At 71.8% G+C, this 57,065-nt stretch carries 48 protein-coding genes and 1 pseudogene (2 of these 49 only partly in view); 21 read left to right on the forward strand and 28 right to left on the reverse strand.

Features of this window, described 5'->3' with window-relative positions:
• Positions 1-395, forward strand: partial view of a transglutaminase domain-containing protein gene (locus N4G66_RS13715; protein ID WP_261704349.1) — the final stretch only. 460 nt of this gene lie to the left of the window's left edge; the window shows 395 of its 855 coding nt (coding positions 461-855); its start codon lies off the left edge, out of view; its stop codon occupies positions 393-395.
• On the opposite strand, the gene N4G66_RS13720 is transcribed toward N4G66_RS13715, so the two are convergent.
• Together N4G66_RS13720 and N4G66_RS13725 are read right to left on the reverse strand one after the other, a co-directional pair.
• Positions 376-753, reverse strand: coding sequence for a nuclear transport factor 2 family protein (locus N4G66_RS13720; protein ID WP_261704350.1), 378 nt, complete (start codon positions 751-753; stop codon positions 376-378). The two genes, N4G66_RS13715 and N4G66_RS13720, sit on opposite strands and share 20 nt — an antisense overlap.
• Complete coding sequence (locus N4G66_RS13725; RefSeq protein ID WP_261704351.1) at positions 746-1,294, reverse strand: DUF1697 domain-containing protein; 549 nt, start codon at positions 1,292-1,294, stop codon at positions 746-748. The genes N4G66_RS13720 and N4G66_RS13725 overlap by 8 nt, the downstream gene beginning before the upstream one ends.
• Positions 1,295-1,600: 306 nt before the next feature.
• Here N4G66_RS13725 and N4G66_RS13730 point away from each other — a divergent pair, with 306 nt between their 5' ends.
• Positions 1,601-3,874, forward strand: a complete 2,274-nt coding sequence (locus N4G66_RS13730; protein ID WP_261704352.1) for an MMPL family transporter — start codon at positions 1,601-1,603, stop codon at positions 3,872-3,874.
• Between the two features lie 332 nt (positions 3,875-4,206).
• Positions 4,207-5,070, forward strand: coding sequence for a phosphotransferase enzyme family protein (locus tag N4G66_RS13735; protein ID WP_261704353.1), 864 nt, complete (start codon positions 4,207-4,209; stop codon positions 5,068-5,070).
• 269 nt (positions 5,071-5,339) lie between these two features.
• On the opposite strand, the gene N4G66_RS13740 is transcribed toward N4G66_RS13735, so the two are convergent.
• From N4G66_RS13740 to N4G66_RS13755, 4 genes are all read right to left on the reverse strand, one after another.
• Positions 5,340-6,062, reverse strand: coding sequence for a 3'-5' exonuclease (locus N4G66_RS13740; protein WP_261704354.1), 723 nt, complete (start codon positions 6,060-6,062; stop codon positions 5,340-5,342).
• A gap of 105 nt (positions 6,063-6,167) precedes the next feature.
• Positions 6,168-7,409: an SAV2148 family HEPN domain-containing protein gene (locus N4G66_RS13745; protein WP_261704355.1), complete on the reverse strand. Its 1,242-nt coding sequence runs from the start codon at positions 7,407-7,409 to the stop codon at positions 6,168-6,170.
• Between the two features lie 119 nt (positions 7,410-7,528).
• Complete coding sequence (locus N4G66_RS13750) at positions 7,529-8,848, reverse strand: copper amine oxidase (RefSeq protein WP_261704356.1); 1,320 nt, start codon at positions 8,846-8,848, stop codon at positions 7,529-7,531.
• Positions 8,849-8,904: 56 nt separating this feature from the next.
• Positions 8,905-9,717 (reverse strand): Tat pathway signal sequence domain protein, encoded by an 813-nt coding sequence (locus N4G66_RS13755; RefSeq protein WP_261704357.1) that lies wholly within the window; start codon positions 9,715-9,717, stop codon positions 8,905-8,907.
• 178 nt (positions 9,718-9,895) lie between these two features.
• Here N4G66_RS13755 and glgX point away from each other — a divergent pair, with 178 nt between their 5' ends.
• Both glgX and treY read left to right on the forward strand, forming a co-directional pair.
• Entirely contained in the window at positions 9,896-12,004 is a 2,109-nt protein-coding gene (gene glgX / locus N4G66_RS13760; protein ID WP_261704358.1) for a glycogen debranching protein GlgX, read from the forward strand.
• A 337-nt stretch (positions 12,005-12,341) separates the two neighbouring features.
• The gene (gene treY / locus N4G66_RS13765) at positions 12,342-14,834 is read left to right on the forward strand and encodes a malto-oligosyltrehalose synthase (RefSeq protein ID WP_261704359.1); all 2,493 of its coding nucleotides are present in this window, start codon (positions 12,342-12,344) and stop codon (positions 14,832-14,834) included.
• Here the strand turns inward: treY and N4G66_RS13770 are convergent.
• Positions 14,794-15,888, reverse strand: a complete 1,095-nt coding sequence (locus N4G66_RS13770) for a cytochrome P450 (protein WP_261704360.1) — start codon at positions 15,886-15,888, stop codon at positions 14,794-14,796. The genes treY and N4G66_RS13770 overlap by 41 nt on opposite strands.
• A gap of 794 nt (positions 15,889-16,682) precedes the next feature.
• On the opposite strand from N4G66_RS13770, the gene N4G66_RS13775 reads away from it, so the two are divergent.
• Entirely contained in the window at positions 16,683-17,933 is a 1,251-nt protein-coding gene (locus N4G66_RS13775) for a M14 family zinc carboxypeptidase (protein WP_261704361.1), read from the forward strand.
• 1 nt (position 17,934) lies between these two features.
• Here N4G66_RS13775 and N4G66_RS13780 read toward each other — a convergent pair whose 3' ends face one another.
• The 3 genes from N4G66_RS13780 to N4G66_RS13790 all read right to left on the reverse strand — a co-directional run bounded on the left by N4G66_RS13780 (position 17,935) and on the right by N4G66_RS13790 (position 20,485).
• Positions 17,935-18,354 carry a subtilase-type protease inhibitor gene (locus tag N4G66_RS13780; protein WP_261704362.1) on the reverse strand — a complete coding sequence of 140 codons (420 nt, stop codon included), beginning with the start codon at positions 18,352-18,354 and terminating at the stop codon, positions 17,935-17,937.
• Positions 18,351-19,676, reverse strand: coding sequence for a M14 family zinc carboxypeptidase (locus tag N4G66_RS13785; protein WP_261704363.1), 1,326 nt, complete (start codon positions 19,674-19,676; stop codon positions 18,351-18,353). The genes N4G66_RS13780 and N4G66_RS13785 overlap by 4 nt, the downstream gene beginning before the upstream one ends.
• Positions 19,677-19,918: 242 nt before the next feature.
• The gene (locus N4G66_RS13790; RefSeq protein WP_261704364.1) at positions 19,919-20,485 is read right to left on the reverse strand and encodes a DUF1707 and FHA domain-containing protein; all 567 of its coding nucleotides are present in this window, start codon (positions 20,483-20,485) and stop codon (positions 19,919-19,921) included.
• A 192-nt stretch (positions 20,486-20,677) separates the two neighbouring features.
• Between N4G66_RS13790 and treZ the strand changes: the two genes are divergently transcribed.
• Positions 20,678-22,423: a malto-oligosyltrehalose trehalohydrolase gene (gene treZ / locus N4G66_RS13795; protein ID WP_261704365.1), complete on the forward strand. Its 1,746-nt coding sequence runs from the start codon at positions 20,678-20,680 to the stop codon at positions 22,421-22,423.
• A gap of 186 nt (positions 22,424-22,609) precedes the next feature.
• On the opposite strand, the gene N4G66_RS13800 is transcribed toward treZ, so the two are convergent.
• Positions 22,610-23,566 carry an aminoglycoside phosphotransferase family protein gene (locus N4G66_RS13800; protein WP_261704366.1) on the reverse strand — a complete coding sequence of 319 codons (957 nt, stop codon included), beginning with the start codon at positions 23,564-23,566 and terminating at the stop codon, positions 22,610-22,612.
• A 63-nt stretch (positions 23,567-23,629) separates the two neighbouring features.
• Entirely contained in the window at positions 23,630-24,754 is a 1,125-nt protein-coding gene (locus N4G66_RS13805; protein WP_261704367.1) for an aminopeptidase P family protein, read from the reverse strand.
• 155 nt (positions 24,755-24,909) lie between these two features.
• Here N4G66_RS13805 and N4G66_RS13810 point away from each other — a divergent pair, with 155 nt between their 5' ends.
• Positions 24,910-26,121, forward strand: coding sequence for an RNA-guided endonuclease InsQ/TnpB family protein (locus tag N4G66_RS13810; protein WP_261704368.1), 1,212 nt, complete (start codon positions 24,910-24,912; stop codon positions 26,119-26,121).
• Between the two features lie 110 nt (positions 26,122-26,231).
• Here N4G66_RS13810 and N4G66_RS13815 read toward each other — a convergent pair whose 3' ends face one another.
• From N4G66_RS13815 to N4G66_RS13830, 4 genes are all read right to left on the reverse strand, one after another.
• Positions 26,232-26,852: a LysE family translocator gene (locus N4G66_RS13815; protein ID WP_261704369.1), complete on the reverse strand. Its 621-nt coding sequence runs from the start codon at positions 26,850-26,852 to the stop codon at positions 26,232-26,234.
• Positions 26,853-27,029: 177 nt separating this feature from the next.
• Positions 27,030-27,719, reverse strand: coding sequence for a PDZ domain-containing protein (locus N4G66_RS13820; protein ID WP_261704370.1), 690 nt, complete (start codon positions 27,717-27,719; stop codon positions 27,030-27,032).
• A gap of 302 nt (positions 27,720-28,021) precedes the next feature.
• On the reverse strand, positions 28,022-30,199 hold the full coding sequence (cyc2, locus tag N4G66_RS13825; RefSeq protein WP_261704371.1) for a germacradienol/geosmin synthase Cyc2: 2,178 nt from the start codon (positions 30,197-30,199) through the stop codon (positions 28,022-28,024).
• 163 nt (positions 30,200-30,362) lie between these two features.
• On the reverse strand, positions 30,363-31,559 hold the full coding sequence (locus tag N4G66_RS13830; protein ID WP_261704372.1) for a damage-control phosphatase ARMT1 family protein: 1,197 nt from the start codon (positions 31,557-31,559) through the stop codon (positions 30,363-30,365).
• Positions 31,560-31,969: 410 nt separating this feature from the next.
• Between N4G66_RS13830 and N4G66_RS13835 the strand changes: the two genes are divergently transcribed.
• Positions 31,970-32,929, forward strand: coding sequence for a lytic polysaccharide monooxygenase auxiliary activity family 9 protein (locus N4G66_RS13835; RefSeq protein ID WP_261704373.1), 960 nt, complete (start codon positions 31,970-31,972; stop codon positions 32,927-32,929).
• Between the two features lie 18 nt (positions 32,930-32,947).
• On the opposite strand, the gene N4G66_RS13840 is transcribed toward N4G66_RS13835, so the two are convergent.
• Positions 32,948-33,613 carry a Tat pathway signal sequence domain protein gene (locus N4G66_RS13840; RefSeq protein WP_261704374.1) on the reverse strand — a complete coding sequence of 222 codons (666 nt, stop codon included), beginning with the start codon at positions 33,611-33,613 and terminating at the stop codon, positions 32,948-32,950.
• Between the two features lie 721 nt (positions 33,614-34,334).
• Between N4G66_RS13840 and N4G66_RS13845 the strand changes: the two genes are divergently transcribed.
• The 3 genes from N4G66_RS13845 (at position 34,335) to N4G66_RS13855 (ending at position 36,858) form a co-directional block, all read left to right on the forward strand.
• Entirely contained in the window at positions 34,335-35,009 is a 675-nt protein-coding gene (locus N4G66_RS13845) for a DUF6230 family protein (RefSeq protein ID WP_261704375.1), read from the forward strand.
• Positions 35,009-35,422, forward strand: coding sequence for a DUF6114 domain-containing protein (locus tag N4G66_RS13850; protein ID WP_261704376.1), 414 nt, complete (start codon positions 35,009-35,011; stop codon positions 35,420-35,422). The genes N4G66_RS13845 and N4G66_RS13850 overlap by 1 nt, the downstream gene beginning before the upstream one ends.
• A 191-nt stretch (positions 35,423-35,613) precedes the next feature.
• The gene (locus N4G66_RS13855; protein ID WP_261704377.1) at positions 35,614-36,858 is read left to right on the forward strand and encodes a cytochrome P450 family protein; all 1,245 of its coding nucleotides are present in this window, start codon (positions 35,614-35,616) and stop codon (positions 36,856-36,858) included.
• A gap of 46 nt (positions 36,859-36,904) precedes the next feature.
• Here N4G66_RS13855 and N4G66_RS13860 read toward each other — a convergent pair whose 3' ends face one another.
• From N4G66_RS13860 to N4G66_RS13880, 5 genes and pseudogenes are all read right to left on the reverse strand, one after another.
• Positions 36,905-38,275: a cytochrome P450 gene (locus tag N4G66_RS13860; protein WP_261704378.1), complete on the reverse strand. Its 1,371-nt coding sequence runs from the start codon at positions 38,273-38,275 to the stop codon at positions 36,905-36,907.
• On the reverse strand, positions 38,272-38,874 hold the full coding sequence (locus tag N4G66_RS13865) for a GTP-binding protein (RefSeq protein ID WP_261704379.1): 603 nt from the start codon (positions 38,872-38,874) through the stop codon (positions 38,272-38,274). The genes N4G66_RS13860 and N4G66_RS13865 overlap by 4 nt, the downstream gene beginning before the upstream one ends.
• Positions 38,852-39,217 (reverse strand): DUF742 domain-containing protein, encoded by a 366-nt coding sequence (locus N4G66_RS13870; RefSeq protein WP_261704380.1) that lies wholly within the window; start codon positions 39,215-39,217, stop codon positions 38,852-38,854. Before N4G66_RS13870 ends, N4G66_RS13865 begins: the two co-directional genes overlap by 23 nt.
• The gene (locus N4G66_RS13875; protein ID WP_261704381.1) at positions 39,214-39,627 is read right to left on the reverse strand and encodes a roadblock/LC7 domain-containing protein; all 414 of its coding nucleotides are present in this window, start codon (positions 39,625-39,627) and stop codon (positions 39,214-39,216) included. Before N4G66_RS13875 ends, N4G66_RS13870 begins: the two co-directional genes overlap by 4 nt.
• A 386-nt stretch (positions 39,628-40,013) precedes the next feature.
• Positions 40,014-41,312 (reverse strand): annotated as a pseudogene (locus N4G66_RS13880) (ATP-binding protein); the annotation flags it as partial.
• Positions 41,313-41,519: 207 nt separating this feature from the next.
• Between N4G66_RS13880 and N4G66_RS13885 the strand changes: the two are divergent.
• Entirely contained in the window at positions 41,520-42,491 is a 972-nt protein-coding gene (locus N4G66_RS13885; RefSeq protein WP_391858809.1) for an AraC-like ligand-binding domain-containing protein, read from the forward strand.
• Between the two features lie 162 nt (positions 42,492-42,653).
• Positions 42,654-43,523, forward strand: coding sequence for a LysR family transcriptional regulator (locus tag N4G66_RS13890; protein ID WP_261704382.1), 870 nt, complete (start codon positions 42,654-42,656; stop codon positions 43,521-43,523).
• Between the two features lie 37 nt (positions 43,524-43,560).
• Here N4G66_RS13890 and N4G66_RS13895 read toward each other — a convergent pair whose 3' ends face one another.
• Positions 43,561-44,955: a YhgE/Pip domain-containing protein gene (locus N4G66_RS13895; protein WP_261704383.1), complete on the reverse strand. Its 1,395-nt coding sequence runs from the start codon at positions 44,953-44,955 to the stop codon at positions 43,561-43,563.
• A gap of 736 nt (positions 44,956-45,691) precedes the next feature.
• On the opposite strand from N4G66_RS13895, the gene N4G66_RS13900 reads away from it, so the two are divergent.
• A complete protein-coding gene (locus N4G66_RS13900) occupies positions 45,692-46,579 on the forward strand; it encodes a lysylphosphatidylglycerol synthase transmembrane domain-containing protein (protein ID WP_315903639.1) in 888 nt (295 codons plus the stop codon).
• 316 nt (positions 46,580-46,895) lie between these two features.
• On the opposite strand, the gene msrB is transcribed toward N4G66_RS13900, so the two are convergent.
• From msrB to N4G66_RS13920, 4 genes are all read right to left on the reverse strand, one after another.
• Positions 46,896-47,303: a peptide-methionine (R)-S-oxide reductase MsrB gene (gene msrB / locus N4G66_RS13905; protein WP_261704385.1), complete on the reverse strand. Its 408-nt coding sequence runs from the start codon at positions 47,301-47,303 to the stop codon at positions 46,896-46,898.
• A gap of 45 nt (positions 47,304-47,348) precedes the next feature.
• Positions 47,349-48,737, reverse strand: coding sequence for a UDP-N-acetylmuramate--L-alanine ligase (murC, locus tag N4G66_RS13910; RefSeq protein ID WP_261704386.1), 1,389 nt, complete (start codon positions 48,735-48,737; stop codon positions 47,349-47,351).
• A gap of 404 nt (positions 48,738-49,141) precedes the next feature.
• Positions 49,142-49,597, reverse strand: a complete 456-nt coding sequence (locus tag N4G66_RS13915; RefSeq protein ID WP_261704459.1) for an indole-3-glycerol phosphate synthase — start codon at positions 49,595-49,597, stop codon at positions 49,142-49,144.
• A 148-nt stretch (positions 49,598-49,745) separates the two neighbouring features.
• Positions 49,746-50,540, reverse strand: a complete 795-nt coding sequence (locus tag N4G66_RS13920; RefSeq protein ID WP_261704387.1) for a pyrimidine reductase family protein — start codon at positions 50,538-50,540, stop codon at positions 49,746-49,748.
• On the opposite strand from N4G66_RS13920, the gene zapE reads away from it, so the two are divergent.
• From zapE to N4G66_RS13950, 6 genes are all read left to right on the forward strand, one after another.
• Complete coding sequence (gene zapE / locus N4G66_RS13925) at positions 50,539-51,684, forward strand: cell division protein ZapE (protein ID WP_391858810.1); 1,146 nt, start codon at positions 50,539-50,541, stop codon at positions 51,682-51,684. The two genes, N4G66_RS13920 and zapE, sit on opposite strands and share 2 nt — an antisense overlap.
• A 210-nt stretch (positions 51,685-51,894) precedes the next feature.
• Complete coding sequence (locus N4G66_RS13930) at positions 51,895-52,983, forward strand: slipin family protein (protein WP_261704389.1); 1,089 nt, start codon at positions 51,895-51,897, stop codon at positions 52,981-52,983.
• 180 nt (positions 52,984-53,163) lie between these two features.
• On the forward strand, positions 53,164-54,429 hold the full coding sequence (gene thrS, locus N4G66_RS13935) for a threonine--tRNA ligase (protein WP_391858811.1): 1,266 nt from the start codon (positions 53,164-53,166) through the stop codon (positions 54,427-54,429).
• A gap of 226 nt (positions 54,430-54,655) precedes the next feature.
• On the forward strand, positions 54,656-55,528 hold the full coding sequence (locus N4G66_RS13940) for a polysaccharide deacetylase family protein (protein WP_261704390.1): 873 nt from the start codon (positions 54,656-54,658) through the stop codon (positions 55,526-55,528).
• A gap of 108 nt (positions 55,529-55,636) precedes the next feature.
• Complete coding sequence (locus N4G66_RS13945) at positions 55,637-55,843, forward strand: hypothetical protein (protein ID WP_261704391.1); 207 nt, start codon at positions 55,637-55,639, stop codon at positions 55,841-55,843.
• 136 nt (positions 55,844-55,979) lie between these two features.
• Positions 55,980-56,729, forward strand: coding sequence for a peptidyl-tRNA hydrolase (locus N4G66_RS13950; protein WP_261704392.1), 750 nt, complete (start codon positions 55,980-55,982; stop codon positions 56,727-56,729).
• Between the two features lie 120 nt (positions 56,730-56,849).
• On the opposite strand, the gene N4G66_RS13955 is transcribed toward N4G66_RS13950, so the two are convergent.
• Positions 56,850-57,065: the 3' end of a hypothetical protein gene (locus N4G66_RS13955; protein ID WP_261704393.1), read on the reverse strand. The gene runs 258 nt beyond the window's last position; 216 of the gene's 474 nt are visible here — the last part of the coding sequence; the start codon falls outside the window, past its right edge — the gene reads right to left on this strand; its stop codon occupies positions 56,850-56,852.

Genomic DNA, 57,065 nt, shown 5'->3' on the forward strand with positions numbered 1-57,065 from the left:
TGGACTTCGATCCGCTGGATGTCCCGAGGGACCGGTTCGTCGTGGCGGGGCAGGCCTGGCGGGAGTGCCGGGCCGGCCGCGTAGACCCCGGCACCTTCGGCGTCGCCGGACTCCAAGGGATCAGGGGCCTGTGGTACGTCCGCGGCAGTGTCCTACGTGACCTGGCCGCCCTCAACGGCGTCGAGGTGCTTCCCTGGGACTGCTGGGGACCCGAGGTTCTCGACGACGCCGCCCTCACCGAGGACGACCTCGCCCTGGCCGACGCCGTCGCCGCGGCCCGCACGGACGACGGGGTCCGACGCCTGTACCGGGACCCGCGCCTGACCGTCCCGGACGAGATCACCTCGTACACGACCTATGCGGGCGTACGAAGGGTCACCCTTCCACGGAGCTGAACGGGGTGCCCTGGTGGAAGTACAGCAGCCACTCGGTGCCGGTGCGGCGCCACAGTGAACTCCGATGTGCCCGGCGGCCGTTGTTGTCGGTGTCGAACGTCAGATGGACCAGGTCGGCGGCGAGCTGGACGCCCTTCATGCGCGTGGTCGTGCTGCGGCCACCGGCTTCCGTGTCCGTCTCCGAGGCCAGCATCGCGACCGTCGAGGCGCGGTCCCAGATGTCTCCGGACGCGCCGAACTCGTAGAAGTCGGGGTGCAGCAGCGCGCCGACGAGGTCGGCCGAGCGGCGGACCGCCGGGTCGAGCAGGCGCAGTTCACACTCGATGGCGGCTTCGACGGCGGCATTGCGCTCAAGCACCGGTCAGCTCCTCCAGTTTGACGACGGTGTTCCAGTTCCGTGTGGTGGCGAGGACGCCCTTGAGGAGTCTGGGCTTCGCCAGGGCCTCCGCCAGCTTGGAACGGCCGAGACCGTCGGGTGCGTACAGGTAGAGGACACGGTCGCCGAGGCGGAACTCCTCGGGGAGGAAGGCCGCGGGCTCGACGGAGGCGAAGCGCGCGGCGTCGACGGGGTCCGAGAAGTACGTGACGTGCAGCTGCTTGGCCTCCAGTTCGGCGGCCGGGAACGGGCACGCCTCCTGGACGGCCTTCAGATAGCCGTGATCGCGGACGAGCACGCCGACGCCGAAGCCGAAATGCTTCTCGATGGCCCCGGAGAGCTCCTCGGCGAGGGATTCCTCGTCGCCGCGGCCGCTGCTGAACACCGCGTTCCCGCTCTGGAGATAGGTGCGGACGTCGCCGTATCCGAGGCCCTCCATCAGGGTGCGCAGCTCGGCCATCGGCACCTTCTTCGCGCCGCCCACATTGATGCCGCGCAACAGCGCCGCGTACGTCGTCGTCATCCGCCCACCTTAAAACGGCCGCCCTGCCCGCGCGGGTGGGCACGACGGCCGCGTTCCCCGAGGCTTGCTCCTCGGGCGGCCGGACCGGGCACGCCCCGCCGACCCCTGAGCGGCGTCCCCGAGAAGTGCCGTTGCGTGTAAGGGGCTTCTGTCCTCCCCAGTGCGGAGGCCCCGGGGTCCGCGGGGAGGAGCCGGCGTGCCGAGGGGTCACCGGACAGCACGACGAGACGCTCTTATCGGGGCCATACCTTCGATACAAAGGTGACGGCAGGGGGCTGTCACCGCACACAAAGGGGCTGGCCCGTCATGGGGAACGGAGACACACGGGTGCGGGGCATCGCCGCGCGAGCAGGCGGCTGGAGCGCCCGGCACCGATGGGCGGCCGTCGGAATCTGGGTGCTGTTCGTCGTCCTGGCGATGGGCCTCGGCTCCGCGGCGGGCCGCGTCGACGTCAAGGAGAGCGACCAGCTCAAGGGGGAGACGCACACCGCAGCCAAGATCATCGAGGACGCCGGCATCAAGGAGCCGGCCAGTGAGACGGTCCTGATCCAGGCGAAGGACGCGGGCGCCAAGGCCACGGACACCGAGTTCAGGGGCGCGGTCGCCGCGGTCGTCAAGGCAGTCGGCGCCACCGGTCGGGTCACGGACGTGACATCGCCGTACGACACCGGGACGATCTCGAAGGACGGCCGCAGCGCGCTCGTGCAGTTCGACATGCGCGGCGACTCCGAGACGGCGGGCGACCGCGTCGAGCCCGTGCTGAACGCCGTCCAGGGCGTGCAGAAGGACCATGCCGGGCTGCGGATCGAGGAGATCGGCGGCGCCAGCATGAAGAAGCAGTACGACGACGCGTTCGGCGACGACTTCCAGAAGGCCGAACTCTCCGCCGTGCCCGTGGCGCTCGGCATCCTGCTGATCGCGTTCGGCGCGCTCGTGGCGGCGCTGCTTCCGGTGGCGCTCGCGGTCACCGCCATCATGGCGACGATGGGTCTGATGGGCGTGGTCAGCCACCTGATGCCGATGAGCGACACGGCCAACTCGGTGATGCTGCTGGTGGGTCTGGCCGTCGGTGTCGACTACTGCCTGTTCTATCTGCGGCGTGAGCGCGAGGAGCGGGAGGCGGGGCGCGACGCCGGCACGGCGCTGCGGATCGCCGCCGCGACCAGTGGCCGCGCCATCATCGTCTCCGGTGTCACCGTGTGCGTGGCGATGGCGGGCATGCTCTTCACCGGGCTCGCCGAGTTCGAGGCGATGGGCCTGGCCTCGCTGATGGTCGTCGCCGTCGCCATGGTCGGTTCGGTCACCGTGCTGCCCGCGCTGCTCTCCCTGCTCGGCGAGCGCGTCGAGAAGGGCCGCATCCCGTTCCTGCACCGGGCCAAGCGGCCCGCCGCGAACGGCGGCCGGAGCAACCGCCGTCCGGCCGACGAGGGCAGCCGGTTCTGGGGCGCCGTCCTGCGCGTGGTGCTCGCCCGGCCCGCGATCTCCCTGGTCGTCGCGACGGGCGCGCTGCTCGCCATCGCCGCTCCGGCGCTCGGAATGAAGACCCAACAGCTCACCCTGGACAAGGAGTTCGGCAACTCGCTGTCGATCGTCGGCACGTACAACCGGCTCAACGACGCCTTCCCCGGCGGCTCCGAGCCGGCCGAGGTGATCGTCAAGGCGCGGGACATCAACGCCGCCGAGGTGAAGGCCGCGCTCGCCGACTTCCGCGCGGCGGCCGTCAGTTCGGGTGCCTCGCGCGGTCCGGTCGACATCAAGGTGCACGCGGAGCACAACGTCGCCTTCGTCTACGTCCCGCTGGTCGGCGGCTCCGACCAGGACAAGGCGGAGAAGAGCCTGGAGCTGCTGCGTGACAAGGTACGCCCGCAGACGCTCGGGAAGGTCGACGGGCTGCAGGCACCGATCACCGGACAGGTCGCGGGATCGCACGACTTCAACGACCAGCTGATCGGCTCGGTGACCCCGGTCTTCGCCTTCGTGGTCGTCTTCGCCTTCCTCCTGATGCTGCTCTCCTTCCGCTCGCTGACGATCGCGATCACCTCGATCGTGCTCAACCTCCTCTCGGTGGCGGCCGCCTACGGCATCCTGGTCGCGGTCTTCCAGCACGGCTGGGGCGCGTCCCTGGTGGGCGCGGCGGGCGTCGGCGCGATCGTCGCCTGGCTGCCGCTGTTCCTCTTCGTGATCCTCTTCGGGCTCTCGATGGACTACCACGTGTTCGTGGTCTCCCGGATCCGGGAGGCACGGCTGCGGGGCCGCAGCACCAAGGACGCGATCCGGCACGGAGTGGTCACCACGGCCGGTGTCGTCACCAGCGCCGCCGTCATCATGGTCGCCGTCTTCGCGATCTTCGGGACGCTGTCCATGCAGTCCATGAAGCAGATGGGTGTGGGCCTGGCGGCCGCGGTGCTCATCGACGCGACGATCATCCGGGGTGTCCTGCTCCCCGCGGTGATGGCGCTGCTCGGCGAGCGCAACTGGTACCTGCCGAAGTGGCTGAACCGGATGCCCGACCTCACCCACGACGAGGCACCCGAGGCCGTCGCGCCGCCGGTGCCGCAGGGCGAGCGGGCCGGGGTGTAGCCGGTCGCAACCGGCTACCGCAACGGCCGGCTCGAACACCGGCCGGAACCATCCGCCCGAACCACCGGCCGGAACCACCGGCGCGAACCACCGCGCACCTTTCAGGGCCTGTAGGCCCCCTCCTCCCGGAGGGGGCCTACAGGCCCTTCGCGCAGGTGGTCACGCCGTACGGGCGGTGCGGGCCGTCGAGGCAACGCGCACCCGGTCCCACCTGTGGGAATGCGACACTGGCCGATGGACGGCGGGCACTCGGAGCCGCCGTGGGCGAGGGGCACGCCGGCGGCGCGCCCGGGCCTGTCGGACGGACAGGCCCCAGGACACGGAGGCGAGCGATGGACGAGGCACGGGCGCGGGACGTACTGGCCGCGGCGAAGGTACTGCCGGGGCCGGTGTTGGAGGCGTCACTCCTCGCCCTCGGCGAGAACGCGGTGTTCGCCGCCGACGACCTGGTCGTCAAGGTGGGGCGCGACGCCGAACTCCTCGACCGCGCGCGCCGGGAACTGGACATCGCCGCCTGGCTCGCCGAGTCGGGCGTCCCGGCGGTGCGGGCCGCGGAGCCCGAGCCGCTGCTGGTCGACGGACACCCCGTGACGGTGTGGCACCGGCTGCCCGATCCCGTCCGCCCCGCCGAGCCGCGCGATCTGGCCGGACTGCTGCGGATCGTGCACGCGCTGCCCTCCCCCTCCTTCGCCCTGCCGCCCCGCGAACTCCTCGGCGGTGTGGAGCGCTGGCTACGTCTCGCGGGCGACGTGATCGACCCCGTGGACGCGGCGTATCTGCGGGAGCGGCGCGACGGCTTCGCCGCGGCCGCCGCCGCGCTCACCCCGCAGCTGCCGCCGGGCCCGATCCACGGTGACGCGCTGCCCCGCAACGTCCATGTCGGCCCGGACGGCCCGGTCCTGGTCGACCTGGAGACCTTCTCCGCCGATCTGCGCGAGCACGACCTGGTGGTCATGGCCCTCTCCCGCGACCGCTACGGGCTTCCCCCCGAGGGGTACGACTCCTTCACCTCGGCGTACGGCTGGGACGTGCGCGCGTGGGAGGGCTGCTCCGTCCTGCGGGGCGCACGCGAGACCGCCAGCTGCGCCTGGGTCGCCCAGCACGCGCCGACGAACCCCAAGGCGCTGGCCGAGTTCGAGCGCCGGGTGGCGTCGTTGCGGGACGGCGACGAGACGGTGCGCTGGTACCCGTTCTGACCTGACGCCGGGCATCCGCCCCCGCACCGGCGTCGCCCGACGCCCCCACCACCGCATCCGAGCCCCCACCCTGGCCGGACCCGGTGCCCCTGTCCGATGGCGGGGTGCGCGCGGACGGTGGAAGGGTGCGCGCAGACGCCGACGGGCGCGCGCGGACACTGGCAGGCGCGCGGACACTGGCGGGCGCGCGCAAACGGCACGCCTCACCACGTCCGGACCTCGTCACCGTCTCCGGTGGCGGATGCGCACAGGTGGGCCCCGGGATCGGGTCAGACCCTTTCGTCCGCCAGGTCCCGCAGCGGCCAGGTCCCGTCCACCACAGCGTCCGCCTCACCCTTGCGGCGCAGGAAGGACTGGAAGTCCGCCGCCCATTCCGCGTACCACTCGATCTGGCGGCGGTGCAGCTCGACGGGGCCGAGGGCCGCGACCTTGGGGTGGCGGCCGGCTATCGCGCAGGCGAGCCGGCCCGCGGCAAGGGCGTCGGCCGAGGCGTCGTGGGCGGAGTCCAGGACCACCCCGTACTCGGTGCAGACCGCTTCGAGGTTGCGCTTGCCCCGGCGGTATCGGTCGACGGAGCGGTCGATCGTGTACGGGTCGATGACCGGGGCCGGGTCGATGCCGCCCAGCCGCTCGCGCAGCGACGGCAGTCCGTACCGCCGCAGCTCGGCGGAGAGCAGTGTCAGGTCGAAGGCCGCGTTGTACGCGACGACCGGAACGCCGGTCCGCCAGTAGGTGACGAGGACGCCCGCGATCGCGTCGGCGACCTCGTCGGCCGGCCGGCCCTCGGTGGTCGCCCGCTCATTGGTGATCCCGTGCACCGCCACCGCGTCGACCGGGATCTCCACGCCCGGATCGGCCAGCCACTCGCGGCGGCCCAGCGGCTCTCCGCCCTTGACCTCTATCACGGCCCCCGTGACGATGCGCGACTCGCGCGGATCGGTCCCGGTCGTCTCCAGGTCGAAGCCGATCAGCAGCTCCCGGTGCCAGCCCATGGGTGGCCCCCCTTCTTCGTGGTGCTTTCCCCCAGTGGTCTCCACGATCCCATGAGCCACTGACAATCCGAGGACCGCGTTCCACTCGGCCGCTGAGAACGGCCTTCAGGACACCGGCCGCGAATCGGACCAAGCCACCTCGAACTCCTCACGATAAGTGGGGAAAAGTCCCTCTTCATTGCTTTCATCCGGTTTGAGCACTCGATTTCCACCGCGCAGCACCAGAACCGGGGCCTCCATGCCACGGGTGCGGCGCAGATACGACTGCACGACCGCGACGCCGTCGGAGCCGTCCCCGTCCACGAGGTAGGCGGTGAAGCGGGGCGTCTCGTCGTAGACCTGGATCTCGAAGGCGTCCGGGTCGCGCAGCCGGGACCTCACCCGCCGCATGTGCAGGATGTTCATCTCCACCGCCCGGCTCAACTCGCCGCGCTTGATGCCGAGTTCGCGCTCACGGCGCTTGACCGCACTGGACGCGGGGTTCAGGAACAGCAGCCGCGTCCGGCAACCGGACTCGGCGAGACGGACCAGCCGGCGCCCGGAGAAGTTCTGCACCAGCAGGTTGAGGCCGATACCGATCGCGTCGAGTCGGCGGGCCCCGCCGAAGAGGTCCTCGGCGGGGAACTGGCGCAGCAGCCGAACCCGGTCGGAGTGCACACCGACGACGTCCGCGTAGCGGTCGCCCACGAGGTTCTCCACGGCGTCCACGGGCAGCCGGCGTGCGGAGGGCACGTCGCTCCCGGCGCCGAGGATCTCCAGGAGCTTCGCGGCGGCCCGCTCGGCCTGGCCCAGCACGGCCTCGGACAGAGCCCGGTTGCGCGACACGACGTTCCGGGTCACTTCCAGCTCGTCCAGGGCGAGTTCGACATCCCGGCGCTCGTCGAAGTAGGGCTCGAAGCACGGCCAGTGCTGCACCATCAGCTCGCGCAGCTGGGGCAACGTGAGGAAGCTGAGCACGTTGTCGTCGGCCGGGTCGAGCAAGTACCCCTTGCGACGGCTGACTTCGCGCACGGCGACGGCGCGCTGCACCCACTCCTGGCCGGCCGGTCCCGCGGCGGCGACCACCCAGTCGTCGCCGCCGTGGACGGGTTCGTAGATGGGACGGAGAACAGCGGCCACGACCGCGCGCAGCCGCTGTTCGACCAGGTTCAGCCAGATGTAGGCGCGTCCGGCCCGCTGGGCGCGCGTACGCACCTCGCGCCAGGCGTCGGCGCCCCAGTCCAGTTCCGGTCCAATGGATCCCATTTCCATCGGCCGTGCCAGGGACACCGCGCCGGGTGGGACATCTGTGGAGTTCCCCTCGTGACTCTCGTCACCAGGAGGCAGCTCCAGCCCTCCCGAGCCCACCCGCGCACCGCCTTCCGCTCCCCCGAGCACTCCCCAGGGGCCAGGCCCCAATCAACGATCAAGGAAGGGTACTCCGGGAGCGGCGAGCGGTGCAGCCCGATGCACAGGTCGTTTCTCAACTACCTTGGTTCGACATGCCCGTTCTGGTTCGCCAGCTCCGGCGGAGTGAGCGGATTCATAGCGGTGACGTCACGCGGGGCGATGGAGAATCCCTGCCAGTGGACCGGCATCGGCTGCTGGTCCTCGTCGCGGGCGATGTGGTGGAAACCCACGTTGACCCAGACCACAGGGTTCGTGAGCGTCTGCCCGCCGACCCACTTGTCGACGGATGTGCCGTGTCCGGCACCGCAGTTGCGCAGGTTGTCGCTGGCGAACTGCTCGCACTTGTTGTACTCGGTGAAGTAGACGTCGTGCTTGGTGAAGGAACGGCCGAGGTACTTGGTGGTCGCGCCCGGGACGATCTCGTACGAGCGTGCGTGATTGTCCTTGTTCTTGCCGGAGTTGCTGACGATGCGCCACCAGCGCATGTTCTTGGCGTCGCCGGCGAGTTCCTTGGTGACCTTGGTGACCGTGGTCTTGTTGCTCGGCGCCTGGGCGCCGCGCGCGGGCGGGCTGACCGTGGAGTCGTACTGCTCGACCTTGGCCTTGGACGAGCCGTCCAGGCCGAAGTTGAGCCGCCAGAAGACGTTGTGGCTGTGGCTGGTTGCGTAGTCCTTGGCGCCCTTGCCCAGCGGCCAGCCGCGGCCGTCGCCCGCGTCGTAGTCACCGGGCGAGAGGCTGCCGGTGGCACCGATGTTCATGTTGAGGGTGCCGTCGTCCTGGAACCGCCACTCGGTGATGTACTCGTACCAGCCGACCTTGTTGACGGTGTAGACGAGCAGGTCCTTGCCCTGCTTCTGGAAGACCTTGTTCCCGGTGTCGGCCTCCATCCGGTAGGCGTGGCCGCGTGAACGGGTTGTGGTGCACAGGCCCTTGACGTTCGCGTGCTGCGGGTCCCAGGCGTCGGGGACCTTGACCGTCTTGATGGCGCCGCCGGGGCACTCGGCGGGCACCATGTCGACCAGCCCCTGGCCGAAGCCGGCCCCCGTCAGGTCGCTGTACTCGACCGAGCCGTCGTCGTAGGGCACGTCGATCTGGGCGAGCTTGGCGCTGCTGAGGACCTTGATCGGCTGGGCCTCGCCGGGGGGCTGGTAGGAGATGTTCTCCAGGACGAGCCCGGCCTCGCTCTCGTAGTGCCAGCACATCCGCCAGGTGGTGCCGGTGGCGAGCTTCTGCTCGATCCGGTACGCCGCGCTGCAGTCGGCGGGCGGGGCGGGAGCGGCCTTGGGCTGGGCGACGGCGGCCGGACCCGAGGCGGTCGTCGCGCCGGCGGCCAGGGCGAGCGCCGAAAGGCCCACCGCCGCCCGGCTGCGGGCACGGCTGTTTCTGTTGACGCGCATGAAGAAGCGACTCCTTGCGGAAAGCTGAAAAGGTGGGAAGGAGAGAAGGGCGGCGCTCAGCCGAGCTTGCCGACCTTGCGGGCGCTCAGGTCGATCACCAGGTCACGGCTGTCGATCCAGGGCCCGTTCTTGGCCTTCGGGAAGAGCCGGACGCACCGGTGTTCGCCGCAGGAGGCGAGGACGGCGGGCTGGGCGCCCGGCGTCGCGCGGTAGACCATGCTGTTGAGCACCAGCTGGTCGGGTGAGGTGAGCTCCTTGCCGGTGGCGTCCTTGAAGTCGGCCTTCAGGCCGGCGCCGAGCGGGTCGGCGATCAGCAGCTTGGCGGCCTCGGTCATCTCGTCGCGGCTGATCGGCGGCTGGACGCCGTGCTGGACGCCCGTCCGCTCGACCTTCCCGGTGTCGAGGTTGACGGTCTTGGTGACGAGCGTGTCGTCCTTGTAGTCGTAGAACGTGACGTCCGCGCGGCGCGGCGCGTTCGGGTCGTCCAGTTCGGCCGTCTCGGGTTCGGCGAGGTCGACGCCGACGCGCTGTGGTCCGCGCGCGCCCTCGACGTTCTCACTGGAATTGAAGAGCTGCCGGTTCACCGCGAGCTGTTCGACGCGCTTCATCTCGTCGTCGGTCAGCGGGTCGCGGCCCTTGCCCTTCTCCCCCTCGGCGGGCGCCCGCTCGACGACGCCGGGCCGCACAGCGCCGCCCGGCCCGTCCTGCGCCGCCTGCTGCGCGGTTCCGCCGGCCCCGAGGCCCCCACCCGATTCGTCGGCCCCCGCCGACCCCGGAAGGGTGATACCGATCATCACGGCCGTCCCGGCCACCGCGATGGCCGCACCTGCCACCACCTTGCCCAGATGGCGGTGCACTATCTTGCGCACATTTCCCCCTACTCCCCCTATGCCCTCAGGAGTCGCTTGAGTCCCACTGGTTCGGCATACGAGATATGCCTGGTCGCGGGGTAAGAGGGATGTAAGCCATAGGAGGTTCCATCACTTTCGGGGAGACTCGGCTCGGACTCGCCCCCAGGGGCACGGCACTACTGGAAGAGTCATATCCATGCAGGTCTGGCCTGGCGAGGCGTATCCACTCGGTGCCACGTACGACGGTGCCGGTACCAATTTCGCGGTCTTCTCGGAGGCCGCCGACCGTATTGAGCTGTGTCTGCTGCACGACGACGGCTCGGAGACGGCCGTGGAACTGCGCGAGACCGACGCGTTCGTCCGGCACGCGTACCTGCCCGGCATCATGCCCGGACAGCGGTACGGCTTCCGCGTGCACGGGCGGTACGCGCCCGAGCGCGGGCAGCGAGCCAATTCCGCGAAGCTGCTCCTCGACCCGTACGCGCGTGCGATCGCCGGCTCCGTCACCTGGGGCGAGGAGGTGTACGGCTATCCGTTCGGGTCGCCCGACAAGCGCAACGACCTCGACTCGGCGCCGCACACCATGTCGTCCGTCGTGGTCAACCCGTACTTCGACTGGGGCGACGACCGGCGCCCCCGTACGGAGTACCACCACACGGTGATCTACGAGGCCCACGTGAAGGGCCTCACGATGCAGCATCCGGCACTCCCGGACGAGCTGCGCGGCACGTACGCCGCGCTCGCCCACCCGGCGATCATCGAACACCTGACGGAACTGGGCGTCACGGCACTGGAGCTGATGCCCGTACACCAGTTCGTGAACGACCACCGGCTGGTCGACATGGGCCTCAACAACTACTGGGGCTACAACACGATCGGCTTCTTCGCCCCGCACAACGCGTACGCCTCCTGGGGCGACCGGGGTCAGCAGGTCCTGGAGTTCAAGTCGGCCGTCCGGGCGCTGCACGAGGCCGGCATCGAGGTCATCCTCGACGTGGTCTACAACCACACGGCCGAGGGCAACCACCTGGGCCCGACGCTCTCCTTCAGGGGCCTCGACAACGCCTCGTACTACCGCCTGGCGGACGACCCCCGCTACTACATGGACACCACGGGGACCGGCAACTCGCTCCTGATGCGCTCCCCGCACGTGCTCCAGCTGATCATGGACTCGCTGCGCTACTGGGTCACCGAGATGCACGTGGACGGCTTCCGCTTCGACCTCGCGGCCACCCTGGCGCGGCAGTTCCACGAGGTGGACCGGCTGTCGTCGTTCTTCGACCTCGTCCAGCAGGACCCGGTGGTCTCCCAGGTGAAACTCATCGCCGAGCCCTGGGACGTCGGCGAGGGCGGCTACCAGGTGGGCAACTTCCCGCCCCTGTGGACCGAGTGGAACGGCAAGTACCGCGACACCGTCCGCGACATGTGGCGGGGCGAGCCGCGCACGCTGGCCGAGTTCGCGTCCCGGCTGACCGGCTCGTCCGATCTGTACCAGGACGACGGACGCCGGCCGCTCGCCTCCATCAACTTCGTGACCTGCCACGACGGCTTCACGCTGCACGACCTCGTGTCGTACAACAACAAGCACAACCAGGCCAACGGCGAGGACAACCGCGACGGCGAGAGCCACAACCGGTCCTGGAACTGCGGCGCCGAGGGCGATACGGACGACGAGGGCGTGCTGGCGCTGCGGGGCCGGCAGCAGCGCAACTTCATCGCCACGCTGATGCTCTCCCAGGGCGTGCCCATGCTCAGCCACGGCGACGAGTTCGCGCGCTCCCAGGGCGGCAACAACAACGCGTACTGCCAGGACAGCGAGCTGGCCTGGGTGCCGTGGCCGGAGGACGGCTCCGAACTCCTCGACTTCACGCGCGCGATGGTGTGGCTGCGCAGGGACCATCCCGTCTTCCGACGGCGGCGCTTCTTCCACGGGCGGCCCGTCCAGGGCACCCACGACGAGCTCTCCGACATCGCATGGTTCACCCCGGAGGGCCAGGAGATGACCCAGCGCGACTGGGGATCCGCGCAGGCCCGGGCGCTGTCCGTCTTCCTCAACGGCAACGCGATCTCCGAACCGGGCGCCCGCGGGGAGCGCATCGCCGACGACTCCTTCCTGCTGATGTTCAACGCCTCCCCGAAGTCCCTGGACTTCGTCGTACCGGTCGACCACGGCCGCCAGTGGCAGGTCGTCGTCGACACGTCCCTTCCGGAAGGAGTCGCCCCGGGTACCGGCGCGAAGGTCGAGGCCGGTGACCGGCTGACCCTGGTCGACCGGAGCATGACGGTGCTGCAGCGGCCCGCCTAGGACGGTCCCGTTCCCGGGTCACGCGCGCGTGGGCTTCCGTCGTGGGGCGCACGCGCGCGGGCAGGGGTTTCGTCGACCGTCCCCGACACCGCCGGACCCCGGCCGCGGGGTACGCGGGGTACGCGCGCGGGCGGGTACCGCGAGGTGGGTACGGAGGATCCGTTCCGGTTCGGTGTACGTCCTCGGGCGCGCCGTCGGTGAGGCACGCGAGGCAGCCGGGAGGCGCGAGTGCGCCGGGGGCGCGAAGTCCGGTCGTGCCTCCCGAGCGGGACGCCGTGCGGGCCCATATGTGCGGGCCGATGACAGGAAATCCGGCCGGGCGGGTACGTAAGTCCCCATGACACCTGAGCGTCCCGAACCGGCGATCGCGCACTCGGCCGTCCCCGGCCCGGTGGTTCCCGTCGTGCCGACCGCCACCTACCGGCTCCAGCTCCAGCCGCGGTTCCCCTTCCGCAGTGCCGAGGCGGCCGTGCCGTACCTGGCCTCGCTCGGCGTCTCCCACCTGCACCTGTCCCCCGTCCTGGAGGCCGTCCCCGGCTCGACGCACGGCTACGACGTGGTGGACCACGCGCGCGTGCGGACCGAACTGGGCGGCGAGGAGGGGTTGCGCTCCCTGGCGCGCACCGCGCGGGCGCACGGGCTCGGCCTCGTCGTGGACATCGTGCCGAACCACATGGCCATGGCCCCGCGCCACAACCACGCCCTGTGGGAGGTACTGCGCGAGGGCCCCGATTCGCCGTACGCACGCTGGTTCGACATCGACTGGGACGCCCAGGGCGGCCGGATCCTGCTGCCGGTGCTCGGGGACCGCCTCGGCGCCGAGATCGGCCATCTGAAGGTCGACGGCGGCATACTGCGCTACTACGACCACGTGTTCCCGCTGCGCGAGGGCACCGAGAAGCTGCCGCTGCCCCGGCTCCTCGACGCCCAGTGGTACCGCCCGGCGTGGTGGCGGCTGGCCCGCACCGATCTCAACTACCGGCGCTTCTTCAGCATTTCGGAGCTCATCGGAGTGCGCGTCGAGGACCCCGAGGTGTTCGCCGCGACGCACGCGAAGATTCTGGAGCTTCTCGACGACGGTGTGATCGAGGGACTGCGCGTCGACCACCCGGACGGGCTGGCGGACCCGGACGCGTATCTGCGCCGGCTGCACCAGGCGACCGGAGGCCGCTGGACGGTGGTCGAGAAGATCCTCGCCGACGATGAACCGCTCCCGCCCGCCTGGCCCGTGGCGGGCACCACCGGCTACGACGCGCTGCGGCACGTCGACGGCCTCTTCACGGACGCGGCGGGCGCGAGCCGGCTGCTCGGCCGCTACCGGCGGTTCGCGGGCCCGCAGGCCGACCGGGGCGGCCACTGGGAGAGCACGGTGCGCCGGGCGGCGTACAAGGTGGTCACACACGAACTCGCCGCGGAGGTCGAGCGCCTCACGCGCGAGGTGAGCGCGCTGTGCGCCGCGTCCCCCGACCCCGCCCTGCGCGACCACGCCCCCTGGGCCCTGGGCGCCGCGCTGCGGGAGCTCCTGGTCCGGCTGGAGGTGTACCGGCCCTATCCGTCCACGGACGCGTCCCTGGTGGTCACCGAGCGGGCCGCCGCCGAGGCCAGGACGGCGTTCCGGGTGCCCGAGGAGGCGCATGCCGTGGACGTCGTACGGGATCTGGTGCTCGGGCGCAACGGGGACACCGACGGGCCCGGGGCGGCCGGGTTCCGGGCCCGGTTCGCGCAGACCTCGTCGGCGCTGCGGGCCAAGTCCGTGGAGGACACGGCGTTCTACCGCTATGTGCCGCTGCTGTCCGCGAACGAGGTGGGCGGCGACCCGGGCAGCCCCGCGGTGTCCCCGGAGGACTTCCACGCGTACTGCGCGCGCGTGCAGCGTGACTGGCCCGCCACCGGAACCGTCCTGTCGACCCACGACACGAAACGCAGCGCGGACGTGCGCGCCGCCGTCTCGGTGCTCACCCAGTGCCCGGAAGCCTGGTCCGACGTCCTGGCGGAGGTGGCCCACGAGGGGGCCGGGATGCCCGACCCGCAGGTGGCGTGGGCCGCGTGGCAGACGGTGTTCGGCCTCGGCCCGGCCACCGGCGGGGCCGGGGGCGAGGCCGGGAAGGGAGGCGAGCCGGGGGACGGGGGCGAGGCCTACGCGGAGCGGGTCCGGGACGCCCTGTCGAAGCACATCAGGGAGGCCGGAACACACACCGCCTGGACCGAGCGGGATCCCGCGTACGAGGACGAGGTGGCGGCGTTCGTCACCGACGGACCGTGCGGGCCCCCTGGACGGCGCGTGGCCGCCCTGCGGGCCTCCCTGGCGCCGCATGTGCGGGCGAACGTCCTTGGGGCCGCCCTGGTCCATCTGACGATGCCCGGGGTGCCGGACCTGTACCAGGGAACCGAGGACGAGTACCGGGCACTGGTGGACCCGGACAACCGGGGGGCGTTCGCGCCGCGCGACATGTCCGCGGAGAAGGTGGCGCTCACGGCGGCCGCGCTGCGACTGCGCGCCCGGCGGCCCGGCGTCTTCGGCGACGCGGCGACGTACGCGCCGCTGGCGGCCGAGGGTCCGGGCGCCGGGCACTGTGTGGCGTTCGTGCGGTCGGGAGAGGTGATCACGGCCGTCACCCGGCTGTCGCTGGGGCTGGCCGAGGCCGGCGGCTGGCACGACACCCGTCTCGCGCTCCCCGACGGACGGTGGGCCGATGTGCTCCTGCCCGACTCGCCGGAGCGGGAGTTCACGGGGCACGCGCGCGTGGCGGACCTCTTCGGGAGGTCGCCCGTCGTGCTGCTGGAGCGCGTCAGCGCGGGCACACCGGCAGGGTCCGGGGAGACCGGCTGATCAGACCCTCGGCGCGTGGGCGGGGCCCCGGGGCCCTGCGGAGGTCCGGCAGGACGGCCAGCAGGGCGCGCAGACCGCCCTCCGCCGTCAGCCGGGCCAGCGGCGCGCCCAGGCAGAAGTGCCGTCCCGAGCCGTACGCGAGCTCGCCCGGGTCGGGGCGGAAGGCGTCGTAGCGGTCCGGGTCCGCGAACCGCGCCGGGTCGCGGCCCGCGGACCCGAGCAGACACGCCACGGTCGCACCCTCGGGGATCGGTCCGATCGGTTCGAGCGCCCGGCGCGGCACGATCTGCAGCGGCGGATCGCGGCGCAGCGACTCGGCCCAGGCGCCGCCCGTCAGCTCCGGGCGGGCACGGATCAGCTCCAGCTGGCCCGCATGGTCGAGAAGGTTGGCGAGGAACGACGCCAGCGCGCGTGCGGTCGTCTCGCCGACCGCTCCCAGCACCGTAACGGCCAGGTCCGTCACGGCCTCGTCCGGCAGGGGGCGTCCGCCGGGCCGGGCCGTGCACAGCGCGGACAGCAGATCGTCACCCGGGTGGGCACGGCGGCGGACGATGTGGGGGCGCAGGTAGGCGTCGAGTGCGGGGCGGTGACCGCCGAGGTGGTCGAGTCCCGTACGGCACCAGGCGTGCACGCGCGCGGTGTCCTCGTACGGCAGTCCGAGCGCGGCGACGACCGCGGCGGCGGGCAGCCACTGGCAGAACTCGGCTACGAGATCGGCCTCCTGACGGGACGCCAGGCGGCGGGCGAGGACGTACGCGGTGCGTTCGACGCCCGCTGCCAGGGCGGCAGCCGCGCGGCCCCCGAGCGCCGAGGACACGAGGGCCCGGTACGCACCGTGCGTGCCGTCCTCCCGGCGGGCCGGTGCGGCGGGTCCGGGCGACGGCGCGGCGAGCCGCGGATCCGCGAGCGCGGCACGCACATCGGCGTATCGACTGATCAGCCAGGCGCCGAACGGCTCGTCGTACACCAGGGGGAAGTCTCCGCGCAGGGTGCGGTACAGCGGATGGGGATCGCGCTCGACGCCCGGATCGAGCAGACTCGGCGGAGCGCTCACGCGCGCGGACGCAACACGCGCCGGCGCGTACGGAGCGTCGGACGAGGGACACGACGGCGCGTACGCCGTCACCGGCGAGGGGCACCCCGGCATCGGGGTCGGCGCCGGGCACGCGAGCAGCGGGAACGGAGCGCCCGGTCCTGGCAGGAACGGCCGAGGAACGGCCACCGGCGACGAGCTCGCCGGAGGCATGGACGGCCGACCGGTGGCGGGCGGGCACAGCGGCAGCTCGCCGATGACGGGCGGGGACGGCTCGCCCGTCGAAGGCGGGGACGGCCGCAGGACCACGACGGACGGAGGCAGCTCGCCCCCGGCAGGCGGTGGGGCGTCCGCGACGGACGGGGGCGGGTCGTCGGCCGGTGGGCCCGCGGGTGTCGCCGTCGGGCCGCCTTCGCCGGGAAGGCCGTGAGGACACAGCACCGCGGGCCACCACCTCGGGTCTGCGCGCCGGACCCGCGCGCGGTTGTATCCGAGTCGACCACCGCGCGCCCGGAACCGCAGTTCCCGTACACCCGTACGGGTGAATCGTGTATATCGCCCCGGCCCGCCCGCCCAGGGCGTGCGCGTACGCCGGTCATCCCCTCCCGGGGGCCCGTTCCGAGGCCCCCGGCCGGGTTCTCCGCAGGCCTGCGGGACGCGGTCCGATCCGGAGGGAGCAGCTCGCGCACCCGCCACCGCCCGTTGCCAGGGGAAAGTGCCTCCTGGCGCTGCCCGGAGCCGCTCCGTCGCATCCTTGACAGTTCCCCGAGACCGTGGAGTACTGCCAAAAGCGACGCAGGGCGGACAAGTCGGGGGTGAGTCACCTGCCGGAGTTGCGCTACCCCAGTGTGACCGAAATCGTCTCGTCCGCCTGGGCGTTGGCGGCCCATCGGCCCGACCTGTGCGTCCTCAGACAAGTGGGCGCCTCCCGCGCGGGCAGGCCCCTCCACCTGCTGTCCGTCGGGCACGCCCGGCGCGCGGTCCTCGTCGTGGCCGGGGCCCACGCCAACGAACCGACGGGCGGTTCGACGCTGCTGTCCTTGGCCGAACGCGTGCTGAAACAGAGGGAGTTGCGACGGGACACCTCCTGGCACTTTCTGCTCTGCGCGGACCCCGACGGGGCGAGCCTCCATGTGACGCCCGCACCGCGGACCCTGCTGGAGTACCACCTCGGCTTCTTCCGTCCGGCCGGACCCGAGCAGCCGGAGTGGTCGCCCTCCGTCCTGCCGCCCGACCGGCTGCCGCCGGAGACCCGCGCGCTGACCCGGGTCATCGACGAAGTGCGGCCCTACCTCCAGGTGACGCTGCACGGCACCGATCTCGGTGGCAGCTGGGTGCAGTTGACCAAGGACATCCCGGGTCTCGCGGAGCCGTTCGCCAAGTCCGCGGCGGAGCTGCGCATCCCGGTCGAGACGGCCGCGTCGGATGCCGCGGGCTGGCCCGCCTCCGGGCCCGGGGTGCATGTGATGCCGGCGCCCGGCTCGGACACGGCGTACCCGAGCATGCCGGACGACGCCCGGCACAGCACCTGGTACCACGCACACCGGTACGGCGGTCTGACCGCTGTCGTGGAAGTTCCGATGTGGGCCAGCGAGTTGGTGGACGATCCGGCGCCGCACCCCGACCCCGCGGCGGCGATGCGACGCCTGGCACACCGGCTGCTGGCGGACGCGTACCAGGTGGAGGCGGTGCTCGGACGGGCCCTGCCCCGGCTGCGGGGACCCGACGGGCCCCTTCTGCGGGCCGCGAAATGGGCGCTGGAGCTGGTTCCGGGGCTCGCCGCGGACTGGTCTCAGCCGCCCCCCGTGGACACGACGATGGCGTACGTGGGCAGTGTCGACGCGTTCGGCCGACGGATCCCGCTGCGGGCCGCCTCGATGCTGCTGCGCGTGCTCCGGGAGGCCGACGACCGCGAGGCACCCCACCTCGAACAGCTGGTCGCCGGCTGGAGCGACGCCTTCGCCGAACGCTTCCGCGCACGCTGGGTGCCGCTGGAGAACCAGGTCGAGCACCAGGCCCGCACGGTGGTGGCGGCCGCCCGTCACGCCCGCGACAACGCCGCCTGAGTCAGCTCGACAGGTCGAACACCGCGCCCGTCTCGGCTCCCATCACGCAGGAGTTCGAGAACGCGTGCGTGTAGTCGACCCGGCGGCCGTCCCATACGCCGTACGCCGACGCGGTGACCGGTGCGTAGAGCATCGGGCACATGACGCCGGACCGGCGCGGGATACGGCCGGGGTCGCCCCCGGCGGCGCGGAGTTGCCGGCAGGCCCGCGCCGCGTGGGCGTGGCCCTGGGGCGGGTCGCAGAGCAGCAGGACGCCGCGGATGTCGCTGGAGCGGGCGTCGCCCCGGGTGACGGCGAGGCGGAGCCAGTCGCCGGGCAGGGCGTGTCGGGGTGCCGCGTGGGCTGCCGGGGCAGCGCCCGCCAGGAGGAGCGCGAGCGGGAGGAGCAGGCAGGCGCGGATCGCTCGAAGGGTTTTCGTCATTCCCAGTGCATCGGCACCGTGGCCTGCGCGGTCCAGCCGGAGTCACTCGAACGGGAACTCACGCTCGCGCCGCGCCCGGCGAGTTCGAACGCGGCGAGCACCACGCGCGCCTGGTATTCGACCTGGCGTGCGACGGGTATCCAGCGTGCGCCGCATCCGTCGCGGTAGTCGGCGCACCACGCGTCGATCAGCCGGTCGAGCTCGGGCAGCGCGTCGCACGGGTCCTGCCCGGAGCCGGTGACCAGTTGGTGCAGCAGCCCGGCCGTGCGCAGCGCGACCCGGCGCCCGGCGAGGCGCAGGGCTGTCAGACGGGCGGTGTCGAGCGACGGCAGGGCGCGCGTGCCGGCGTCCCGCACGTCGGGGTCCCAGGCGTCGGCGAGTCCGGGGCCGACCAGTAAATAGTCGTCGACGGGCGCGAGCAGACAGGTCACGTCCGGCGAGCTGCCGAGGCCGGGCCGGACCCGGGCCAGGATGTCTTCCAGGACCGCCGTGTCGTGCCTCAGCGTGCGGCTGACGGAACGCAGCTCCGCGTCGGGATCGGCGGGGCGCGCCGGGTCCTCGACGGCGCCGACACCCCACATGGGTGCCTCGACGATCGCGGTGACCGTGCCGTGCGGCTGCGGGTGGAACCAGGTGGAATCGACCGCGGCCTCCGTGATGGCGGCGGCCAGGTCTCCTCTGCGTGGCGGCGGGACGCGGTAGACGGCGGGCCCGAGCGTCGGCCAGTACAGGGTGTCGTACGGGCCGAGTTCGCGCGGGATGCCGAGGCGGGCCGCGCTGTGCGCGACGCGCTGGGCGAGGCCGGGCAGGTCGCGGGTCAGCTCGACGAAGGCGCCGCCCACGTCGACGCCGTGCAGGGAGCACTGGAGGAACGGCCTCAGTTCGTCCTGGAGGCCGAGCAGGACGCGGGTCTCCGGCAGGACGGCGGCGTCCGCGCCCTCGGGCAACCATTCGGGCTGTTCCAGGAAGCCGGGCCGGAAGAAGTGCCGGAAGTAGTGGCCGAGCGTGTAAGGGCCGCGGAGCCAGGCCTCGTTGCGGCGTGAGCCGTCGGGGTCGAGGCAGAGCAGCAGGTTCCAGGTGGCGTCCGCACCCTCGGTCAGCCGGGGGTCGGCGAGCGCCCGTTCGGCCAGCCGCAGGACCGTGGCGCCGCCCACGGGTTCGTTGGCGTGCGGTCCGGCGACGACGAGGACCTGACGGCTGCCGTGTCCGACGGACAGGAGCAGCATCGGTGTGCCCGCCCGGGAGGTGCCCACGCGGCGCAGCCGGGCGCTGTCGGGGCGCCGGGCGACGAGCGCGGCGGCACGGACGCCGAGTTCGTCCACGGTCGGGTAGCGGCGGAGGGGCGGCAGAGCACACCTCCACTCGGACGGCGCCGTCGGTTCACCTGATGTGCATGACGTACACACAGTCAGTCACGGCTGAGGGGGTACGTCAACACCGCGGGACGCGACGGATGTTGCGGGGATCGACGGGCGAACCCGGGGCCGGGGACCGGTCACCGGACATGCCGGGGCTCCTCGGCCGTGCCCCACGCCCGGACTCCTCGGCCGTGCCGCGCCGCGGTTCAGTCCGAGGCGAGGCGGAACATCATCCGGCCGAAGCCGATCTGGTCGCCGTCCCGCACGACGGACGTGCCGATGACGCGCCGTCCGTTGACGGTCGTGCCGTTGGTCGAGCCGAGGTCGCGCAGCACCCACACGCCGCCCTGCCGGCGCAGTTCGGCGTGCACCCGGGACACCGTCTCGTGGTTGAGGCGCAGTCCGCTGGCCGGGTCGCGGCCGATGCGCAGCGGGTAGGGGCTGCCTGCGTCGGGCAGCTGCAGCTTGGGCAGCCGTTCGGCCTGCCAGGCCCTGCGCAGCCGTACCGTGAAGCCGGAGACGGCCTCCACGGTGCCGAACACCAGCTTCGACCAGCGGCGCCCGGCGGACTCGTCGCCGGTGGGCAGGTCGGCGGTGAGCACGGCGAGTTCCTCGGACCGGCGGGCCGAGAGCGCCAGCTCCATGCGGTGGATGAACGTGTCGTGCGAGAGACGGCCGAGGGCGACGCCGTCACGGAGGGACTTGAGCGCCCGGTCGCGCTCCGCGTCGGACAGCCGCGCGGGGTACGTGTGGAACTCGAAGGACGACGTCACGCTCGTGATTGTCGGCCAGTAAGGACGGGGTGTCCAGGAGACCCGGAAACGGCTGGTGGGGCCGAGTGCGCCCGTTCGCGCGACCAAAGCGCGACGAACACGCGGCAAAAGGGTGGATCCTGAAGCGAATTGATCTCCTGTGAAGCACCATGGACAAGCTGGGTCACGGCGAGCTGACAAGGGGAACCGGCTGTGCGATTCGAGGTGTGGGCACCACGGGCCGACCGGATGACACTCCATCGCGCGGATGTCACGAGCGCGTTGGACCGCGACCCCGAGCGTGCCGGATGGTGGAGGGGCGAGGCGGACGCGCCGGAAGGCACGCGCTACGGGTTCGCGGTGGACGACGGTCCCGTCCTGCCCGATCCCCGCTCGCGCCGGCAGCCGGACGGCCCCGACGGACTGAGCGCCGTGGTCGACCAGGGGCTGTACGCATGGCGTGCCGAGTGGTCCGGACGCGCTCTGCCGGGCGCGGTCCTCTACGAGCTGCACGTGGGTACGTACACGCCCGAGGGCACGCTGGACGCGGCGGCGGACCGGCTCGGACATCTGGCCGAACTGGGTGTCACACACGTCGAGTTGATGCCGTTGTGCCCATTCCCCGGCCGGCACGGCTGGGGGTACGAGGGTGTCTCCCTGTGGGCCGTGCACGAGCCGTACGGCGGTCCCGAGGCGCTGAAGCGCTTTGTCGACCGGGCGCACGAACTCGGCCTGGGAGTCGTCCTCGACGTCGTGCACAACCACCTCGGCCCGTCCGGCAACCATCTGCCCGCGTTCGGGCCCTACTTCACGGACACCCATCAGACGCCGTGGGGCTCGGCGGTCAATCTCGACGCGCCCGGCTCGGACGAGGTGCGCGCGTACCTCGTCGGCAGCGCGCTGGCGTGGCTGCGCGACTACCGGCTCGACGGACTGCGTCTGGACGCGGTGCACGCGCTGCGGGACACCCGCGCCCTGCACTTCCTGGAGGAGCTGTCGGCGGCCGTCGACGCGCTCGCCGCCGACCTGGGCCGGCCGCTCTTCCTGATCGCCGAGTCGGATCTCAACGACCCCCGGCTCATCACCTCTCGCGAGGAGGGCGGTCTCGGGCTGCACGCCCAGTGGAACGACGACTTCCACCACGCGCTGCACACCACGCTGACCGGCGAGGCGCAGGGCTACTACGCGGACTTCGCGCAGGCCCCGCTCACGGCGCTGAGCAAGACGCTGACGTCGGGCTACTTCCACAACGGCACGTACTCCAGCTTCCGCGGGCGGCATCACGGCCGCCCGCTCGACCGTGCGCGGGTCTCGGCGCAGCGGCTGCTCGGCTACACGCAGACCCACGACCAGATCGGCAACCGCGCCCAGGGGGACCGGCTCTCGGCCTCTCTCTCCCCCGGGCTGCTGGCCTGCGCCGCCGCGCTGACGCTCACCGCACCGTTCACGCCGATGCTCTTCATGGGCGAGGAGTGGGGCGCCGGAACGCCCTGGCAGTTCTTCACCGACCACACCGACCCCGAGCTCGCCGAGGCCGTACGGCGGGGCAGGCGGCGGGAGTTCGCGGCACACGGCTGGGCCGAGGAGGACGTGCCGGACCCGCAGGACCCGGCGACCCGGGACCGCTCCTGTCTCGACTGGTCGGAGCCCGAAGCGGCCCCGCACGCGCGTGTGCTGGCCTGGTACCGCGAACTGATCTCCCTGCGCCACCGCCAGGCCGACCTCTCGGACCCCGATCTCGCGGCGATCAGGGTCGCCCACGATCCCGGGGCCCGCTGGCTCGCCCTCCGGCGCGGGGACGTCCGGGTCGCCGTGAACCTCGCCAAGGACCCTGCGGCGATTCCCCTCGGCATCCGCCGCGCGCGCGTCCTCGCGGCCTGGGATCCGGTCGAGGCACCGGGCCCGGACGGGGTGCTGCACGTGCCGGGCGAGTCGTGCGTGGTGCTGACCCAGGCGTGAGACCCCCGGGTCGCACGCCCGCGCGCGACGTGTCCCTCCCGCAGGCCACCTCCCGAGCCTTCTCGCAGCCCTGCCCGAGAGCCTCCCGCAGGCCTACGGCAGCGGCAGGGGCGCGCCCTCGCAGGCCTGCCCGTGGGGGCAGGGGCGCGTCCTCGCAGGCCTACTCGCGTGGGCAGGGGCGTGCCCTCAGGGCAGGTCGTCCGTTCCGTCCCGCAGGTCCGTGACCCGCTCCAGCAGGATCGACTCCCAGGCGCGCCGCAACCGGGTCTCCAGGAGCGGGAGTTGATCGTCGTCGCGGCCACGGGGGCGGTCGGCGAGCCGGATCACGGTGTCGCAGCGGGCGAGCCACAGGCCGCGCAGGCAGGGGCGGGCGCCGTAACCGGCGAGGGTGGCGGAGCGTACGGCCGCGGGGGCGCCGACGGCGACGGCGAGCCCGGCGATGTCCTCGGCCGGATCGCCGGTCACCGCGCCGGTCCAGTCGAGGACGCCCCGCACCCGCCCCTCGGGGCTGACCACGAGGTGATCGCCCAGGAGGCCGTGGTGCACGAGGACCGCCGCTCCGGTCTGCGCGCCGAGCTGGACGGCGGCGGACGCGGCGAGCTGGTCGAACCGCGCCGGGTCGAACTCCTCGGCGGGCAGTCGCTCGGCGGCCCGTACGGCGGCGGCCCGCAGAGCCTCCAGAGAGCGTGGCGGGGTACGCGGCACCCCGAGCGTCTCGGCCTGGCGTACGGGGACCTCGCGCAGCCCGGTCAGCAGTCCCGCCAGGTCGGCCTCGCCGAGGGCCGAGACGGCCTGTTCCTCGCCGGAGACGCCGGGCACCTTGGTGTCCAGGGTGCAGTTCAGTCCGCTCGCCCACTCGCCCCGCGCGACGCTCATGGGGACGGCGACCCCGACATGCGGGCGGATCAGATCGCGCAGCCGCAGCTCACGGCGTTGGCGCAGGGAGGCCTCGCGGTCCCGGGCGAGCCGCAGCACATGCCGTCGGCCCACCCACCAGGTGAAGTGCCCGCCCCCCTCGGTGACGGGCCGCACCTCCGGTCCCGGGCCCGGCGCGGCGTCTTCCCCGAGCAGGGAGAGGACCAACCGACGGACGGTCTCCTGTGTCGGCGGCTCGGTCGGTGGCTGGGGCGGTGGCTGGGTCATGGTCGCGCCCTTGTCGTCCGGGGGCGGGGGCGAAGCGGTTGCCGCGCGGTCGGTGGGCGCACGTCAGTCGACGATCACCATCTCGCGGGATGTGGTGTTGAGCCGGCGTCCGCCGTCCTCGGTCACCGTGACGATGTCCTCGATACGGACACCGAAGCGGCCGGGCAGATAGATGCCCGGTTCCACGGAGAAGCACATGCCGGGGACCAGGGGCTGTTCCTCGCCCTCGACCATGTACGGCGGTTCGTGGGTGGTGACGCCGATGCCGTGCCCGGTGCGGTGGATGAAGTACTCGCCGTACCCGGCGTTTTTGATGACGGCGCGCGCCGCACGGTCGATGTCCTGACAGGCGGCCCCGGGCCGCACGGCACGGAACCCTGCCTCCTGGGCCTCGCGCACGATGTCGTGCACCTTGCGTTCCTCGTCGTCCGGCTCACCGACGTGGACCGTGCGGGAGGTGTCGGAGCCGTAGCCCTCCTTGAGGCCGCCGAAGTCCAGGACCACCATGTCGCCGTGCTCGATGACGCGCTCGTCGGCCTCGTGGTGCGGGTTGGCTCCGTTGGGGCCCGAGGCGACGATGGTGAAGTCGACCTGGGAGTGCCCGAACCGGCGCAGCAGACCGGCGAGTTCGCTGGAGACCTCCGACTCCCTGCGGCCCGCGAAGCGGACCTTTCGGATCTCCTCGAACGCCTCGTCCGCGGCGGCCCCGGCGGCCGCGAGCCGCTCCAGTTCGGCCGCGTCCTTGACTGCCCTGAGCATCGGCAGGGCGTCGGTGAGCGCGGTGTAGCGGGTGTCGGGGAGCCGCTTCTGGAGGCCGAACAGGTGCAGCGCCCAGCCGTTGTCGCTGATGCCGAAGCGGCCGGTGCGGTCCAGGAGGGGAGCCGCCGCCGTGTAGGGATCGGTGCCGTCGGTCCAGTCGTGGAGGGTCAGCGCGGGCGCGCCGGCCGACTTGGCCGCGTCGGGGGCCTCCAGGGTGGGCACGACGAGGGCGGGGTCCTGTCCTGCCCTCAGCACCAGCAGGGTGAGCCGCTCGGTCTCCACCGGGCGGTACCCGGTCAGCCACACCAGGTCGGGCCCCGGCGCGACCAGGACGCCGTCGAGCCCGGCGTCGGCCGCGGCCTCGGCGGCGCGCCGCATACGGGCCTCGTAGTCGTCGGCGGTGAAGGGCGCGGGTGTGGCGGCGGTCATCTGATACCTCCGAGGAAACCCCCGCCTTCAGGCGAGGGAGGAACCGGACCCCTGCGGAACGGGGCAGGAGCGGCCGAATCGCCGCCAAGACGATTCGACGTCCGCCACCGACAACCCGACAGGAAATCACAAAGTGGCATGACAGTTTGTGAGTCATGACCATTCGTGTGAAGCGGGCGTTCAAGTACCGCTTCTACCCGGACGATGCGCAGGCGGCGGAGCTGTCGCGCACGTTCGGGTGCGTACGCAAGGTCTACAACCTGGCACTCGAAGCCCGTACCGTCGCGTGGTACCAGCGGCAGGAGAGGGTCAACTACAACGCGACCTCGGCGATGCTCACCGCCTGGAAGAAGACCGGAGAACTGGCCTTTCTGTCCGAGGTGTCCTCGGTGCCGCTGCAACAGTGCCTGCGGCACCTGCAGGCAGCGTTCACCGGCTTCTTCGAGGGGCGGGCGAAGTACCCACGCTTCAAGTCGCGGAAGAAGTCCCGCCGTTCGGCGGAGTACACCAGCTCGGCGTTCCGCTACCGCGACGGCAGACTCACGCTCGCCAAGATGCGCGAGCCCCTGGACATCGTGTGGTCGAGGCCGCTCCCCGACAGTGCTCAGCCGTCCACGGTGACCGTGTCCCAGGACGCGGCCGGACGCTGGTTCGTGTCGCTGCTCTGCGACGACACGATCACCCCGGCACCGGCCACCACCAGGGCGGTCGGAATCGACGCGGGGATCACGTCCCTGGTGACTCTGTCCACCGGTGAGAAGATCACCAACCCCCGGCACGAACGCCGCGACCGCGACCGTCTCGCCAAAGCCCAGCGGGAGCTGTCCCGTAAAGCCGAAGGCGACGGCAAGAACCGGGCCAAGGCGCGCCGCAAGGTCGCCAAGATCCATGCCCGGATCGCCGACCGGCGCCGCGACTTCCTGCACAAGCTGACCACTCGTCTCGTCCGTGAGAACCAAACGGTCGTGATCGAGGACCTGACCGTCCGCAACCTGGTCAAGAACCACGGGCTCGCCCGAGCAATCTCGGACGCGGCCTGGCGTGAACTGCGGACGATGCTCGAGTACAAGTGCGCCTGGTACGGGCGTGAACTCGTCGTGATCGACCGCTGGTTCCCGTCCAGCAAACTGTGCGGGAACTGCGGCACGATCCGGGCGAAACTGCCGCTGAACGTCCGCACCTGGACGTGCGAGTGCGGCACGGTGCACGACCGCGACGTGAACGCGGCGAAGAACATTCTCGCGGCCGGGCTGGCCGTGTCTGCCTGTGGAGACGGTGTAAGACCTCAACGGGAGTCCTCCCGGACGGGGCGGTCGTCGATGAAGCAGGAACCCCAGCGGGCGACCGCTGGAACCCCCCGCCTCTAGGCAGGGGAGGAAGCCAACCATGCCTCCGTGTGTCCGGAGTTCCCCAAAGGGCTACGGCAGCATCCTGCCCCGCCGGTGAGGTGCGCGCGAGCCGGTCGCGCCTGCCCCGGTCAGCTCTCCAGGGCGAGGCGGGCTCCCAGGAGCAGCAGGACGCCTCCGGAGACCTGTTCCAGGCGTCGGCGTACACCCGTCCGGGACAGGACGGTCTTCATCCGGCCGACGAACCACACGTAGAGGCCGTAGTAGCCCACCTCGTAGAGCGCCCAGATCGCGGCGAGGCCGAGCATGGCGGGCAGGTGCGGGACGCCCTCGGGCACGAACTGCGGCAGGAAGGACATCGCGAAGACGGCCGCCTTCGGGTTGGCGAGGTTGAGCAGCAGCCCTCCCCGGTAGGACGCCCAGCCGCTCTTCTCCGCGCCCTCCCAGCCTCCGTCGGCGGCGCCCTTGGAGCGGCGCGCCTGCCACAGTGTCTGGACCCCGAAGCCGACGAGCACGACGGCACCGGCGATCCGCATGACGTCGTACGCCATCTCGGAGGCGGCGAGCAGAGCGGTGAGGCCGAACGCTGCGACGGCGCCCCACAGGAAGACGCCCGTCTCGTTGCCCAGCACGGTCAGGAAGCCCGACCGCCTGCTGCCCAGTGACCGTTTGATGATCAGCACGGTGCTCGGTCCGGGCGAGGCCGCGATCAGGGTGCAGGCGCCCAGAAAGGCGAGGAGTGTGCTCAGCATGCGGCCATCGTGGCGGGCCGCGGCTCGGTTGACCAGCCCTTTCCCCCTGCACCCGCCAGGACCGGGAGCCGTACCCGCAGGGCAGTGGGGCACTGGAACGGGCTGTCCGGCCTGCTTCGAGGGCGCCCGGACGCATCCGCGGGACACCGGAGCGACCGTCCGGCCTGCCCATCCGCTTCAGGTCACGATGCCAGGGACCGCGGACAGGTGACGCCGGTTGCCGTTCGCCTGGCGCACGCGGAGGGTGACCTCCCGGCCCGGCCGCGCGGCCTCCACCGCCCGCGCGAGATCGGCGGCCGAGGTGACCTCGGTCCCGTCGAAGGCGAGCAGGACGTCACCGCGCACCAGGCCCGCCGTGTAGCCGGGACCGGGGATGTGCACCCCGACGATCAGCGCGCCCCCGCCGTCGGGGGCGTCGACGACCTCGACCCCGAGGGTCCCCCGTGCGGATTGCCGCTCGGACTCCCCCGACCGGATCGGGCTCCCGCCGCCGGACTCCGTCGTGGAGCCACCGGCCCGCTGCGCTCCGGAACCGTCAGCCCGCGGCGCTCCGGAACCACCGGAGGGCTGCCGGGCCTGCCCGGCAGCACCGGCCTGCTTCTGGAGGTCCGCCAGCCTGCCCGTGCCGATCAGCGTCGCGCCCACCGTGCCGAGCCCCACGCCGGACAGCACGAGCACCGACCCGACGAACAGGCCGAACAGCAGGGTCACCAGCCGCCTGCCGCGACGCCGCGCGGCGTGCGGGCGCCGGGTTCCGCCGGGCGGACGGTCGCCGTCGGAGGGACGGTCGCCGTCGGACGGACGCGCGCCGCTGCCGCCCGGATTCCGGCCGGGCATCGGCTTGGGACACAACGCGGTCTGTTCCATGAGTCGCCTCCGGCAGATGTTCTACGGACCGCCTTCGGCTCCTGATCTACCCCTCGCTCCGGCGCACGACGATCCCCTAACGAGTGAGACTGTGATCCTCGTTCGAGAAGCGACTCCGCCATCGCCGCCGCTCCACGCGGCGATCCACCCGTCCGGCGGTGGCTCCCGCCCCCACCGAGGGCGTACAGGGTGCCCGGTGGGCGGCGGGAGGGGGGCCGACCGGTCACGGTCGCGCGGAGTGAACCCGTCCGCGGGAGCGCGGGCGACCGGTCCGCCGGTATCCGGAGGACTTCCGGAACCGGTCAGAGCGAGACGGGTTCCGCGCGCCAGGCGAACGGCAGCGCGGACGCCTGGTCCGGTACGAAGCCGTGGGCGCGCCGGGCCAGGTCCGCCGCGCCGTAACGGCGGCAGTCCTGGTGCCACTTCAGGATTCCGGCCAGCCAGTTCTGCAGCTCCACCACATACCCCTGCATGATCCCGCGCACCTCCTCCGAGAGCTTGAAGTCCTCGTACAGGATGGGCAGTTCATGGGCGGCTACATGCTGGAACTGCTCCATGCGCTGGGTCATCAGGTCATGGATGACGCCGAGCGCGGTCGGATAGTCGCAGCCGAAGAAGTTCTGCACGACGAGGACGCCGTTGTGCACCTCTCCCTCGTACTCGATCTCCTTCTGGTACGAGAAGACGTCGTTCAGGAGCATCGCGTAGTCCATGGCCGCGTTCTCCAGTGACCGGACGGGTCCGCTGCGGTAGACCTCCGGCGGGACCTCGGGTCCGTGACCGAGGCGGCACAGGCCCATGGTGAGCTCGGAGCCGAAGGTGGCCCGGCGCATCTCCAGGTAGTCGACCGGGTCCGGGATGCGGTTCTGGATCTGGTTGGACAGCTCCCACAGCCAGCTCTCCGTCATCACGTCCACCGCCGCGCGCAGGGTGCCCCGGGCGTCCGGGGTCATCTCCGTGGTGGTGCGCCGCCACAGGTCGATCAGTCCGCGTTCCATGCCGTTGACCGGGACGGGGACCTCCTCGCCGTCGACGGGCATGCAGGCCGACAGTCGCGCGGTGGTCAGCTTGGCGGCGGCGAGGTCGCGGCGGTTGCCGAAGAGCAGCGGGTAGTAGTCGTCGCCGTAGGTGCCCCAGGCCAGCCACTGCGAGCTGAGGTCGAGGGCCTCGGGTGTGGCGTCGGGGTGGATGCCGGCGGCGCAGAGCGGCAGATCGTAGGCGATGAGCTTGTCCTCGTCCCAGACACCCTCCTGGAGCATGCCCGTGGCGTGCATCCAGGTGACGAGGCGGTCGCGGGCGCCCGCGAGGTGCGGGCTGAGGGTGACCTCGAAGGGCATGTGGAAGTCGGGGAGCACGGAGGGTCCGACCTTCTGGAACGGAACGTGGGTGTACGCGCGCAGCCGCTCCGCGCCGGCCGCGGAGAGCAGCGCCCCGACGTCCGCGGCGGACGTCCCGAACCCGCCCATGCCGAAGGGCCGCGCCTCCTCGGCGGCACCCTCGTTCATATAGCGGCTGGAGCGCATGTGCCACTCGTGGCCGCCGGACTGCCAGTCCTGGAGACCCTGTGTGTACGCGGCGACGGCACCGACCTCCGCAGGGGTGAGCCCCTTTTCCACAGCCAGTGCGGGCACCTCCGTGAGCGCCGTGTGCTCGAACTGGTGGAGCCGTGAGGTGAGGATGTCGTTGACGGTCTCGGCGGCCTCCTGTGTCGTGCAGTCGAAGAACGTCTCCAGGACGAGGACGCCGTTGCTGAGTTCGCCCTCGTCCTCGACCTCCCGTTGGTAGGAGAACAGGTCGTTGCGCAGGTGGACACCGTCGGAGAACGTCTCCATCAGGACGCGCAGCGGCCTCGACTCGGCGACGGACGCGGGCACTTCGGCGGTCGCGTACTCGACGAGCCCCGCCGACCACGGGGCGCCGCCCACCTTGCGGCGCATCTCGATGTACTCGACGGGGTTGGAGATCCGCCCTTCGTTGATGTTGGACAGCTCCCACATCGACTCGTTGAGCAGATGCTCGGTGGAGACGGCGAACCGCCTGCGCCACTCCGCCGACATCGAGGGCACGGTCCGCGCCCACAGGTCGGCGAGTCCCGCCTCGACGGGATTCTCAGGCTCGGGTACGGGAGTCGACAGGTCGAGCGGCATGAAGAGGGGCAGCCGGTCCAGGTAGACCTTGCCGCCGGCGCGGTCCTGGGTGCGCTTGAAGGTCTCCAGGAAGTGGTCGTCGAAGAAGAACACCCACACATACCAGTCGGTGATGAGGGAGAGGGCCGGTCCGTCGCAGTCGGGGTGGGTGTACGCGCACAACAGGCCGTAGTCGTGCGCGTCGAGGTCGGACTGTTCCCAGATGCCCGAGCCTTCGAGCATGCCCATTCCGCGGGCCCACTCGACCGAGTGGGCCCGCGCCTCGTCCAGGTGCGGGTTCAGCCGGGCGGTGTACGGCATGTAGAAGTGCGGGAGTTCGAACGGCTGCGTCATGGCCGGGCCCTACCCATGGCCCCGCGCGGGCATCCGCAGGCCAGGACATGATCACACCATCGCGTGAACCGGGGCGAAAGCCGCGCACGGAGGCGCCTCGGTCCGATCGGGAGCCGCGTCGGTCCCCACCCCCGCGGCCTGACCGGAGGAGCCCTGAGGGCCGTCAGCGCCTCGCCTGGATCAGGGCGTGGGTGCCACCGGTACGCCAGCGGTGGCCCTCGGCGGCGTCGAGGGCCGCCTCGACGGTGGAGGTCAGTCCGACGACGACATCGGACTTGAGGGTCCGCAGCGCCGCCACCGACCCGGGGAAGTGAGCGGTGGCGACCGCGAAGGGGGTGGTGGCGGGGTAGAGCCGGTCGCCGATGAGACGGCGGTAGTTCAGGTCGCCCTTCAGCAGGGTCACGTCGGCCGCGGCGAACTCCTGCCGCAGGTCGTCGGGCAGATCGGCGTACGGCAACGGGGCACAGGCGAAGGCGTGGGCCCGGACGGTGAGACGGCCCTCGGACAGCGCGGCCCAGAGGCGGTTCCCGGCCTCGCCGGCCGCTCCCTTCGCGGCGGTCAGACGGCGCAGGGCGTCGAGCACGTCCGCCGCCGTGGCGTCGGACACGTAGTACGGGTACGGCTTCACATGCAGGGCGGTCCGCTCGACCCGGCCGCGGCGGAGCAGGTGGTCGGCGAGGAGCAGGTCGGGGATGAGCTCCCGGCCCGCGTTGTCCGCGACGAGACAGAGGGTGCCGCCGGCGAAGAGCGATCGCAGTACTTCTCCGTCGTTCGCCACGAGCTGGGACTCGGCCGCCGTCCCGCCCTCGGCGCGGGCCAGTTTGAACCCGAGGTCCGCGCGGTTGCCCCACAGGGAGCCGAGCAGCAGCGCCTCCTCCTGCTCCTCGACCGGCCGCCGCGCGAGGTCGTCCAGCGCGGCGAGTTCCTCGTCGGTCTCCGGGGTGTCCAGTTCGGCGAGCTTGAAGGGACGGAAGGGGTCGATGCCCTGCCATGGTCCGGGCGCGAAGTAGCCGACCGCTTCGAGGAGTTGACGGTAGAAATAGCTCTCGGACCAGAGAAAGGGCACGTCGAACCAGGACCGGCCGTAGTGCTCCCGGCCACCCCAGGCGTCCCACTGCCCGCGGTCCGCGGCCGGCGCCGGGAGCGGTTCGACGACCCCCTCGGTGCAGTTCCGGAGCAGGTCGTCGAGTGCGTGCCGCTGTTCGGGCCCGTACGGGAAGGCGTCCCGCACCTTCTCGATGAGCGCGGGATGCCGCTGGGCCAGCACGCTCCAGGGGAACGAGCCCCGCACCGAGCTCACGACCACCGGAGCGTCGTCGGGACCGGCGGCGGAGCGGGCGGCTGCGGCGGGATCGGGCATGCGGCTCACCGTACCGGCTGAACAGAAGGGGCCGTCCGACGCGGTGCGCGTCGAGCGGCCCCTCCCCCCGTAGAGCCCAGCGGTCGGCCTAGGTCGGTCGGCTTCGAGCTGTCGACCGCCCCGGTGTCCTGCGCGGCCCTGTCCTGGACGCGGGTGCGCAGCTGCCGTCGGCGGCCGCGCTGAACGATAGACAGGCCGCGAAGGTGAGGGATAGCGGGAAAACCCTCGATCCGGCCGTCGATCGGCCCTTGCCCGCCCGGAGTTCGGCGAGGTGGTCCTGTTTCGCACGGATTGCGGATCTGAACATACGGCGCTCCGGACCCGTATCTCACAGTGCTCCGCGCGAGGGGTGCGTCCCTGCCTCGCACGGTGGCACGCCATTTCGCCCACGCATCGAGGAGACCTTCCGGATGACCGCCTACCGCACCGCCACCGCGGCCGCTGTCGCCCTGGCGGCTCCGCTGCTGCTCACGACGTGGGCCGCGGGAACCGCGTCGGCGCACGGCGCGCCGACGTCTCCGGTCAGCCGGGTGGTCGCGTGCTCGCCCGAGGGCGGCAGCCTGATCCGGACGTCGGCCTGCCGGGCGGCGATCGCCGCGAACGGCGCGCCGTTCACCGCCTGGGACAACCTGCGGGTGGGCGGCGTCAACGGCCGGGACCGCTCGGTGATCCCGGACGGGAAGCTGTGCAGCGGGGGCCTGCCCGCGTACAAGGGCCTCGACCTGGCCCGCGCCGACTTTCCGTCGACGCGTCTGACGCCCGGCGCGGCCCTCACCCTCACATACGGTTCGACGATCCCGCACAAAGGGACCTTCAAGCTCTATCTGACCAAGCAGGGGTACAGCGCGACGCGCCCGCTGAAGTGGTCCGACCTGCCGGAGAAGCCGTTCGCCACGGCCACCGACCCGGCGATGGTCGACGGCGCCTACCGCATCAAGGCCACGCTGCCGTCCGACCGCACCGGCCGCCAGATGCTGTTCACGATCTGGCAGAACTCCAGCACGCCGGACACGTACTACTCGTGCTCGGACGTGGTGTTCTCCGGCGCGAGCGGAGCGTCGAAGCCGACGCGGAGCGCCGGGACTTCGGGGATCACCGGGAGCACTTCCGGTGACAAGAGCACTGCGGACGCCTCTCCGTCGACCAAGTTGGAGAGCTCGCCGCCCAGCCCCACGCCGGCGACTCCGGCCGCCGACTCGCCTTCCCCGGCGGCCAGTTCGTCCGCCGCGGAGGCGGGCACCGATCATCTGACGCCCGCCGCCGACAGCACCTCGGGCAGCGGCCCCGCCCTCCCCCTGGTCGCCGGGGGAGCGGCGGCGACGCTGCTGCTCACTGCCGGCGTCGCCTTCGTTCTGCGACGCCGACAGTGAATTCGCGCCCGGTGGGCGTCAGTTGACGTAGACCACCGGGCTGTCCGGCTGGCTGGTGTCGGTCACGGGGGCGTACTTCGCAGTGAAGTAGCCGCTGCTGAAGCAGAGGGACGAGCCGGAGAATTTGGTGAACTGCTGGTTGGCGAAGGCGATGCTGTTGTCGGTGTTGCTCGCCGTGCCGGACAGGCTCGCCGCCCGGTAGACACAGGTCAGCGTGCCCAGCAGGGAGCGCAGCTTGACCGTGGTCTGGATGGTGGAGCCGGCGGCCGGAGTGACCGTGACGCTTCCGTCGGAGCCCACCGCGGTGCTGTACGGAAGGTTGTCGACCGTGATGCTCGTGACGCCGAGGACGCCGACGACGTTGCTGCTGCACGAGCTGCTGGCGAAGGTGTGCCCGGTGAGCGACTCGGTGGCCGTACCGGGGGACGCCGGGTTGTCGGCGGCGGTCGCGGTGAAGGTCGACGAAGAACACGAGACACCGCTCGTGCCGGTGGCGCTGGAGTAGAGCGTGGCCGTGGTGCCGCTCGCCAGCGAGGCGGCGAGGACGTCTCCGACGGCGACGGGGGTTCCTCCGGCGCTTCCGGTGGTGAGCACCGGGACGTCGTCCGCGGAGGCGGGGAGGACCGCGGACGCCGACAGGGCCGCGACGACGCCGACGAGGGCGAGCAGGGATCGAGTACGCATGGGGGGTGCCTCTTCTCCGATGGGGGTGTGGGTGCCTGACCGCGCCGGGGCGCGGGGGTGCGGGTCGAGAGAGTGGCGCGGGTGTGCGGGGTCGAACGGGCCACGCGCGAAGGCGGGTTGAGACGCCTGAGTCATGTGCGGGACCGCGCGGGGAGAGACCGCTGCCGGTCCGTGACGCCTTCTCCGTACGCCACGGGCCGGCAGCGACAGCCGGGCGACCGGTACGGCCCTCGGGGGGAAGGTGACCGCGCCGGTGCCACGGGAACGGGGAATGGCCCAGAGGGCGCGCCGTTTGGGCGTACGCGCCGGGGCCGCTCCGGAACACGCCATGACCGCCCCGCGCAGAACGGGGTCCGGGAGGTGATGGGCGCGTCGACCTACGGATCCGGCGCCACGGATCCGGGGAAACAGGGAGAGTTGTAGACCTGATGGATGGTCAACGTCAAGGCACAGTACGGAAGTTGAAGGTCAGCGGGGTCCTTCCGTCGGCGTGTGTTCACAGGTGGGGCACAACTGGCACGGTTTTCCCACACACGCCTTGACCCGTAGATGTAACCCCCGGTAACTTCCTCGACGGCTACTGCTGCGTAACGAGAAAGCCCTTGCAACCGCCGGGAGGCGCGAGGAGGCGTGCGCCGCAGCCGCTGTCCGCGCCAGGACAACGCGCCACTGGAGCCCAACCCGCATCGAGACCCGCATCGAACGTGCCCAGGGAGCAGACATGGCCTCGTCCCCGGACGCCACGGCGTCCAACGGTTCCACGCCCGAGACCCCGGAAAGCGGTTCAGCCGCCAACGGGCAGGACAGACGCGGGCGGGTCCGTCTGCGTCGCGCCGCCGTGATGGCGGTGCCGGCCACCGCGGTCGCCGCGGGGTTGATGATCCTCACGGCCCAGGGCGCCCTCGGCGTCCAGTTCGCCATCTCCGGCATGCCGTTCACGGTCACCGCGACCGAGCTGAACGGCACCGGCTTCGAGCAGTTCGGCGGCCTCGACAACATGGCGGAGGACAGCCCGAACGCCGGCGACACGGGCGGCCAGGTCCTCATCGTCACCTCGGCGATCAAGAACGCGACCCTGGACCACCTGTGCCAGAGCGTCGACCTGGGCGGCACGAACCTGCTCATCACGGCGGGCAGCGGGGCGAACAAGGTGCAGGCGAGCCACCTGACCACGGACTCCACGGAACTGTCCGGTGACGCCTCCTTCGACAACATCGAGATCGGCAACGACGCCAGCACCCTCGACAAGGCCGGGGTCCAGGGACCCAAGGGCGTGTTCAGCCAGCAGGCCGACACCGTGCGCATCGCGAACCTGCGCCAGACCAACTACGCGACGACGGCGGCGGTGTTCAAGCTCCCCGGCCTCAAGCTCCGCTTCAGCGACCAGGGTTGCTGATGAGCGCCGACGCGCGGACGGACGACTCCCGGGACCTGAGGGAAGCGTTCCGGCAATGGCGTGCGCACCGCCCCTTCTGGGGCGGGCTGCTGCTCACCCTGGCGGGGGCGGAGATCCTCCTCACCGAGAAGGCGTCGCTGAAGGTCGTCCTGCACATCGGGATGCAGGGCCTGGCGGGCTACCTGCTCCCCACCATGATGCTGCTGTGCGGCCTGCTGATCCTCTTCAATCCGGCTCAGCGGCTGTTCTACTCCCTGCTGGGCATCCTGCTGTCCCTGGGCACCTGGCTCACGTCCAACCTCGGCGGATTCTTCGTCGGCCTGCTCCTCGGGGCCGTCGGCAGCTGCCTCGCCTTCGGCTGGCTCCCCGACCAGAAGCCGCGCAGGCGGCTGCTGCGTCGCGAGCCCGTCTGAGGCGGGCGGCACGGCGGGATCCGGACCCTCACTGGCTTGCCCCCGCGCACGGGGAAGATGGAATTGCCTGTACGCGCAGGGAAGTTGGCAGCGTACGCATCCGGACCCGGGCGCAACTCGACGTGCCCGGGTCCTCGCGTAGCGTCACGCGCCGTAAGTCGAATAGGGGTTCGTCTGCCGGGAGGTTCCCGATGGGAAACGCACGTCCTTTGGTGATCGACACGACCGGACGCGACATCCACGCAGAGGCCGCGCGGATCCGTGAGAGAGGACCAGTAGCCCTGGTGGAGCTGCCCGGCGGGGTGCAGGCCTGGGCGGTGAGCGGTCCCGAGCTGCTGAAGCGGCTGCTCACCGATCCCCGGGTGTCCAAGGACGCACGGCAGCACTGGCCCCTGCTGGCGAACGGCGTGATCACGTCCGAGTGGCCGCTGTTCACCTGGGTGTCCGTGGAGAACATGTTCACCGCGTACGGCGGTGAGCACCGGCGCCTGCGCACTCTGGTCTCCAAAGCGTTCACCGCCCGCCGGACGGCCGCGCTCCAGCCGCGCATCGAGGAGATCACCCGGGAGCTGCTGGACCACGTGGAGAAGGCCGGACGCGGCTCCGAGGTCGTCGACCTGCGCGAGGAGTTCTGCTATCCGCTGCCGATCCAGGTGATCAGCGAACTGTTCGGACTGCCCGAGGACCGGGGCCCCGAGCTGCGCGAGCTGGTCGACCGCATGTTCGCCACCTCCGCCGACCCGGGTGAAATGACAGCCGCCTACGGCCGGTTGCTGGTGATCCTGACCGAACTCGTCGCCGCCAAGCGGACGTCACCCGGCGACGATCTGACCTCCGGGCTGATCGCGGCCCGCGACGACCAGAACGGCAGCGCGCTCAGCGAGCAGGAGCTGCTGGACACCCTGATCCTCATGATCAGCGCCGGCCACGAGACGACGGTCAACCTCCTCGACAACGCCGTGCACGCCCTGCTCACCCGTCCCGAACAGCTCGCGCACGTCCGCGAGGGCCGGGCCGGCTGGGACGACGTGGTCGAGGAGACCCTGCGCGCGGACGCACCGGTCGCGAGCCTCCCGCTGCGGTACGCCGTGGAGGACATCGTCGTCTCCGAGCTCGGCGGCCCCGAGGGGACCGTGATCACCAAGGGTGAGGCGATCCTCGCCGCGTACGCCGCCGCCGGGCGCGATCCCGGGCGCCACGGCAAGGACGCCGCCGTGTTCGACGTCACCCGCGCCGACAAGGAGCACCTCGCCTTCGGTCACGGTGTGCACCGCTGCCTGGGGGCCCCGCTGGGCCGCCTGGAGGCCCTGATCGCGCTTCCGGCCCTGTTCGAGCGCTTCCCGGACCTCCGGCTCGCCATCCCTGAGGAGGAGCTGACGCCGGTGGACTCCTTCATCTCCAACGGCCACCGCTCTCTTCCGGTCCGCATCTCCTAGGGTCCGCATCTCCTGGGGTCCGCCTCTCCCGGCGTCCGGGGCCGGGTCACTCCCCGCGCCACCAGGCCGCCGGCCGCGCCCAGCCGCTCCTCGGGCGGCCGGGCGCGGGGGCCCGGGGCTCTGCGGGAGGCGCCGGGAAAGGCTCGGCCCGCGTCTGCCACGTATCCTCAGGGCGTCCGGCGCCGGGCCGGCCGCCCTCGGAGCGTCCGACGGCCGGAGCGGGCGGGAAGCTCACCGGCAGTGCGGCGAGTGCGCGGTGGAACGGGCCGGGACGCCACCTCAACCGCTCGACAGGCACCGTCAGTTCGATGTCGGGGATCCGGTCGAGGAGTTTCTCGACCGCGACGGCCGCGATCAGCCGCGCCGGACCCTGGGCAGGGCAGGTGTGCGGACCCGCGCTCCACGCCAAGTGGGCCCGGTTGCCGATTCGCTGACTGCCGGCCAGAGCAGGATCCGTGTTCGCGGCGGCGAGGCTCACCACCAGCGGATCACCCGCGCGCAGCAGCGTGCCCTCGTACACGACGTCGTGCCGCGGGTAGTGCACGGCGTAGTTGGCGATCGGCGGATCGGTCCAGAGCACCTCGTCGAGGGCGTCCTCCACCGGCAGCGTGCCGCCGGACAGGTCGCCCGCGAAGCGGTCGTCGGACAGCAGCAGACGCAGGCTGTTCGCGATCAGGTTCTGCTGCGGTTCGGTGCCGGCGCCCATCAGTACGGCGAGGGTGTGGATCATCTCCTCGTCGGTCAGCGCGGCCGGGTGCTCCATCAGCCAGGTCGTCATGTCCGGCGCGGGTCGCCGCCGCTTCAGCCCGACCAGGTCGAGCAGGGTGGTGGTGAGCAGCTCGTTCGCCTTCTCGGCGTCCACCCCGTCGAAGATCCCGGACATCCCCTCGACCAGCCGGACACCGTGGCCGACAGGGCAGCCGAAGAGGTGGTTGAAGACGAGCAGCGGCAGGACCTGGGCGTACTCGCCCAGCAGATCCGCCGTGCCCAGCGGCGCGAACCGGTCGATGAGGGTGTCGGCGCTGCGCTCGGCACAGCCGCGCAGGGTGCTGGACTCGACGCGGGCGAGGGTGTCGGTGATGGCGCCCCGCAGCCGGCTGTGCTCCTCGCCGTCGGTGAACAGGGCGTTGGGCCGGTACATCATCATCGGGACGACCGGGCTGTCCATCGGGACGGTGCCGTCGGCGAGGTCCTTCCAGTGCCGCGGGTCCTTGGAGAAGGTCTCCGGACTGCGCAGGACGTGCAGGGCGGCGTCGTACCCGGTGACCAGGGTGGCCCGGACGCCGGGCGCGAGTTCGACGGGCGCGGTCGGTCCGGCGTCCCGCAGCCGCCGGTAGACCGTGGCGGGATCGGCGGCGAACTCCGGTCCGTACAGGGACTGGTGGGCCGGGCAGCCGGGGGGCGGTACGGCGTTCACGCGTGCTCCAGTTCGCCGGTGCGGGCCAGCAGATGGGCGACGAGGGCGATCAGTGTCTCGGTGGCGGAGACCCGGTCGCGGGCGTCGCAGCGCAGCAGCGGGGTGGCGGGCAGCAGGTCGAGGGCCTCGCGCACCTCGTCGAGGCCGTGCCCCGGCCCGTCGTCGAAGTCGTTCAGGGCGACTGCGTACGGGAGTCCCAACTCCTCCAGTACGCCCATGACTTCGAAGGACTGGTCCAGGCGCCGGGTGTCGGCGAGAACGAGTGCGCCGAGCGCTCCGCGCGTCAGGTCCTGCCAGAGCCCGGTGAAGCGCCGCTGCCCCGGGGCGCCGAACAGATAGAGGACCAAGGTGTCGTTGAGGGTGACGCGGCCGAAGTCGAGGGCGACCGTGGTGGTGGTCTTGTCCCGCGTACCCGCCAAGTCGTCCACGAGCGCGCCGGCCTGGGTCATGACCTCCTCGGTGCGCAGCGGCCGTATCTCGGAGAGCGCGCCGACGAACGTGGTCTTGCCGACCGCGAAGTGGCCCACGACCAGCAGCTTCACGGCGGTCTGCACTCCCTCGGGCAGGTACACGGTGTCAGAGTCGGGAGCGGAGTCCATCGAGGACCTCCTGGAGGATGCGGGTGTCGGACGGCGGCCCGGCGGAGGGGATCGGCGTGCGGGTGACGAGGTGGCCGCTGTCCATCAGGTCGGCGACCAGCACCTTGGTGACACTGACGGGCAGCTCCAGATGGCCCGCCACCTCGGCCAGCGACAGTGCCCCGGGCCGGCACAGCTCCATCAGCCGCCGCTTCTCGGGGCTCAGCCCGGTGAGCGGTGGGCCGAGGGCCGCGATCAGCAGCGTGACGAGGTCGAGGGTGTTGCGCGACGGATGCGAGCGGCCGCCCGTGACGACGTACGACCGCACCAGCCGCTCCCCGGGACGACGTCCGGGCGGCGTCATGCCGGACTGCCGGTGTCCTGCCGGGCCGGGCTGGTCAGTTCCTTGCCGAGCCGGTCGACCATCTTGTGCATGCGGTAGGTGACCGCCTCCATGTCGACGTCCTCGGTCGTGGACACGGCGAGATGGGTGCCCTCGCCCGCGGCGACGAGAAAGACGTACCCGTGTGCGAACTCGATCAGGGTCTGCCGCCACGGTGTGTCCGGGCTGCCGCAGAACTCGGCGGTGCTGCGGCTGATCGACTGCACGCCGGACAGGCCCGCGGCCAGCCGTTCGGCGTCGTCCCGGCCGATGTCCGCGGAGTGGGCGCGGAGCATGCCGTCGGCGGACAGCAGGATCGCGTGCCGCGCGTGCGGCACCTTCAGCACCTCGTCGAGCATCCACCCCAGCTCGTTGGTCATGGGCGCGGTCATCCCTGTGTGCTCCCTTCGATCCGGTGAGGTGTTTCGTACGACGTCACGGGGGCGCCCGTGGGCATCACGGGGGTCTCCGCCGGCGCCGCGAGGGCATCCGCCGTCGGCACAGAGGCGTCCGTCGAGGTCCTCAGTGCGCTTGTCGGCGTCGTCGGGGCACTCGCCGGCATCACGAAGGCGTCCGTCGGCGTCACCGGGGCGCGCGTCGGCGTCACGGGGGAACTCGTCGGCGTCGCCGGAGCACCCCTCGGCGTCACCAGGGCGTCCGCCGACGTCACCGGAGCATCCGTGGACGTCACCGGGGCGTTCGTCGGCGCGTGGGCTTCCGGGCTCGCGGGAGCGTCGGGCGGCCGCGGGGCGGCCGGTGTTCCGGTGGTGTCCCGCTCCGCGCGGCCGAAGCGGGTGCCGCGGGCGAATGCGCCCATGCGCCGGGCGTTCTCCTCGGCCGACCGCGCGCTGACGTCCTCGGCGGGGACGGCGTCGGGCTGTTCGGCGGGGGTCGCCTGCTGCGGGCCGCGGCGCCGCCGCTTCGGCAGGCCACCGGCCGTCGTCGTCCCGACGGGCTCGGCCGCCCGACGCGTGGGACGCACCGGCGTCACGGATGCCGCCCCCGGACCTGCGGGCCGCCCGGCCGCCCGTGAGGGCTCGGCCCGCGGCGGCGCCTCCACCACCGGGGCCAGATGCGTGAGCAGCGTCGACGGCAGGAACACCACGGCGCGGACACCGCCGTACGGGGACCGCGTGTCCACCGAGACGCTGAACCCGTACCGTGCGGCGAGTACACCGATGACGGCGAAGCCGAACTGCGGCGGATCGTCGAGCCGGGTCACGTCCACCGGGTCGCGGCCGGCCAGCAGCGCGGCGGCCCGCTCGGTCGCCTGGCCGTCCATACCGACACCGGCGTCGTCGATGACCACGCAGGCGCCGTTGTGTGCCGACTGGACGGTGACCTCGACGTTCGTGTTGGGCTGCGAGTGGCGTGCCGCGTTGTCCAGCAGTTCGGCGACGGCGAGGACCACCGGTTCGACCGCGCGGCTCTCGACGGCGATGTCGACCTGTCCGTTGACGCGGACGCGCCGGTAGTCGCGGACACGGGAGGTCGCGCCACGCACCACGTCGATCAGCGCGGAGGTGCTGCGCTGCCGTCCGGGCCAGGAACCGCACAGGACGGCGATCGCCTGGGCACGACGGCCGAACTGGGCGTTGGTGTGGTCGATTTCGAGAAGGTCGCGCAGGACGTCGGGGTGGTCGTGCCGGTCCTGCATCTCCGCGATGGACACCTGCTGCTCATTGGCGAGAGCCTGGATCGAACGCATCGACGCCTTGAGCGCGGACTTCGCGGACTGGTCGGCACGCGCCTGCGCGTGCCCCACCGCTTCCGAGAAACGTTCGAGGACGCTGTCGAGGTGCTTCGCGAAGTCCGTGCCGGCCACCCGGGCGTCGAGCGGGCCGGCGGCGGGGACACCCGCGGGAACGTGCTGGTGGGGGGCGTCCTCCAGGGCGGGCAGGCGGACCTCGGCCAGGTGCCGCAGCTCCTCGTCGCGGACCCGCAGGTCCTCCGTGAGCACGGCGGTCCGTCGGCGCTGTCGCGTGCTGATCCCGCGCTGGCGCAGCAGCAGCACGGTGACGGCGAGCAGGCCGGCGGCCAGGCACCAGGACGCGGCCTCCGGTATCCGTTCGGTCATGGTCCTCAAGTCCTCTTGTGCAGAGACACATTGCTGGGAAGGAAGCAAGAAAAGTGAGGGGTGGGACGCGAGTTGACGCGGGCGCATGACGGTAGCCCCGCGGCGGTGTCCGCGCTTGCCCCGGCGCGCAAGGAAGTTGCCGCCATGCGCACCGACTGTGTGCACTAGGCTGACACCGCGTGACTACCCTCACCCACGCGGGAGTTGATGGTGTCGTTGGCTGCGGCGAACTACCTGGTGGAGACCCGGTCGACGGGTGCGGTCCAACCGTGGGAGCGGACCGACTTCTGGAGCGAGCACATCGGGTCGTACCAGTCCCGGATGGGCTACCGGTACAGCCGCACCGACGACTTCCGCGGTGAGACGGTGCGTCAGCGCACAGAGGCGTATCAGCTCGTCAGGTTCCGGTCGGACGAGATCGAGTACAGCAGGACCGCGCGGCAGGTCCGCGAGGATCCCGACGGGGACTACCGGTTACTGCTGCCGCTGAGCGGGGAGATCATCCTGCGCCAGGACGGTCACGAGGCCCGGCTGACCCCGGGGACGGGCACGCTCGTCTCGTTCGGGGCGCCCTTCCAGTGCCTCCAGGACGCCTCCGCCCAGGCGTTCGTCCTGACGATCCCGGCGCGCGAGGTGGACGGCCCGCTGAACCGCAAGTCGCCGCTGGCCACCGCCCTCGACCTGAGCAGGGGTCTCGGCCGCGTCGTCCGCTCGATGCTCGACGGTCTGTACGCCGAGCGCGACGATCTCACCGACTCCCAGTTCAACGCCGTGTCCGACCGGGTGGTGGAGCTGGTGTGCATGCTCGCCACCGGCGACGACCGCCCCGACGGCGCCCGCCACCTGGCCGACGTGGAGACGGTGGTGCGCCGCCACGTCCGCGAGAACGCCGCCGACCCCGGGCTCACCGGTACGTCCATGGCCCGCACCCTCGGCTGGTCGCTGCGGCAGATCCAACTGGCCCTGCAGCACGCGGGCACCACCCCCCGCGACCTGATCCGTGAGGAGCGCCTGCGCCTGGTCCGCGAACGTCTCCAGTGCGGCGACTGCGAACACCTGACCATCACCGATCTGGCCTACGCCTCGGGATTCTCCTCGGCGAGCGCCCTGAGCACCGCGTTCCGGCAGCGCTTCGGGGTGAGCCCGCGCGAGATGCGCAACGGCGTCCGCGGAACGTGACCACGCGTTCCCCGGGCGTCCGCCACCCGTACGCCCGGTCCGCCTGTCCGCCGTCGGCACCTCGTCGGCACCTCGTCGGCGCCCCTGCGACGCGCACGGCCTGGGACAATCGGCAGAGGACGGGATCTCGGTCGGAGACGGGCTGCTGGTTCGGGAGTGGAGATGGATCTGCGGCAGATGGAGGTCGTGGTCGCGGTGGCCGAGGAAGGCGGTTTCACCGCGGCGGCCCAACGGCTGCACGTGGTGCAGTCCGCCGTGTCGAGCACGGTCCTCGCACTGGAACGGGAGCTGGGCACCCCTCTGTTCGACCGCACCACGCACCGGGTGTTCCTGACCCCGGCGGGCGAGGTCTTCGTCCCGGCGGCGCGCGCCGCGCTGCGGGCTGCGGAACAGGCGCGGGCCACCGTCGACCTGGTCCGGGGACAGCTGCGGGGCAGGATCACGATCGGCACGACGCAGGGCGTCTGGGCCGATCTCCATCGGCCGCTGGCCGCGCTGCGCGCCGAGCATCCGGACGTGGTGGTGCGGTTGCGGCAGGCGTCCGTGACCGACATCCGGCACGCGCTGCGCGAGGGCACCGTCGACCTGGCCGTGGTCGCACTCGACCGGCAGCGGCAGCGCGGTCTGGTGACCCGGCTGCTGTCGTACGAGGAGATGGTGCTGGTGTCCGCCCCGCGGCGGGCGCTCACCGGAACCGGCCCGGACGGCACGGTCACGCTCACCGAGACCGCCCGGCTGCCGCTGGTGGACTTCACACCGGGCTGGGCGATCCGCCTCTGCGTGGACCGGGCGTTCCGTGCCGCCGCCGTGGAACGGGAGACGACCTTCGAGGTCGACGACATCGTCGCCGCGGCCGAACTCGTCCGGGGCGACCTGGGCGTCTGTGTCATGCCCGCCTCGATCGCCGGGCAGTTCCCCGACCTCAGCACCCACGCCTTCGCCCGGCACGCGCCCCACTGGAAGATCATGCTCGTCCTCCCCCGCGGCGACACCCCTCCGGCGGTCACCGCGCTGCTGCGGCACATGCCCTGAGGACGGGCTCCGCCGAGCGGTGGCCGTGGGGTGCCGGTCAGGCGGATCCGGCGGGCTGGGGGGTCAGGCGGTGCAGGCCCTTGCGGTCGTAGTAGCGGGTCATCGCGAAGCCGAAGAGAAGGGCGAGCACGGCGCCGACGCCGATCATGAGCCAGGCCCTGCCGAGGCCGGCCTCGGCCCGCGCGTCGAAGAAGAGGATGGCGCGCACCCCGTCGCTGAGCTGGCGCATGGGCTCGAAGACGGACAGGAAGCGGTAGAACCCGGGCACCGCCTGGAGCGGGACGGTGGCTCCCGAGGACGGCAGACCCAGCACGATGAACACGAACATGGACACGAGCTGTCCGATCCCGCCGAAGGCCGCGTTGATCGCCTGGACGCCCAGTCCGACGGCGAGGCTCGCGCAGTAGGAGTAGATCCACAGCAACGGCAGGTGGGTGGCGTCCATGCCGAGGATCGCGACGGTGGCCAGCATGACCAGGGAGACCGTGAGCACGGTGATACCCGCGGTCATGACCATTTTCAGGAGCAGGGTCTGGGTCCGGCTGATCGGCACGGTCGGGCGGCGGGTGTGCCAGGGGCCGATCTCGTTGTCGGCGTATCCGAGGGCCGTGTCGACGCCGGTACTGATGAGGTTGCCGCCGAGGAACCCGGCCAGCACCAGGAGCAGGGTGTAGTAGAACGCGCTCAGCCCGAGACCGCTGTGGTCGCCGATGGGGTGCCCCACCCGGGTGACGACCTCGACGGGGTCGGCGAGGAGCAGCCGCGTGGTGGAGTCCGCCTTCGCGGTCGCGGGCGAGGCCGTGAGTTCCTTGCCGATGGAAGCGGAGGCCTGCTGCGCGGCGGCCGTGGTGATCCGGCTGGCCAGCGACGAACCGAGGCTGCCCATACCGGGGTTGGTCAGCACCGTCATGGTGGGCCGGACCCTGGCGTTCGCGGTGGTCAGCGCGGTCAGGGAGTCGGTGAAGTCCCTGGGGACGACCAGGGCACCGTAGATCTTGCCCGAGGAGAGTTCGTCCTGGGCCTGCGCACGGGTGAGTCTGCGCCAGCCGGCCGCACCGGAAGTGTCGCTCGCGACGACGGCCGCGGTGACCTGGGTGCCCACGTTCTGCCGCTGCCCCGGAGGGGGCTTGCCGGTGTCCTCGTTGACCAGGCCGATCGGCAGGTCGTGCAGATGCCGGTTCGGGTTGACGATGCCGCCCATGTAGAGCAACGACAGCAGGAGCGCGAGCAGCCCCGTCAGTACGGTGGGCACCACCCACAGCTTCGGACGACGCAGGAGCGCGGCGGCACGCGCCTGGGCGGGTGCGGCGACATGGTCACCCCGGCCGGCGTCCGAGCCGCCGGGGCCGCCGGTACGCAGGGCGTCACCGCCGCCCGTACCCGTGGCGTCCTCGTCGCCGTCGTCCGCGAGGTGGTTGTTGTCGGCGTCCATGGTTCTCCGTAGGTTCCGGGGCGGCGCGGGAGCGGCGGTGGGCGCGCGGCCCCCGGCCGGGGAGTCCGAGGCCGCACGTCAGGTCAGGATCTGCTGTGCGCGGGCGTCACGGACGGCGACTCGCCGAATCCCCGGCGGCGGCCCACGGCTTCATTCCCGAGTCGCACGGCCGAGTCCTGACGGACCGGTTCACGCCATGACCGTGCGGCCGCTCCATTCGCCCCGGCCCGGTGAATCCGATGTTCACGCGCCGTCCCATGCCTTCGGCTGTGGTCCCGTGCCGTCGCCGGGCAGTCTGCGCGCGGCAGCCCACCCCCACCCCCACCCGTGTCGGGACCGCAGCGACGCCACGGGAGTTGCAGAGGACGCTCTCCCGTCCGACGCGGCACCTCCGGCCGTGTCGCTCACACGCTGGCCCCCCTTCCTCTCGCGGACACCGTGGCGTCACACCGAACGGGCACGTTTCCCCCGTCCCCGTTGCATCGCCTCGGATCCGTCCGTCCGTACGCGGGCGTGACGCGGAAGGACGACGTGAGCCGTGTCCCTGCCCCCGCTCGACAGCCTCCCCGCCCCCACGCCCACATCTGTCACACCCACCGCACCCGGCGATACACCTTGCGCCGCCCAACCCGCTTCCACTGTCTGCTCCCCCTGCGCCACCCCCACCCGCTCCACCACCCGCCACACATCCCTCGCGCGACTCACCCGCCTCGTATTGGCGCTACTCCCCACCCTGTTGATCGGAACCTGGGCGGCGCTGGACCGGCGGGCGCTGCGCGACGGCGCCGCCCGGCTGGGTGACGCCGATCCGTGGTGGCTGCTCGCCGGGGTCTTCTTCACCCTCCTGGGCTGGGTGGTCGCCGGGTGCGTCCGGCAGGGCGCCCTGCCGGACAGGCTGCCGCCCGGCCTGCTGCTGGCGTCGCAGTTCGCCGCGGGAGCCGCCAACCTCCTGCTGCCGGCGAACATCGGCGCCCACGCGGTCACTCTGCGCTTCCTGCAGCGCCAAGGCATACCCCTGGCCCGCGCGACCGCCTCGCTCGCCCTGTACTCGCTGGTCAAGCCGGTGGCGAGAATGCCGGTGCTCATCGCCTTCCTGGTGGCGTTCGAGGACACCCGCCGGCTCGGCGGGATCGCCCCGGATCGCTGGACGCTGCTGCTGGCCGCCGGAAGCGTAACGGTCGGTCTCGCGACCGCCTTCCTGCTCCTGGCGGTCGTCCGTCCGCTGCGCCGCCCGGTCGTCGGCTTCCTTCGCACCGCGCTGACCGATGTACGGCTCCTGCACACCCGGCCCAGCCGCGTGCTCGCCCTCTGGGGCGGATCGGCCGCCGCCCCGGTGCTCCAGGGAAGCGTGATCGCGTCGGTCGGCTTCTCGCTCGGGCTGCCGCTGTCGTGGGCGCAAGTGGTGTTCGCGCTGCTGATAGCCAGTACCGCCGTCGCTGCCGTACCCGCTCCGGGCGGAATAGGCCCGGTGGACGCGGCCCTGGTATTCACCATGGTCGCGCTGGGCGCCCCGATGGGCCTCTCGACGGCCACCGTCATCTGCTACCGGGTCCTGACGGTCTGGATCCCGCTGCTCCCGGGCACGCTCGTCCTCTCGGCCCTGGTCCACCGCAAGGTGCTCTGAACCGGGGCACGGACGGAGGCCCCGGCCCCCGGAACACCCTGGTTCCTTGCCCGTTGGGCCCATGGCACGACAGCCGTGGCCACCGTCGCGGACGTGTTCCGCGCCGAGGCTGTCAGAACTCGCCACGTGCACGCCATGGACGCGTCCTCGCACGGTTCGGGACTCACGTCGATGGTGTTCGCGTATGTGAGGACGGCGAGTTGGGGCCACCCACGCCGACGGCCCCGAGACGCCCGGGCCCGTGTCGGGTCGACCGGTAGCGGTCGTACCGGCACGGGCCGACGGCCGCGGGCCGGACGACCTCGGGCGGAACGGCTCAGCCCTCGTCCGGCGCCAACCGCAACGAGATCGAGTTTATGCAGTACCGCTGATCCGTCGGCGTCGCATACCCCTCACCCTCGAACACATGGCCGAGGTGTGATCCGCAGCGGGCGCAGCGCACCTCGGTGCGCATCATGCCGTGCGAACGGTCCTGGATCAGCTCGACCGCGTCGGAGTCCTTCGGGTCGTAGAAGGACGGCCAGCCGCAGTGCGACTCGAACTTCTCCGTGGAGGTGAAGAGTTCGGCGCCGCAGGCGCGACAGGAGTAGACGCCCGTCGTCTTGGTGTCGGTGTACTCACCGGTGAAGGCGGGCTCGGTGCCCGCCTTGCGCAGCACCGTGTACTCGGCCGGGGTCAGCTCCGCGCGCCACTGCTCGTCCGGCTTTTCGATGTCGTACGACATGAAGCTCAACCCCTCACGCTCAAGGAGGCCCACTGGGGGCCACGGTCACTCGGACAGCCGGGCGAGGATCTCCGGTCCGAGATCCGTCACGTCGCCCGCGCCCATGGTGAGAACGAGATCACCGGGCTTCGTCATTCCCGCGACGACGGACGGCACCTCGGCCTTGTCGTGGACCGGCGTCACCTCGGCGCCCGCGGCCCGCGCGGCCCGCAGGATCAGCTCACTGGTGACACCGGGGATCGGGTCCTCGCGGGCCGGGTAGATGTCCAGGACGACCGAGGCGTCGGCCAGCGACAGGGCCTCGCCCATCTCCTTGCCCAGCTCCTGGGTGCGGGAGAACAGGTGCGGCTGGAAGACGACGAGGATGCGGCCCGAGGCGCCGGCCCGCATGGCCTCCAGGTCGGCGGTCATCTCGGTCGGGTGGTGCGCGTAGGAGTCGACGACCTGGACGCCGGCCGCCTCGCCCTTCAGCTGGAGGCGGCGCTTCACGCCGGTGTACGAGGCGAGCGCGGGGGCCAGCTCGGCGGCCGGAATGCCCAGGGCGACACCCGCGGCCAGCGCCGCCACCGCGTTGTGCGCGTAGTGACGGCCGGGGACGGAGACCGCGAAGGTCAGCTCGGCGCCGTCCAGCAGGACCGTCACCTCGCTCTTCAGGCCGTGCGGGACCACGGAGAGCACCCGGACGTCCGCGTCGGCGGCGTCGCCGTACGTCACGACGCGCACACCGCGGCCGGTGACCCGGCGGGTCAGCTCGCGGGCGCCCTCGTGGTCGGCCGAGATCACCAGCGTGCCGCCCTCGGTGACGCGGTCCACGAACGTCTCGAAGGACTCGTAGATCTCTTCCATCGACGCGTAGTTGGCGTGGTGGTCGAGTTCGACGTTGAGGATGATCGCGACCTCGGGCGCGTACTTGTGGAAGCTGCGGTCCGACTCGTCGGCCTCGGCGACGAAGATCTCGCCCTCGCCGTGCAGGGCGTTCGAACCGGGGGCGTCGAGGTCGCCGCCGATGGCGTACGACGGGGCGAGGCCGAGCGACGACAGGGACACGGCCAGCATCGAAGTGGTGGTCGTCTTGCCGTGGGTGCCGGCGACCGCGATCGGGCGCAGGCCGTCCATCAGCCGGGCGAGGGCGTCCGAGCGGTGGACGACCGGGATGCCGAGCTCGGCCGCGCGGGCGAGCTCCGGGTTGTCCGCGCGGATCGCGGAGGAGACCACGACACAGGTGGCGTCGGGGGCGAGGTGGCCGGCCGCGTGCCCGATGTGGACCGTGGCGCCCAGCGCGCGCAGCGCCTCGGCGGTGGCGGACTCCTTCGCGTCGCTGCCCGCGACCTGGGCTCCGCGCTGCGCGAGGATCTTCGCGATGCCCGACATCCCGGCGCCGCCGATGCCGATGAAGTGCGGTCGGTCCATCGCGGTAGGAAGGCCGGGTGCCATGCGTGTATCTCCCCAAGATCCGGTACGAAGGTGGGCGCGCTCTCCCGAAGGGAACGCGGACCCAGCCTATTGGGTGCGGCGGACGGCGCCTCACAAGGGACACCGGCGGACCCGCCCCGGCCAGCCGGGCCGGACGCCCGGCCGTCACCCACCGGGCCTCAGCACGCCCAGCCGTGACCTGCCGGGCCTCAGCACGCCCAGCCGTCACCCACCGGGCCTCAGCACGCCAGCCGTGGGCAGGTGCGCCCCCTGAAGCCGGGACTGCGCCACTCACGTCGCCAGGACGCGGACCCGCTGCCCCGACCCCGCGCGCACCCGGGACTCCGGGCTGCGCCGCTCACGCCCGGAACCCAGGGCTTCGCCACACTCACGCCCCGCTCGGGGCCCCCGAACCCGGAGCCGGCTCACACCTTGCTGTGCGAGAACAGCTTCAGCACCGGCACGCCCACCTTGTGGCGGGCCCGGGAGGCCCAGTCGCGGTGGAAGAACTCCTCCACGTAGTGGGGGTCGGTCAGCACGATGACCTCATCGGCCTCCACCTCGTCGACCAGGGTCTTCAGCGCGTCGAGCGGGTGATCCTCGATGAGCCGTCCCTCGGCCGCGCTGCCGGACGCGCGAAGAGCCAGCAGTGACACCTCCAGCGCCTGCTCGCCCTGGCCGGCGGCCGCGTCCCCCTCCGGGGTGTCGCCCTCGCGGGCCGCCTCGTCGATCTCGCCGAGCGCGACGTCGTCGATGGCCCGCAGCAGCCGGTCCGCCTGGTCGCCCCGGGGCTGGAGCAGCACATGGAAGGCGACCGCCTCGTCACCGTGCAAGGTCGTGACGAACTCCACGTCGGCGGACGTCAGGGCCTTCTCGATCATCAATACGCTTGTGAACACGACAGGCGCCCTTCTCGTCCGTGGGCCGTCCCGGCCCCTGCGGAAACCATCCTGCCCCGTGATCGCACGGGTACTGCGCGATTTAGTGTGCCCGTCGGAAGATAAACGGAACCTGCTGTTCCGTCGGCTGTCAGCGCCGACGGTATCGGCTGTACAGGAACCCGGCCTCTTCCAGCAAAGACACCAGTTCGAGCTGTCGCGGGACCGGCACCGAGGGTCCTCCGGCGATCCGCTGCGCGTCGCCCGCGGCGAGCAGCGGGGCCAGCGTCAGACACATCTCGTCCAGCACGCCGGCCGCGATCAGCTGGCCCAGCAGCCGGGGCCCGCCCTCGGTCAGCAGCCTGGTGTGCCCGAGGTCGCCCAGGGCCCGCACGGCGCGGGCGGGATCGACGCCCATGCCGTCCCCGGCGATCACCACCTGTGCGCCCGCCCGCTCGGCCGCCGCGATCCGGTCCGGGTCGGCCGCGGCGCCGGTCAGCACCAGCGTGGGCACCAGGGGCGAAGTGAACAGCGGCAGCGAGAAGTCCAGGTCGAGGCTCGCCGTGACCACCGCGATCGCGGGCGCGGGGCCCTGCCCGGCGGCCTCCCTGAGCGCCGCGAAGGCCTCACGCGCGCGTGCCGGCCGGTAACCCTCCTGCCGTGCCGTCTCCGCTCCGACGACCACGACGTCCGCGAGCCCCCTGAGGACACCGAAGATCCGCATGTCGGTGGCGTTGGAGATGGGCTGCGAGCGCCCGTCGTGCTGGGCGGCGCCGTCCAGCGTGGACACCATGTTGGCCCGCAGCCAGGGCTCGCGGACCTCGGGGTAGGCGTACGCCTCCGCCAGTTCGCCGAGCTCCCACTCGCGCTCCGTCCCATCCGTCCCGGAGGCCTCGACGGAGGCCTGGGCTGCTGTTTCGTAGGTCACAGGGAACAGGCGTCGCATGACGTGCAGTGTGGCACGGCGCATAGAGTGGGGAACCGTGTCGTCCACCTCCACCGCCTCCGCGATCGACCCGATAGCCGAAGCGGCCCCCCTGTCCCTGTGCGTCCGCGAGCCGCACGTCCCCGCCGACCGGCTCGTCGCCGAGATGGTGCCGCCGCCGCGCTTCGACTCGGTCCGCTTCGCCACGTACATCCCGGACCCGAACCAGCCCAGCCAGACCGAGGCCGTTGGCATCCTCGAACGCTTCGCCGGCGGGCTCGGCGGGGCCCACGCCATCGGCGCCCCCAAGCGGAGGCTGTTCGGCTTCGGCAAGGCGCCGAAGACTCCGGCCGGTCCCCGGGGCGTCTACCTGGACGGCGGCTACGGCGTCGGCAAGACCCACCTCCTCGCCTCCCTGTGGCACGCGACCCCGGCGGAGCCCGCACTCAAGGCGTTCGGCACCTTCGTGGAACTGACGAACCTGGTGGGCGCGCTCGGCTTCCAGAAGACCGTGCAGACCCTCTCGGGGCACCGACTCCTGTGCATCGACGAGTTCGAACTCGACGACCCGGGCGACACCGTCCTCGTCTCCACCCTGCTCGGCAAGCTGGTCGACGCGGGCGTCGCACTCGCGGCCACCTCGAACACACTTCCGGGCAAGCTCGGTGAGGGCCGGTTCGCGTCCGCCGACTTCCTGCGGGAGATCCAGGGCCTGTCCGCGCGCTTCCGCCCGCTGCGCATCGACGGTGAGGACTACCGCCACCGCGGGCTGCCCGAGGCACCCGCCCCGTTCTCCGACGAGCAGGTCACCAAGGCTGCGTACGCCACCGACGGCGCGTCCCTGGACGACTTCCCGCACCTGCTGGACCACCTGGCGCGCGTCCACCCCAGCCGGTACGGCGCCCTGACCGACGGGATCAGGGCGGTCTGCCTCACCGACGTCCAGCCCGTCCCGGACCAGTCCACCGCATTGCGGCTCGTGGTGCTCGCCGACCGGCTGTACGACCGCGAGGTGCCGGTCCTCGCCTCCGGAATGCCCTTCGACCGGCTGTTCAGCGAGGAGATGCTGAACGGCGGCTACCGCAAGAAGTACTTCCGCGCGATCTCCCGGCTGACGGCGCTCGCCCGCGACGCGAAGGGCCTCGTGGACAGCCGGGGAGTCTAGGGCCCGCATCCCCACGAGGAACGGAACCTCGCCGACCCGCCCATCCTCTGCGAGGAACTGTTCCGGACGCCCTGCCGACCCGGCCATGAACGCCACCCTGTCGGGCACTCCTCCGGCCCGATTTCCCACGGGCAGACCCGGCAGGAACCCCGCCCCCGCGACGTAAAGTGGAGATGTCAGGCAGAACGGGCACCCCGGAAGGGGGTCGTCATGATCCAGGAAATCATCGTGGGGATCGTGGCGGCCGGGTCCGCCTCCCTGGTCTACGTCGCGGCCAGCGCCCGGGTCATCAAACAGTACGAACGCGGAGTCGTCCTCCGCCTCGGACGGCTCGCGGGAGAGGTCCGCTCCCCCGGCTTCACCATGGTCGTGCCCTTCGTGGACCGGTTGCGCAAGGTCAACATGCAGATCGTGACCCTGTCCGTGCCGGCCCAGGAAGGCATCACCCGGGACAACGTCACGGTCCGGGTGGACGCGGTCGTCTACTTCAAGGTGATTGACGCGGCCGACGCGGTCATCAAGGTCGAGGACTACCGCTTCGCGGTCTCCCAGATGGCACAGACCTCGCTGCGCTCGATCATCGGCAAGAGTGACCTGGACGATCTGCTGTCCAACCGCGAAATGCTCAACCAGGGGATGGAGTTGATGATCGACAGCCCGGCGCTCGGCTGGGGTGTGCAGATCGACCGGGTCGAGATCAAGGACGTATCACTGCCGGAGACGATGAAACGGTCGATGGCCCGGCAGGCCGAGGCGGACCGTGAGCGCAGGGCCCGGATCATCAACGCGGACGCGGAGTTGCAGGCGTCCAAGAAGCTGGCCCAGGCCGCCGAGGTGATGTCGGAACAGCCGGCCGCACTCCAACTGCGCCTGCTGCAGACGGTGGTGGCGGTCGCGGCCGAGAAGAACTCCACACTCGTCCTGCCGTTCCCGGTGGAGTTGCTGCGCTTCCTGGAACGGGCGCAGTCGGGACAGCCGCCGGTGGTGGCGGAGTCCCAGCGGGCGCGGCGGCCCGAGGCGCCGCCCGGGGTCGAGCCGGTCGACCCCCCCGCCGCGCCGGACCGGATCAACGGAGTGCCGGAGGCGCTCGGCCTTCCGGAGACGTTCGCGGACACGGACGGGCTCGGAGTTCCGGACGCGTTCGGGATCCTGCGCACGCCCGGGACACCGAAGGAGCCCGGGGAACCGGACGGCTCCGGGAATCCGGACGGGTCCGGGGAAGCGGAGGAGTCGCGGGGAGTGGAGGGGTCGGGGGGAGTGGAGGGGTCGGGGAAGGCGCCGGAGGCGCCCGCGGGATAAATACCGTGCCCGTCCCGGGGCCCGCTGCTAGCGTGAGGCCCATGAAGCGTGCCGCACTGAACACGACGACGCCGGAGAGTGTCCCGGCGCGCTGACCGCTGACGTGAGTCGAAGCCCCGGGGCGAGTGCCCCGGGGCTTCGCCGTGTGGTCGCTCGCCCTCCGCAAGCGAGGAGACCACCATGAACGACCACCGCCGACTCGGCCGTGAACTCGACCTGTTCGACACCGACCCCCTGATGGGCGCCGGACTGCCGTACTGGCTGCCGGACGGCGCCGCGGTGCGGTACGCCCTGGAGGAGTACGTCCGCGACGCCGAACGGCGGGCGGGCTATCGGCACGTGTACTCACCGGTGTTGGGCAAGAAGGAGCTGTACGAGATCTCGGGGCACTGGTCGCACTACGGCGACGACATGTTCCCGCCGATGGAACTCGGCGGAGAGCAGATGCTGTTGCGACCGAGCCTGTGCCCCCACCACGCGCTCATCTACCGGTCCCGCCCGCACAGTTACCGAGAACTCCCCTTCCGAATGGCCGAGTTGGGTGCCATGTACCGGTCCGAGCTGTCCGGCGTACTGGGCGGCCTGACCCGCGTGCGCGCCATCCAGCTCAATGACGCGCACATCTTCTGCACCCCGGACCAGGTCGCCGAAGAGGCGTCCGCCGCACTGGGGTTGATCCGCGACGCGTACGACGCGATGGGCATCGACGCGGCCCGCTACCGGCTGTCGCTGCCGGGCCCCGGCGGGAAGTACGTGGCCGATCCGGAGCTGTGGCGCAGATCGGCCGCACTGCTGCGCGAGGTCCTCGACGGTTCCGGTGTGGCGTACGAGGCCGTCGAGGGTGAGGCCGCGTTCTACGGACCCAAGATCGACGTCCAGATCACCGATCCGGCGGGCCGCGAGTCGACCCTTTCCACCGTCCAGGTCGACTTCCATCAGCCCGAGCGCTTCGATCTGCACTACATCGGCGCCGACGGCGGGAAACACCGGCCGGTCATGGTGCACCGCAGTGTGATCGGCAGCCTGGAACGGGCCGTCGCCCACCTCATCGAGGTGCACGCAGGCGCCTTCCCGGCCTGGCTCGCCCCCGTCCAGCTGGTGGTCCTGCCGGTCTCCGAAGCCGAGTCCGACCGGGCTCTCGAGCTGGTACGCCGCTGCCGCGACCGGGGCCTGCGGGCCGAGCTCGCCGCCCCGGACCAGGGCAGCCTGGGCGCCCGGGTGCGCGCCGCCCGCCTGGTCCCGTACCAGGCGGTGATCGGTCACCGGGAAGCGGCCGCCGACCTGATCGCCCTGCGCCTGCGCGACGGCCGCCGCCTCGACCCCCGGCCGGCCGACGAGATCCTGCACCGCATCGCGCGGCAGATCGAATCTCGCAGCGTCGGCCTGCTCGACCAGGCCGAGCAGGCCGACGCGGGCGGAATGGGTGGAGTGGGCGAAGCAGGCTGACCTTGGCCGAGCAGGCTGACCCTGGCCGAGCAGGCCGGACGGAGCACGCACGGCGAGGGCGGGCCCTCAGATCCCCCGCCCGCCCCCGCCGACGCGACCGGCCGCGCGGAGAGCGGCCCCGGGCAGAGCCCCAGGCGGGTGACTCGGGGCCGCATCCGGGCGGCGCACGAGCGGCACGCCCTCCATGATGACCGAATAATCACACTTATTTGCATATCGTCGCACGATGATTCTCTCTGTACGGGGCATCGCCGTGACCTGCGCCGCGGGAGCCCTCGGTGCCGCACTCGCCGCGTGCGGCGGCCCGGCGAGTCGGGATGCCGGCCACCCGGGACACCACGCGCCTGCCACCACCAGCGCCGCGATCAGCGCGACGCCCTCGCAACCGCCCACACTCGCGCCCGGTCCCGCCGGACTGACCCCCGTCTTCAAGAACGGGCCACGCGCGCGGAACAAGACCGTCGCGCTGACGTTCGACGCGGACATGACGGCCGACCAGGGGGAGCGGGCGGCGGCCGGCGAACGTTTCGACAATCCGCAGCTGATCGCGACGCTACGGAAGTTCAAGGTGCCCGCGACTGTCTTCATGACCGGCCGGTGGGCCGACGAGTACCCCCGGGAGGCCAAGGGCATCGGACAGGACCCGCTGTTCGAGATCGCCAACCACTCGTACAGCCACTACGCCTTCACGGACGACTGCTACGGGCTGCCGACCATGCCCGAGGACAGGATGCGCGCGGACGTGGAGCGGGCGTACGCCGCTTTCCGGAAGGCGGGGGTACGGGACGCGATGCCCTACTTCCGTTTCCCCGGCGGGTGTTACGACCAGCGGTCGCTGCGGGCGTTGAGCGCGGCCGGGGTCACCGCCGTGCAGTGGGACGTGGTGAGCGGGGACGCCTTCGCGACGGACGCGGACGCCGTGGCACAACAAGTCCTCGACGGAGTGCGGTCCGGGTCCGTCGTCGTCATGCACTGCACACGCAGCGCGGCACCCGCGACCGAACGGGCGCTGCGGACGATCATTCCCGAACTGCGCCACAGGGGCTTCCGGTTCGTGAAGGTGTCCGAGCTGATCGGCGCCGCGGACGGGCGGCACTGAGATCCCCCGGCTGACCGGTACCTCGTAATCCGGCTCTCCGCCCGGTCGTACTCCCCGGCCCTCCGCTCCTCGTACTCCCCGGCCACCCGCCGCTCGTAAACTGGCGGCATGAGTGACGACTACTGCGCGATCGGCGCGGACGGGCCGGCCGGGGAGCCCCTCCAGGCCCCCGACGCGGCGGGGGAAGCCGGGCCGCCGTACGCGGAGTGCGTACTGTGCCGTGAGCCCACCGAGTACCCGGAGTCACACAAGGGGATCACGCTGTGCCCCGTCTGCACTTGGCAGGAGGCACAGCGCACCGCGTGTTCGGGCTGACCGGTATGGGGCGGGGCGGCGGTCGCGGATCAGGGGTCGGACAGCCGGGCGGACCGGCGTGAACGGCCGGGGCGGGCCGCCTCGAGACACGGACCGTCCGTTCGGAAGGGATCTTCCGCCTGGCAGACTGGTGGGCGTGAGCAGCGACCCGACCACCCCCGACGACAGCCCGTTCCGTACCGAACCCACCGTGCGCGACAAGGAACGGCAGTTCGTGCTGCCGCTGGTCGTGCACATCGAGAAGGCCGCTCCCCCGCCGCGCACCGACGCGCTGGAGACCGCGGCGCGGGCCGTGCTGACCATTCTGAGCGATGAGCGTTCACTCGGGGACGGCGAGTGGGCTCAGGCGATGCGGGACTGGCAGGACGCCCGGATCCGCAAGGTCGTACGGCGGGCGCGCGGAGCCGAGTGGCGGCGGGCCGAGGCGCTGCCCGGCATCACGGTGACCGGCGGGTCCGCCGAGGTACGGGTCTTCCCGCCGGTGCCGCTGGACGGCTGGCCCAAGGACCTGGCGCGGCTCCAGGTGTCCGGTACGGACCTCGACGATCCGGAGCCGCCGGCACCGGCCGATCCGGCGGCGCCCGTGCTGTGGCTCAACCCGGAGCTGGACATGTCGGCCGGCAAGACGATGGCGCAGACCGGCCATGGCGCCCAACTGGCCTGGTGGGAGCTGTCGGAGAAGGAGCGGGTCGCCTGGCGCGATGCGGGATTCGCCCTCTCCGTGCGCACCGCGGATCCGGCCCGCTGGCGTGAACTCACCACTTCCGGGCTGCCGTTGGTCCGTGACGCGGGGTTCACGGAGATCGCGCCCGGACTGACTGTCGCCGTCGAGGGCCACGACCGAGTCGGCGCCCTGCCGGAACGCGCACCGCACCCGACGGGCTGACCGCGGGCCGACCGAGGCCCGGACACCGAGCGCTCTCCTCGGCTCCAGGCGTACGCCGGGGTGCGGTTGACGTGGCGCCCGACCCCTGACGTCCGGCGCCCGGCCCCTGAGTCCGGAACGTCAGTCGGCCAGGGTGGAGGCGAGCTCCGTGGTGACCCGGACGAGTTCGGTGTCCGGCTCGGCGAGCAGGTGCTGGAGGGTACCGCGGTGGGCGCGTACGGCCTGGCGGGCTTCGCGCTCCCAGCCCACCCAGTTCTCGCGGCGGTTGAGGAGTTTGGGATAGGCGGCGGCCGTGCGCTCCCACTGCCGGGCGTCCGCGATGTCCTTCAGGAGCTG

Source organism: Streptomyces rhizosphaerihabitans (genome assembly GCF_025399795.1).
Lineage (GTDB): Bacteria > Actinomycetota > Actinomycetes > Streptomycetales > Streptomycetaceae > Streptomyces > Streptomyces rhizosphaerihabitans.

Bases quoted from the DNA above. Each gene is read 5' to 3' on its own strand.
- cyc2 (WP_261704371.1), bottom strand. From the start codon at position 30,199: ATGACGCAGCCGTTCGAACTCCCGCACTTCTACATGCCGTACACCGCC.
- N4G66_RS13945 (WP_261704391.1), top strand. From the start codon at position 55,637: ATGAGTGACGACTACTGCGCGATCGGCGCGGACGGGCCGGCCGGGGAG.
- N4G66_RS13725 (WP_261704351.1), bottom strand. From the start codon at position 1,294: ATGACGACGACGTACGCGGCGCTGTTGCGCGGCATCAATGTGGGCGGC.
- N4G66_RS13915 (WP_261704459.1), bottom strand. From the start codon at position 49,597: ATGATCGAGAAGGCCCTGACGTCCGCCGACGTGGAGTTCGTCACGACC.
- N4G66_RS13810 (WP_261704368.1), top strand. From the start codon at position 24,910: ATGACCATTCGTGTGAAGCGGGCGTTCAAGTACCGCTTCTACCCGGAC.
- N4G66_RS13750 (WP_261704356.1), bottom strand. From the start codon at position 8,848: ATGCGCGTCAACAGAAACAGCCGTGCCCGCAGCCGGGCGGCGGTGGGC.
- N4G66_RS13735 (WP_261704353.1), top strand. From the start codon at position 4,207: ATGGACGAGGCACGGGCGCGGGACGTACTGGCCGCGGCGAAGGTACTG.
- N4G66_RS13870 (WP_261704380.1), bottom strand. From the start codon at position 39,217: ATGACGCCGCCCGGACGTCGTCCCGGGGAGCGGCTGGTGCGGTCGTAC.
- N4G66_RS13850 (WP_261704376.1), top strand. From the start codon at position 35,009: ATGAGCGCCGACGCGCGGACGGACGACTCCCGGGACCTGAGGGAAGCG.
- N4G66_RS13740 (WP_261704354.1), bottom strand. From the start codon at position 6,062: ATGGGCTGGCACCGGGAGCTGCTGATCGGCTTCGACCTGGAGACGACC.
- N4G66_RS13895 (WP_261704383.1), bottom strand. From the start codon at position 44,955: ATGGACGCCGACAACAACCACCTCGCGGACGACGGCGACGAGGACGCC.
- N4G66_RS13805 (WP_261704367.1), bottom strand. From the start codon at position 24,754: ATGACCGCCGCCACACCCGCGCCCTTCACCGCCGACGACTACGAGGCC.
- N4G66_RS13840 (WP_261704374.1), bottom strand. From the start codon at position 33,613: ATGCGTACTCGATCCCTGCTCGCCCTCGTCGGCGTCGTCGCGGCCCTG.
- N4G66_RS13890 (WP_261704382.1), top strand. From the start codon at position 42,654: ATGGATCTGCGGCAGATGGAGGTCGTGGTCGCGGTGGCCGAGGAAGGC.
- N4G66_RS13865 (WP_261704379.1), bottom strand. From the start codon at position 38,874: ATGGACTCCGCTCCCGACTCTGACACCGTGTACCTGCCCGAGGGAGTG.
- N4G66_RS13885 (WP_391858809.1), top strand. From the start codon at position 41,520: ATGGTGTCGTTGGCTGCGGCGAACTACCTGGTGGAGACCCGGTCGACG.
- N4G66_RS13845 (WP_261704375.1), top strand. From the start codon at position 34,335: ATGGCCTCGTCCCCGGACGCCACGGCGTCCAACGGTTCCACGCCCGAG.
- N4G66_RS13875 (WP_261704381.1), bottom strand. From the start codon at position 39,627: ATGACCGCGCCCATGACCAACGAGCTGGGGTGGATGCTCGACGAGGTG.
- msrB (WP_261704385.1), bottom strand. From the start codon at position 47,303: ATGTCGTACGACATCGAAAAGCCGGACGAGCAGTGGCGCGCGGAGCTG.
- N4G66_RS13930 (WP_261704389.1), top strand. From the start codon at position 51,895: ATGATCCAGGAAATCATCGTGGGGATCGTGGCGGCCGGGTCCGCCTCC.
- N4G66_RS13820 (WP_261704370.1), bottom strand. From the start codon at position 27,719: ATGGAACAGACCGCGTTGTGTCCCAAGCCGATGCCCGGCCGGAATCCG.
- N4G66_RS13780 (WP_261704362.1), bottom strand. From the start codon at position 18,354: ATGACGAAAACCCTTCGAGCGATCCGCGCCTGCCTGCTCCTCCCGCTC.
- N4G66_RS13855 (WP_261704377.1), top strand. From the start codon at position 35,614: ATGGGAAACGCACGTCCTTTGGTGATCGACACGACCGGACGCGACATC.
- N4G66_RS13730 (WP_261704352.1), top strand. From the start codon at position 1,601: ATGGGGAACGGAGACACACGGGTGCGGGGCATCGCCGCGCGAGCAGGC.
- murC (WP_261704386.1), bottom strand. From the start codon at position 48,737: ATGGCACCCGGCCTTCCTACCGCGATGGACCGACCGCACTTCATCGGC.
- N4G66_RS13830 (WP_261704372.1), bottom strand. From the start codon at position 31,559: ATGCCCGATCCCGCCGCAGCCGCCCGCTCCGCCGCCGGTCCCGACGAC.
- zapE (WP_391858810.1), top strand. From the start codon at position 50,539: ATGACGTGCAGTGTGGCACGGCGCATAGAGTGGGGAACCGTGTCGTCC.
- N4G66_RS13920 (WP_261704387.1), bottom strand. From the start codon at position 50,540: ATGCGACGCCTGTTCCCTGTGACCTACGAAACAGCAGCCCAGGCCTCC.
- N4G66_RS13815 (WP_261704369.1), bottom strand. From the start codon at position 26,852: ATGCTGAGCACACTCCTCGCCTTTCTGGGCGCCTGCACCCTGATCGCG.
- N4G66_RS13940 (WP_261704390.1), top strand. From the start codon at position 54,656: ATGATTCTCTCTGTACGGGGCATCGCCGTGACCTGCGCCGCGGGAGCC.
- N4G66_RS13800 (WP_261704366.1), bottom strand. From the start codon at position 23,566: ATGACCCAGCCACCGCCCCAGCCACCGACCGAGCCGCCGACACAGGAG.
- thrS (WP_391858811.1), top strand. From the start codon at position 53,164: ATGAACGACCACCGCCGACTCGGCCGTGAACTCGACCTGTTCGACACC.
- glgX (WP_261704358.1), top strand. From the start codon at position 9,896: ATGCAGGTCTGGCCTGGCGAGGCGTATCCACTCGGTGCCACGTACGAC.
- treY (WP_261704359.1), top strand. From the start codon at position 12,342: ATGACACCTGAGCGTCCCGAACCGGCGATCGCGCACTCGGCCGTCCCC.
- N4G66_RS13835 (WP_261704373.1), top strand. From the start codon at position 31,970: ATGACCGCCTACCGCACCGCCACCGCGGCCGCTGTCGCCCTGGCGGCT.